Source organism: Mycobacterium asiaticum DSM 44297, assembly GCF_000613245.1.
Taxonomy (GTDB): domain Bacteria; phylum Actinomycetota; class Actinomycetes; order Mycobacteriales; family Mycobacteriaceae; genus Mycobacterium; species Mycobacterium asiaticum.
The window spans coordinates 989,869-1,047,405 of sequence record NZ_HG964938.1 but is presented as its reverse complement, the minus strand read 5'-3'; the positions used below and the strand labels follow the sequence as shown (position 1 = coordinate 1,047,405).

Below are 57,537 nucleotides of genomic sequence, written 5' to 3'. Positions count from 1 at the left end.
CTCGAAGACCTCTTCATCGAAGTTGGCCGAGCGGTAGAACATGATCACCCGCTGACCCTTCTTGATCTTCGCTCCGGACAGTTCGTAGTCCTCGAGCGCCGTGCGCTGGAAGCAGGTGACCGGCGTCGCCCAGCGGACGATCTCGTCGGCGGCGGTCTCCGGGCGCTCCTTCTTGTACAGCTCCCACTGGTCCGGGAAGTCGGCGAAGGCCATCATGCCCTGCGTGATGGAGTTGCGGGTGGTCTCGTTGCCGGCCACCGCCAGCATCACCACGAAGAAGCCGAACTCGTCATCGGAGAGCTTCTCGCCGTCGATGTCGGCCTGGATCAGCTGGGTGACGATGTCGTCGCCGGGGTTCTTGGCCCGCTCTTCGGCCATCTTCATCGCATAGCCGATCAGCTCCGCGGAGGACATCTTCGGGTCGATGTGCGCGTACTCCGGGTCGTCGTTGCCGGTCATCTCGTTGGACCACTCGAACAACTTGCCGCGATCCTCCTGCGGCACCCCGAGCAGACCGGCGATCGCCTGCAGCGGCAGCTCGGCAGAGACTTGCTCGACGAAGTCGCCGGTGCCCGCCGCCAGCGCCTCCTGGGCAATCTTCTGCGCACGCTCGTGCAGTTCGTCCTGCAGCCGTCCCACCGCGCGCGGTGTGAAACCGCGGGAGATGATTTTGCGCAACCGGGTGTGGTGCGGCGCGTCCATGTTCAGCATGACGAACCGCTGCACTTCGATGTCCTCGCGCGCGATGTCGTTGTTGAATCTTGGGATCACGCCGTTTTCGTAGCTGGAGAAGACGTCACTGCGGCGCGACACCTCCTTGACGTCGTTGAGCTTGGTGATCGCCCAGTAGCCGCCGTCGTGGAACCCGCCGCAGTTCTCCGGGTCCTGCTCGTTCCACCACACCGGAGCGGTCGCCCGCACCTCAGCAAACTCCTCGACCGGAATACGCTCGGTGTAGATGTCGGGGTCGGTGAAATCGAACTTCGGGGGAAGGTTGGGGCTGGGCACGCTAGTTCTCCTAACTACAGTCTTCAGTGACTGGCTTGCGTCTCACGATCCCAGGACACTAGCTGTCCTAGTGATGCTCTGTTGCCAGTAAAACATGCCTCCACCGCAGACAAAAGGCGTCGGAGCATCCTCGCTTGTCATAGTAATGAAACGTGTTCTAGCCTGGCCCCATGGGTAACCCGGTAATCGTCGAAGCCACTCGCAGCCCGATCGGCAAGCGCAACGGCTGGCTATCCGGCCTGCATGCGACCGAGCTGCTGGGCGCGGTGCAGAAGGCGTTGGTGGAAAAGGCCGGTATCGAGGCTGGCGATGTCGAACAAGTCGTCGGCGGCTGCGTGACGCAGTTCGGCGAACAGTCCAACAACATCACGCGGGTGAGCTGGCTGGTGGCCGGGCTGCCGGAGCATGTGGGCGCCATGACGGTGGATTGCCAGTGCGGCAGCGGCCAGCAAGCCAACGGCCTCGTCGCGGGCCTGATCGCCGCAGGTGCCATCGACATCGGCATCGCGTGCGGCATCGAGGCGATGAGTCGGGTCGGGCTCGGCGCCAACGCGGGTCCCGACCGCAGCATCCTGCGGCCCGCATCGTGGGACATCGACCTGCCCGACCAGTTCACCGCCGCCGAGCGGATCGCCAAGCGGCGCGGCATCACCCGCGACGAGATCGACGAGTTCGGCTACGCATCCCAGGCCAAGGCGAAGCAGGCCTGGACCGAGGGCCGCTTCGACCGGGAGATCTCCCCGATCGAGGCGCCGGTGCTGGACGAGAACAAGCAGCCGACGGCCGAGCGCGCACCCGTGCACCGCGACCAGGGTCTGCGCGACACCACCCTGTCCGGCCTGAGCCAGCTCAAGCCGGTGCTCGAGGGCGGCATCCACACCGCCGGCACGTCGTCCCAGATCTCCGACGGCGCCGCGGCCGTGTTGTGGATGGACGAGGACAAGGCCAAGGCGCTCGGCCTGAAGCCGCGGGCCCGGATCGTCAGTCAGGCACTGGTTGGTGCCGAGCCGTATTACCACCTCGACGGTCCGGTCCAGTCCACCGCGAAGGTGCTGGAGAAGGCGGGCATGAAGATCGGCGATATCGACATCGTCGAGATCAACGAGGCGTTCGCTTCGGTGGTGTTGTCCTGGGCGCGGGTGCACGAACCCGACATGGACCGGGTCAACGTCAACGGCGGCGCCATTGCGCTGGGACACCCGGTGGGCAGCACCGGCAGCCGGCTGATCACCACCGCCCTGCACGAACTGGAGCGCACCGACAAGAGCACGGCGCTGATCACCATGTGCGCGGGCGGCGCCCTGTCGACGGGCACCATCATCGAGCGCATCTAGTTCGTCCACGTCAGTCTGCAACCATGCCGAAGTCCCGACCGCGATTTCTGAATTCGCCCTTCAGCGATCACTTCATCAAGTGGATGTCCCGGGCCAACACCTGGATATACCGGCGCAGCAACGGCAAGCTCGGCGGCACGATCCAGAAGGCCCCGGTCGCGCTGCTGACCACCACTGGCCGCAAGAGCGGTGAACCGCGGGTGAGTCCGTTGATCTACGTTCGCGACGGCGACCGTGTGGTGGTGCCCGCGTCGCGGGGCGGCTCCGACAAACACCCGCTGTGGTACCTGAATTTGAAGGCTAACCCGAAGGTCTCGGTGCAGATCCGCGACGAGGTATTGCAGCTGCGGGCGCGCGATGCCACTCCCGAAGAGCGCGAACATTACTGGCCTCAGTTGGCCGCTGTATATCCGCCGCTCGACGACTATAAGACGTGGACCGAACGGGAGATACCGCTCGTCATCTGCGACCCCTAATATTTGCCGCATGACCGATCGGCTGAACGACGTCGTCTCTGCCCAATACGAAAAGTGGACATACCCCGAACCAATTCAGGACATCGAGGAATGGCTCACTACCGGATGGCAGTGGCTTGACCCGAGCCATGCGCACGGGATTTTCTGGCCCGACCGGGAATACCGTCCGGGCCTGGACATCCTGATCGCCGGCTGCGGCAGCAACCAGGCCGCCATCATCGCCCACACCAACCCCTCCGCCAGGGTGGTGGCCATCGATGTCAGTCAGCGCTCGCTCGATCACGAGCAGTACCTGAAAGACCGGCACGGATTGACCAATCTGGAGCTGCACCGGCTTCCGATCGAGGAAGTGTCAACGCTCGGGCTGGATTTCGACCTGATCATGTCGACCGGGGTGCTGCATCACCTCGCGGATCCTGACATCGGTATGAAAGCGCTCGCCGAGTGCCTGCGGCCGGGTGGCGCCGTCGGGCTGATGCTCTACGCGCGCTACGGGCGCTACGGAGTTGAGTTGCTGCAGTCGGTGTTTCGCGACCTCGGGTTGCACCAGGACGATGACGGCATCCGGATCGTGAACGAGACCATCTCGATGCTGGACCCCAAGCACCCCTTCCTGGTCTACCGCGATTCCGCGCCCGACCTGTATTACGATGCCGGGCTGGTCGATACGTGTCTGCACGGCCGCGACCGCAGCTACACCACCGGCGACTGCATCGACCTTGTCGAATCGGCCGGGCTGGTGTTTCAGCGATGGTTCCACAACGCGCCCTACTACCCGCACGACATCAACAACCTGTCATCGCCGGCGACCGAGTTCTACCAGATCATGACCGCACTACCCGAAGTGAAGATGTGGTCGGTGCTGGAACGGCTCAGGACAGCCAATTCCTGTCACTTCTTCATCGCTGCCCACCCGGACCGGCCCCGGGAAAGCTACGCCATCGACTTCGCGTCGCAGCACGCCGGAGACTATGTCCCGCACATGCGCTTCAGCTGCAGCCTGAACGGCGCCGAGATTCACCGACCGCACTGGGATATGACCCTCAACGCCGCCGAATTGCCGTTCGTGCAACACATCAACGGCCAGCGCACCATCCGGGAGATCGCCGCCGCAGTGGCCAACGGCGAAACCGACAAGTTCAAGCTCGAGCTATACGAGAACTTCGCCCGCGGGTTGTTCCGATCACTGTGGCGTCTCGACTTCGTCGAGATGAGCTTGGCGGCGGTGCCGCGGTCTTAGCCGGCCCTACGAACCAGCCCCGTACACCGGGACTGGCGTCCGCGACTTGGCCAGCAGGTCGGTCACGACAGGTCCCAGCTCGGCGGGATCCCATCGTGCGCCCTTGTCGATCTGCGGTCCGTGCGCCCATCCCTCGGCCACCCGGATCAGGCCCGCCTCGACTTCGAACACCTTGCCGGTGACCTCGCGTGATTCGACGCTGCCCAACCACACGACTAATGGCGAGACGTTTTCCGGCGCCATCGCGTCGAACCCGCCGTCCTGCGGCGCGGCCATCGTTTCAGCGAACACCGCCTCGGTCATCCTGGTCCGCGCCGCCGGCGCGATCGCATTGACCGTGATCCCGTAACGACCGAGTTCCGCGGCCCCGACCAGCGTCAGCGCGGCGATACCAGCCTTCGCGGCCGAGTAGTTGCCCTGGCCGACGCTGCCCTGCAGGCCGGCGCCGGAGCTGGTGTTGATGATCCGGGCGTTCAGCTCGTCAGGACCGACGGTGCCGGACTTGATCTGCCGGCGCCAGTAACCCGCGGCGTGCCGCAGCGTGGCGAAGTGACCCTTCAGGTGCACACGGATGACGGCGTCCCATTCGCTTTCGCTGGTATTGGCCAACATTCGGTCGCGGATGAAACCGGCGTTGTTCACCAGCACGTCCAGGCCGCCAAACGTGTCGACGGCCGTATCGATCAGGTTCTGCGCACCCGTCCAGTCCGCGACGTCGTCACCGTTCGCGACAGCCTCGCCCCCGGCCGCGATGATCTCGTCGACGACCTGCTGCGCGGGGCTTTCGCCGGCGGATCCGTCCAGCCCCACGCCGATGTCGTTGACCACCACGCGCGCGCCCTCGGCCGCAAAGGCCAACGCGTGCGCACGGCCGATACCGCGACCCGCCCCGGTGACAATGACCACCCGGCCGTCAACCAAACCCATATTTTCCGTCTCCTCTACTTGACTGCGCTCGCGTTCGTCGTGGCCAGATAGTGCGGCGGTTCGCCGCCACCATGGACCTCCAACGATGCGCCGCTGATGTACGACGCCACATCGGACGCCAAAAACGCGGCGGCCCAACCAACATCGCGCGGATAGGCCAGTCGGCCCAGTGGGACATTCTTCGAGATTGCGGCGATCGACTCGGCGTCGCCGTAGAACAGGTCGGCCTGCTCGGTTTCGACCATGCCCACCACGCAGGCGTTCACCCGGACCTTCGGTCCCCATTCCACCGCGAGCGTCTGCGTCAGACTTTCCAGGCCGGCCTTAGCGGCCCCGTACGCCGCGGTACCCGGGCTGGGTCGTCGACCGGACAGGCTGCAGATGTTGACGATTGAACCGCCGCCCGGTTGGCCTTGCATCTTGTCATTGGCGTACTGCGAAACCAGCAGCCCGCCAATCAGATTGAGCTCGATGATCTTGCGGTTGAACTTCGGGCTGGACTCCGCCGTCAGCACGTAGGGTGAGCCCCCGGCATTGTTGACGACCACGTCGAGCCTGCCGTGCCGCTCGACGATCGAGTCGATAAGCGCCGCGACGGCTTCTTCGTCGCGTACGTCGCAGGAATGGAATTCATGCGGAAAGCCCTCGACCGCGCGTCGGGCGCAGGCCACCACCGTGGCGCCCTGCTCGGCGAAGACCGAGCTGATACCCGCGCCGACACCCCGAACTCCGCCCGTTATCAACGCCACTCGGCCGGCCAGACCGAAATTGATGCCGGTAGCTGATTGCGGGGAGGTCACTGTGCTAGCGTACCAAGCAAGTGCTTGCTTAGGTAACTGACCCAGCAGGAAGTGCCATGACCATCACCTCCACCAGCCCCGAGAAGGGCATAGTCGCAGTCACCGTCGACTACCCGCCCGTTAACGCCATTCCGTCGCAGGGATGGTTCGAACTCGCCGACGCGATCACGGCAGCCGGCCGCGACCAGGAGACCCATGCAGTGATCCTGCGGGCGGAGGGGCGTGGCTTCAACGCCGGTGTCGACATCAAAGAGATGCAGCGCACCGAAGGGTTCACCGCGCTGATCGACGCCAATCGCGGGTGTTTCGCCGCGTTCCGTGCGGTCTACGAATGTGCGGTGCCGGTGATCGCGGCGGTGAACGGTTTCTGCGTCGGCGGCGGCATCGGACTGGTGGGCAACTCGGATGTCATCGTCGCCTCGGACGACGCCGTCTTCGGCCTGCCGGAAGTGGAGCGTGGCGCGCTCGGTGCGGCCACGCACCTGTCCCGGTTGGTGCCGCAACACATGATGCGCCGGTTGTTCTTCACCGCCGCGACGGTGGACGCCGCCACCCTTCATCACTTCGGTTCGGTGCACGAGGTGGTACCGCGCGACCAGCTCGACGAAGCCGCGCTGAAGGTGGCCCGCGATATCGCCGCCAAGGACACCCGCGTCATTCGGGCCGCCAAAGAAGCGCTCAACCTCATCGACGTGCAACGAGTCAACTCGAGTTACCGCATGGAACAAGGCTTTACCTTCGAGCTCAACCTCGCCGGGGTCGCTGACGAGCACCGGGATGCGTTCGCCGGGACGGCGAAGGGCAAGAAGTAATGAGCAACAAAGTGGCCACCCTCGACGAGGCCGTCGCACACGTGGAAAGCGGTATGACGATCGGCATCGCCGGTTGGGGGTCTCGGCGCAAGCCAATGGCCTTCGTCCGCGCGCTGCTGCGCACCGACGTCACCGACCTGACCGTGGTCACCTACGGTGGCCCGGATTTGGGGCTACTGTGCTCGGCCGGCAAGGTCAAACGGGTCTACTACGGATTCGTCTCCCTGGACTCCCCCCCGTTCTACGACCCCTGGTTCGCCAAGGCCCGCACCGCGGGTGCCATCGAAGCCCGGGAGATGGACGAGGGCATGCTGCGCTGCGGGCTGCAGGCAGCAGCACAACGGTTACCGTTCCTGCCGATTCGCGCCGGACTCGGCAGCTCGGTGCTGGACTTCTGGGAGGGCGAGCTGCAGACCGTCACCTCGCCCTATCCGACGGACGGCGGTTATGAGAAGCTGATCGCGATGCCGGCGCTGCGCCTCGATGCCGCGTTCGCGCACCTGAATCTTGGTGATAGCCAGGGCAATGCGGCCTACACCGGCATCGACCCCTACTTCGACGACCTGTTCCTGATGGCCGCTGACAAGCGCTTCCTGTCGGTGGAGCGCATCGTCGACACCGAGGAACTGGTCAAATCGGTACCACCGCAGGCGTTGCTGGTCAACCGGATGATGGTCGACGCGGTGGTGGAGGCGCCGGGGGGCGCTCACTTCACTACCGCGGCACCGGATTACGGTCGCGACGAGAAGTTCCAACGGCACTACGCCGAGGCTGCGTCGACGGAAGAGGGCTGGCAGCAGTTCGTGGCGACCTACCTTTCGGGCAGCGAAGACGACTACCAGGCAGCGGTCAGGGCGTTCGGTGAGGAGGCGGCGAAATGACCACCACCCGGGCCGAGGTGTGCGTCGTCGCGTGCGCCGAATTGTTCAGAGACGCAGGCGAAATCATGGTCAGCCCGATGACCAACATGGTGTCCATCGGAGCACGCCTGGCGCGACTGTCTTTCTCCCCCGACATCCTGCTGACCGACGGCGAGGCACGTCTGCTGGCGGATACCCCAGCCATGGGCAAGACAGGAGCGATCGAGGGCTGGATGCCGTTCGGGCGGGTCTTCGAGACCCTGGCCTGGGGCCGGCGCCACGTGGTGATGGGCGCCAATCAGGTTGACCGTTACGGCAATCAGAACATCTCGGCGTTCGGGCCGTTGCAGCAACCGACCCGGCAGATGTTCGGTGTTCGTGGCTCGCCCGGCAATACCATCAACCATGCGACCAGCTATTGGGTGGGAAACCATTCCAAGCGGGTGTTCACCGAGCAGGTCGACATCGTCTCCGGCATCGGCTACGACAAGGTCGACCCGGATAACCCGGCGTTCCGGTTCGTCAACGTCTACCGCGTGGTGTCCAACCTCGGGGTGTTCGACTTCGGCGGCCCGGACCGCACCATGCGCGCCGCAAGCCTGCACCCGGGCGTCACCCCCGACGACGTTCGGCAAGCCACCTCGTTCGAGATACACGGCCTCGACGAGGCCGGCGAATCCAGGCAGCCGACCGAGGACGAGCTGCGCCTGATCCGCGAAGTCATCGATCCGAAGGCGTTGCGCGACAGGGAGATAAGGTCTTGAGGCTCAAGACACCGCTGACCGAGCTGGTCGGAATCGAGCACCCGGTGGTGCAGACCGGGATGGGCTGGGTCGCCGGCGCCCGGTTGGTGTCGGCCACCGCCAACGCCGGCGGATTGGGCATCCTGGCATCGGCCACCATGACGCTGGACGAACTGGCAACCGCCATCGGCAAGGTCAAGGCTGCCACCGACAAACCGTTCGGGGTGAACATCCGCGCCGACGCCGCGGACGCAGGTGACCGTGTCGAATTGATGATCCGCGAGGGCGTCAAGGTGGCGTCGTTCGCGTTGGCGCCCAAGCAGGAGCTGATCGCCCGCCTCAAAGAGGCCGGGGCGGTGGTCGTTCCGTCGATCGGTGCGGCCAAGCATGCCCGCAAGGTGGCGGCCTGGGGCGCTGACGCCATGATCGTGCAGGGCGGCGAGGGTGGCGGCCATACCGGACCCGTCGCCACCACACTGTTGCTGCCGTCCGTGCTGGACGCGGTCCAGGGCACCGGGATCCCGGTGATCGCCGCGGGTGGTTTCTTCGACGGTCGTGGACTGGCCGCCGCGCTTTCGTACGGGGCCGCTGGCGTTGCCATGGGTACCCGGTTTCTGCTCACCTCGGATTCCACCGTGCCCGACACAGTGAAGCAGCGGTATCTGGAATCGGCGCTGGACGGGACCGTGGTCACCACCCGGGTCGACGGCATGCCGCACCGGGTACTGCGCACCGGGCTGGTTGAGAAGCTGGAAAGCGGTTCCCGGGCAAGGGGTTTCACGGCGGCCGTGCGTAACGCCGCCAAGTTCAAACAGATGTCGCAGATGACCTGGCGCTCGATGATCCAGGACGGCCTGGCCATGCGGCACGGCAAGGAGCTGACCTGGTCGCAAGTGGTCATGGCCGCCAACACGCCGATGTTGCTCAAGGCCGGGCTGGTAGAGGGCAACACCGAGGCCGGGGTGCTCGCCTCCGGTCAGGTGGCCGGCATCCTGGACGACCTGCCGTCGTGCGCCGAACTGATCGAGTCGATCGTGCGCGACGCGATCACACATTTACAAGCGGCAGCTGCGCTCGTGGAATAGTCGCGCGTGTCAACTGGGCTACGCTATGCCAGCTATGACCACCGTCGAGACGGACCCCTCGGCTCCTGAATCAGCCGCACACCATGCGCTGCCCGATCCGGGCGAGGCGGTGCCCAAGCTCGCGCTGCCCACGGTTGGGATTTTCATCGCTTCTCTGACCGCTTTTGTCGTGTCGACGGCCGGTTACCTCAACGGCTGGTCGCCCTGGTGGGTCACCATCCCGGTCAACGCGGCGGTGACGTTCGTGATGTTCACCGTGGTGCATGACGCATCGCACTACTCGATCAGTTCCACCCGTTGGGTGAACGGTCTACTCGGGCGCCTGGCGTGGCTGTTCGTCGGGCCGGTGGTCGCCTTCCCGTCGTTCGCCTACATCCACATCCAGCACCACCGGCATTCCAACGACGACGATCAGGACCCGGACACCTTCGCCTCGCACGGCAAGTGGTGGCAGCTGCCGTTCCGGTGGTCGGCGGTGGAGTACTTCTACCTGCGTTTCTATCTGCCCCGTGCCCGCAGCCGACCGGTCGCCGAGGTGGCCGAGACGCTGGTGATGATGGGTCTGAGCCTCACCGGTTTGGCCGTGGCCACGCTGACCGGAAACCTCTGGGCCCTGGCGGTGGTCTTTCTCATCCCGCAACGCATTGGCCTGACCATCCTGGCCTGGTGGTTCGACTGGCTGCCCCACCACGGGCTGGAGGACACCCAGCGCAGCAACCGCTACCGCGCGACCCGCAACCGGGTCGGCGCGGAGTGGGTGTTCACACCGGTGCTGCTGTCGCAGAACTATCACCTGGTGCACCACCTGCACCCGTCGGTGCCGTTCTACCGCTACCTGCGCACCTGGAAACGCAACGAGGAGGCGTACCTGGAGCGCAACGCCGCGATCTCCACGGTGTTCGGCCAGCAACTCAATCCGGACGAGTTCCGGGAGTGGAAAGAGCTCAACGGCCGGCTCGCCAAGCTGCTGCCGGTGCGGATGCCCGCCCGGTCGAGCTCGCCGCACGGGGTGCTGCACCGGATCCCCGTCGCGTCCGTCGACCCAATCACCGCCGACAGCACCATGGTCACCTTCGCGGTGCCGGAAGAGCTGCAGGACGCCTTCCGTTTCGAACCGGGTCAGCACGTCACCGTGCGTACCGATCTCGGCGGCGAGGGCGTTCGGCGCAATTACTCGATCTGCGCCCCGGCTACCCGTGCGCAGCTGCGCATCGCCGTCAAACACATTCCCGACGGGGCGTTTTCGACCTACGTGGCCAACGAGCTCAAGGCCGGCGACGTGCTGGAGTTGATGACCCCGACCGGGCGGTTCGGCACTCCGCTGCACCCGTTGAACGCCAAGCACTATGTGGGCTTGGTGGCCGGCAGCGGGATCACTCCGGTGCTGTCCATCCTCGCGACGACGCTCGAGGTGGAGACCGAGAGCCGGTTCACGCTGATCTATGGCAACCGCACCAAGGAGTCGACGATGTTCCGGGCCGAGCTGGACCGGCTCGAGTCCCGCTACGCCGACCGCCTGGAGATCCTGCACGTGCTCTCAGGCGAGCCGTTGCACACTCCCGAATTACGCGGCCGCATCGACCGCGACAAGCTCAACGGGTGGCTGACCAGCAGTCTTTCGCCCGCAGACGTGGATGAGTGGTTCATCTGCGGTCCCCTGGAGATGACCTCCGCGGTGCGCGAGGTGTTGCTCGAGCACCTGGTGGACAGTGAGCGCATTCACCTGGAACTGTTCCACGGCTACGGCACGGGATCCAGCACCGAACACGAACATGGCTCGGCCACAGTCACTTTCAAGCTTTCCGGGCAGGAATACAGCTACGATCTCACGCCCGGCGACTCGATTCTGGAAGGCACGCTGCAGGTCCGCGACGATGCGCCATATGCCTGCATGGGCGGAGCGTGCGGCACCTGCCGGGCCAAGCTGGTCCAAGGTGAGGTGGAGATGGACCACAACTTCGCGCTGGGTAAGGCCGAACTCGATGCGGGCTACATCCTGACCTGCCAGTCCCACCCCACGACGCCGTTCGTCTCGGTGGATTTCGACAGTTAGGTCGGCGCGCGCGCCGAGTGTGCAAACCGCGACGCGACACGCCGCTGATCCGTCGGAGGGCGCACACTCGCGTGGTCACGGCCGCCATCCCGCAGCCTCCATCGCCGCAACGACCCGCGCGATAAACGTGCCGCGGCGGTACCGCAGCAGATCGCTGCTGACCCTGACGATCGCCCACCCCAGGTCAGCCAACGCGGCCTGCCGCTCGATATCTCGGGCGTGCTGGGTCGCGTCCGTCCAGTGCTGCGGCCCGTCGTACTCGATGCCCACGCGCAACTCGCGGTAACCCATGTCGAGGCGCGCGACGAAGTCGCCGTATTCGTTGTCGACGCGGATTTGTGTCTGTGGTTTCGGAAGACCCGCGTCAATCAGCGCCAACCGTGTTCGCGTTTCCTGCGGCGATTCCGCACCGCCGTCGACCAGCGGCAACACCCCCCGCAGCCGGATCAGCCCCCGCACCCCGAAGTGTTGGGCGGCAATGGCTTTCACATCTTCGACCTTGACATCGGTCGCGTTCATCAGCGCGTCGAGTCGTTGAACGGCGTGCAGTCGGACGGTGGTGCGTCGTCCGATATCGAAGGCGGTGCGAGCCGGGGTGGTCACCGAAATGCCACCGACCATCAGCGTTTCTGACGCCGCCAAAGTGTCGGAATGCACGACGAGGCGCGGCGGTGGCCGTCGATTGGCGTGCACCAATTCGGCATCGAGCGACGGGCTCACCCACTTCGTGCCGAGTAGGGCCGCGGCAGAAGCCCCGGCGACCACGGCCCGCCGGCGCGACCACAGCCAGGCCGCGTGTGCGCGCTGGACCGCGGTGAGCTCGATGCCAATTGGTGTGTAGACGCCTGGATACACCGGTTCATAGAGGGCGCGCATCGCGCGCTCGGGAATGGCGTTGGTAGCCAGCGCTTCAGCGCCGAGAAACGGCCAGTCCATGCGCGCATGCTGCCATCGTCGGCGGCAAAGCGCCGTCACCCATCAACAGGACCGCCGAGCGTGCATCTCACGACGCGACACGCCGTCAGGGCGTCGCGTATTTCACGCTCGCCGGGTATTTAGAGCCGCTCGATGATCGTCACGTTCGCGGTGCCGCCGCCCTCGCACATCGTCTGCAGACCGTAGCGACCGCCGATGCGCTCCAGCGTGTTGAGCATGGTGGTGAACAGTTTGGCGCCGGTGGCGCCCAGCGGGTGCCCGAGCGCGATCGCGCCGCCGCTCGGGTTGACCTTTTCCGGGTCGGCCTTGATCTCCTTGAGCCAGGCCAGCACGACGGGTGCGAAGGCCTCGTTGATCTCGACGGTGTCGATGTCGTCGATGGATAGGCCGGTCTTCTCCAGCGCGTAACGAGTGGCGGGGATCGGGCCGGTCAGCATGAACACCGGGTCGGCGGCGCGGGCGCTGATGTGGTGGATGCGGGCTCGCGGTGTCAGCCCGTGTTCCTTGACCGCTTGCTCGGACGCCAGCAGCACCGCGCTTGCCCCGTCGGAAATCTGGCTGGCCATCGCCGCCGTCAGCCGGCCACCTTCAACCAAGGGCTTGAGTCCTGCCATCTTCTCCAGCGACGACTCACGCGGGCCTTCGTCGACCCGGAATGGGCCGGATTCCGTTTCCACAGTGATGATCTCGTTGTCGAAATTGCCGCCGCGGATCGCCGCGAAAGCACGCTCGTGGCTGGTCAGCGCGTAGCGCTCCATTTCCTCGCGCGACAGGTTCCATTTCTCGGCGATCAGTTCCGAACCGCGGAACTGCGAGATCTCCTGGTCGCCATACCGGTGCAGCCACTGCTTGGACTCGTTGGTCGGCGAGGTGTAGCCGAACTGTTCGCCTACGGTCATCGCCGACGAGATCGGGATCTGGCTCATGTTCTGCACGCCGCCCGCCACGATCAAGTCGGCCGTCCCGGACATGATGGCCTGCGCCCCGAAAGAAACGGCCTGCTGGCTGGAGCCGCACTGCCGGTCGACGGTGACGCCGGGGACCTCTTCGGGATAGCCGGCCGCCAGCCAGGACAGCCGGGCGATATTGCCCGCCTGGGCACCGATTGCGTCGACGCAACCGGCAATCACATCGTCGACGGCGGCGGGATCGACGTCGTTGCGGTCGAGCAGCCCGCGCCATCCCAGCGCGCCTAGGTCGACGGGGTGCACCCCGGACAGGGCACCGCCGCGCTTGCCCACCGCGGTACGTACAGCGTCGATGACGTACGCCTCCGGCATTTCAGTCTCCTTCTTTTTGTATTCCGCCCAGAACAATGGCGAGATATTGCTGGCCCACCTGTTGTGCGGTGAGCGGTCCGCCCGGCTGATACCAGCGCACCGACACCCAGGTGGTGTCACGAATGAAGCGGTAAACCAGGTCGACGTCCAGGTCGGGCCGGAAGTAGCCCTCCGCGACACCCTGGTTGATTACGTCGATCCACATCTGCCGCTGCTGCTTGTTGAGATCCTCGATATAGGCGAACCGGGGCTGCGACGAAAGCCGTTGCGCCTCATCCTGGTAGATGACAACTTGGGCATGCCGCTGCTCGATCGCCTCGAACGAGGCCATGAAGAGACCTTTGAGGCGATCGAGCGGATTAGAATTACCCTCGACGATCTCCCGGTAGCGCGCGAACAACCAATCCAGGAAGCCGCGCAGCAGCTCGTCGACCATCTCCTCTTTGGAGGCGAAGTGGTGGTAGAGGCTGCCAGACAGGATCCCGGCGCCATCGGCGATATCGCGTACGGTCGTGGCCCGCAGGCCGCGTTCGGCGAACATCACCGCGGCGAGGTCTAACAACTCGTCCCGGCGACTATTAGCCTGTCCGGCCACTCGCTCCACCCGCTCAGGGTATCAACCAAGCGCTTGCTCGGCCAATAACGGGCTGTTCTGGACCGTAAAACCGTCGGAGCAAGCAATCCAAATATTTCTTTGAATTCAACTAGAAATTTTCGACGAAATTCCACACGCGTGCTAATGGGTAGCCGTATGGTCCTGACGTTCGGGTTTGCTCAGCTACGGCGACGGGGCCATCGGAGGTCAACGCTATGAACTTTTCGCTACTCCCTCCGGAGATTAATTCTTTGCGGATGTTCCTGGGTGCGGGCTCAGCACCGATGCTGCAGGCGTCGGCGGCCTGGTCGGGATTAGCCGAAGAGTTAGGTGCCGCGGCAAACTCCTTCGCCTCAGTGACCTCGAACCTGGCTGGGCAGGCCTGGCAGGGCCCGGCAGCCAAAGCCATGTCCGCCGCCGCCGCCCCTTATGCGGCGTTCCTCGAGGCCGCGTCCGCGCGCGCCTTGAGCGCCTCCAGCCAAGCCCAGGCCGTGGCCAGCGCCTTCGAGGCAGCCAAGGCCGCCACTATCCACCCCGAGATCATCGCCGCTAACCGGCTGGCTTTCGTAAACTTGGTCCGCACCAATTTCTTTGGCCTCAACGCCCCGGCGATCGCCGCCGCCGAGAGCATCTACGAGGAATTCTGGGCCACCGACGTCGCCGCCATGTTCGGCTACCACGGCGGTGCCTCAGCGGCCGCCGCCCAACTTTCGTCGTGGGCGCAAACGCTGCAGGGCCTGCCCGGCATCGGCCAACTCTTCGGTGGCATCGGCACCGCCGCCCCCACTGACCCGAACTTCGGGATCGGCAACAAGGGCGGCGGCAACCTCGGCAACGGCAACAACAGCGGCACCGGCGCCGGCAACATCGGCAACGGCAACACCGGCAGCGGCAACTTTGGCGGCGGCAACAACGGCAACAACAACGTCGGCAGCGGGAACCTCGGTAACAACAACTTTGGCGCCGGAAACATCGGCAATGGCAACATAGGCTTCGGAAACAGCGGCTTGGGGAACGGGGGTGGCCTGCTGACCCCTCCAACGCCGGGTAACAACAACATCGGCTTCGGAAATAGCGGCAACAACAACATCGGCGTCGGCAATAGCGGCAACGGTAATCAGGGCGGCGGCAACACCGGCAATAACAATATTGGCTTCGGGCTCACCGGCAACAACCTGACCGGCATCGGAAACGCTTACCTTGATCGCACGACTGGAACGTTCCACTTCACCGGTTTCAATGAAGGCCTCAACAACATCGGGTTCGGCAACTCGGGCAACAACAACATCGGATTCTTCAACTCCGGTGACGGCAACATCGGCATCTTCAGCTCCGGCTCTAATACCCTTGCGCCGGGCCATCTCAACAGCTTCGGCATTGGCAACTCGGGCACTGGGGCCATTGGCCTCGGGAACTCGGGCGTTGGGAACTTCGGCTTTGGTAACGGTGGTGGACTCAACACCGGTTTCGCTAATGCAGGCGCCGGAAACACCGGTGCCGGAAACTCTGGTTCGTGGAATACCGGAATGGATAACTCGGGTACTTACAACACATTCGATGGAAACTCGGGCAGCGTGAATACCGGCCTGTGGAACTCGGGTAACTTCAATACTGGCGTCGGCGCTAGCACTGACGTCAGTGGAGTGACCAAGTCCGGATTCAACACTACGGGCAACTACGTGTCGGGATTCAATAACTCGGCCACCGGAGCCAGTGCCGTCGGCATCTCCGGTTTTGGGAACACGGCCAGCGGTGCCAATACCCTTAACGGTCAGATGTCAGGCTTCTTCAATACGGGAGTCGCAAAGAACATTCCCCCCTTGCCGGTCGCTGTCACTGTCAGCGGCTTTAACTCGGGCTTGTTCAATGTGGGCACCGCAATCTCGGGTCTCTTCAGCTTGCAAGCTGCTTTGTCCAGGTAGCTGCCTAGTAGTTGGCGCCCGTTCCGGGGGCTCAAGCCTGTTGAATAAGTTGCGGACTATTCAACGAAAGGTCTACCTCTCTCGGAGAGGCTCCGCGTTTACCAGCGGCAACATCGGGTTGTTCTACTCCGGCACCCATACCGCCTGCTATCCGCCAGCGGCAAGATCTAAGGAATCGACATTGGCGACTCAGGAATGGCGAATACCGGCCTTCGTAAAGTCGGCAACTTCAACACAGGCTTCGATTCCAACACCGACGGAGGAAGGTCAAACCATACGACGCGTGCGGACTTCGGCAGCTGGCGAGCCTCATCCATCCGGCGAATGCCATCTGCTGGCGGCGCGGCTTCGACCATCCTGCGCCACAACGGATTAGCTGCATCTTCTCCAAACTGACGCTCCCGTCGATTTAGCATCGTAGAGTGCTCGATGTCGTGGCTTCGGGGTCCACGTTCGACATCAAACTCACTCGAAAAGGCGGTCGGTCGCGGCTGCCAGGGGGGACATCGTGGTGAACTTTGCGCTCTTACCGCCGGAGATCAACTCGTTGCGGATGTTCATCGGCGCGGGTTCGGCGCCCATGCTCGAGGCTGCGACGGCGTGGACCGGACTGGCCGAGGAACTCAGCACCGCCGCCAGCACCTTCTTGTCGGTGACCCAAGGCCTGGCCGACCAAGCGTGGCAGGGCTCGGCGGCCGCTGCGATGACGGCCGCTGCGGCACCCTATGCGGGATTCCTTCAAGCAGCGTCGACACAGGCCGTCGGCGCGGCCACCCAGGCCAATGCCGTGGTCAGCGTCTTCGAGGCGGCGCGGGCAGCGACCGTCCATCCGCTCGCGGTCGAGGCCAACCGCAATGCATTCGTCCAATTGGTGCGCTCGAACTTCCTCGGGCTCAACGCGCCGGCGATCGCGGCCGCCGAAGGCATCTACGAGGAGATGTGGGCGGCCGACGTGTCGGCGATGTTCGAGTACTACTCCGGCGCCTCCGCCGCGGCCGCGGAGCTCATTCCCGTTCCAGCACAGCTTCGGGAACTGGTGCGAACCCTGCCCAGCCTGGGCTTCGGCAATCAGGGCAACGCCAACCTGGGCAACGGCAACCTCGGTGGCGGCAATGTCGGTGGCGGCAATACGGGGAATTCCAACCTCGGCAGTGGGAACACGGGCAGCCTGAACATCGGCAGCGGAAACGTCGGCAATGCGAACATCGGCGGCGGCAATTTCGGTCACGGCAACGTCGGCTTCGGAAACAGCGGATTGGGCAACGGATTACGGTTCGCGGGCGAAGGCAACTACAACATCGGTTTCGGCAACGGCGGAAACAACAACTTCGGCATCGGCAACAGCGGTGACGGCAACCGGGGCGGGGGCAACACCGGCAACAACAACATCGGATTCGGCCTGACCGGCAACAACCTGGTCGGTCTTGGCAACGCCTACTTCGACACCTCGACCGGTCAGTTCTCCTTCCACGGGCTGAACTCCGGCACCGGCAACCTGGGCCTGTTCAACTCTGGCAACGGCAACATCGGCTTCTTCAATTCCGGCGACGGCAACGTCGGCTTCTTCAACTCCGGGACCAGTGTCGCCGGTGGCCTGAACAATCTCGGGTTGGGCAACTCCGGCACCCATAACGTCGGCGTGTTCAATGGGGCGTTTGGCAACACCGGGGTCGGAAACGGGGGCAGCGTCAATACTGGCTTCGCTAACGGCGGCGGCGTCAACACCGGATTCGGCAACTCGGGGGCATACAACACGGGTTGGGACAACTCGGGCTATTTCAACACCGGGAACGGTAATTCGGGCGATACCAACACCGGCTTGTGGAACTCGGGCGACGTTAACACCGGCTTCGGCGCGACGGCCGACAGCGGCGCATCGGGCTCCGGCTTCTTCAACACCGGTAACAACACCTCGGGCTTCTTCAACTCCACCGACGGCGGCAGCTCCCTCTCCGGCTTGGGCAACTCAGCAAGCGGCGCCGAGTTCGCGGGCTACGGCTCGGGCTTCTTCAACTTCGGCCTCCCCACCGCGTTGAGCACCGAGCCCGGTGACATTGCCAGCGCCTTCAATTCGGGCTTCCTGAACGCGGGTGCCGCGCTGTCGGGGAGCTTCGGCCTCAGCCGATTGCTCGGATAGAACCAGTTCGGGACCGGAGGCGTCCTGGCACCGTCACCCGGTTTGCGGGCAGAGCATATGCTCCGACCCCTTATTCCGTAAAACAGCACACCAAGTGCGGTCTTCAACGTATGGTCTCTGACATTCACGGTTTGCCCACTGTGGGCATCCAATGCCGGAGGTTGCGCCATGAACTTTTCGCTACTCCCACCAGAGATCAATTCTTTGCGAATGTTCCTGGGCGCGGGCTCAGCTCCCATGCTGCAGGCCTCGGCGGCCTGGTCGGGGCTGGCCGAGGAGTTGGGTTCAGCGGCAAGCTCGTTCGCCTCGGTGACCTCGAATCTGGCGGGGCAGGCCTGGCAGGGCCCGGCAGCCAAAGCCATGTCCGCAGCCGCGGCGCCGTATGCCGCCTTTCTGGAGGCCGCGTCCGCGCGCGCGTTGAGCGCCTCCAGCCAGGCCCAGGCCGTAGCAGGTGCCTTCGAGGCGGCCAAGGCCGCCACCATCCACCCGGAGATCGTCGCCGCCAACCGGCAGATCTTCCTCAACCTGGTTCGCTCAAACTTGCTGGGCCTTAACGCCCCAGCGATCGCCGCCGCCGAAAGCATCTACGAGGAGTTCTGGGCCGCCGACGTTGCCGCGATGTTCGGCTACCACGGCGGAGCCTCGGCCGCCGCAGCGCAGCTCTCCTCGTGGCAGCAAACCCTTCAGGGCCTGCCCGGCATCGGACAGCTTTTCGGCGGAATCGGCCCCGCCGCGCCCGGTGACCCGAACTTCGGTATCGGTAACCAGGGCGGCGGCAACATCGGCAACGGCAACACCGGCAGCGGCAACCTCGGTAATGGCAACACCGGCAACAGCAACTTCGGTGGCGGCAATAACGGCAACAGCAACATCGGCAGCGGCAACTGGGGCGCGGGCAACTTCGGTGCCGGCAATCGCGGTGACGGCAACATCGGTCTGGGCAATAGCGGTTTGGGCAATAGTGGACTCGTGCAATCCCCCGGGAATAACAACATTGGACTGGGCAATGCCGGTAATAACAACTTCGGCATCGGCAACAGCGGCAACGGGAATCAGGGCGCCGGTAATACCGGTAACAACAACATTGGCTTCGGCCTTACCGGAAATAACCTGGCCGGTATCGGCAACGCCTACCTCGACCGAACGACGGGAACGTTCCATTTCACCGGTTTCAACGAAGGCATCAACAATATCGGCTTCGGCAATTCGGGCAACGGCAACATCGGCTTCTTCAACTCCGGCGACGGCAACGTCGGCATCTTCAACTCGGGCGCTCACTTGCCTGCCTCGCCGGACGTAGGCAAGCTACAGGGGATCGGCATCGGGAACAGCGGCTTCGGCAACTTCGGCCTCGGCAACAGTGGCGAAGGGAACTTCGGCTTCGGCAATACCGGCGGGCTGAACACCGGTATTGGAAATACGGGTGCCACCAACACCGGGCTTTTCAATAGCGGCCCGCAGAACACGGGCATGGACAACTCCGGCGGGTTCAACACCTTCGACGGCAATTCCGGCATCACCAACACCGGCTTCTTCAATTCCGGCAGCTTCAACACCGGCTTCGGATTCACTACCGACAGCGGCGCCACCAGCTCCGGCATCGGGAATATCGGTGAGAACATGTCCGGCTTTTATAACAGGGCGACCGACGGGACTGTAATTAATGGGTACATGTCGGGCTTCTTCAACTCCGCGAGCGGTACCACCGGCGCCTTCACCATAACCGGAATGGGATCGGGCTTTTTCAATACCGGCGTACCGACCAGCCTTGGCGGACCCACGCTTGCTGGGTTCAACTCTGGCTTTTTCAACAATGGGTCACTCTTGACGGGCTTCTTCAGCATCACCCGGCTACTCCAAGAGCTGACCTGATAGCCAGCCTCGGCCGATTGCTCTGATAGCGAGCCCGCCGAGTGTGCGCTCTACGACGCGACACGCCGGTCAGCTGTCGCCTAGTTCACGCTCGGCGGCCCACCCAAAATCACGGGTGCTGACTGGAAACCGAAATCACTTCTCCAGTCAGGTAACTCGAGTAGTCGCTGGCCAGGAACGCGATGGTGGCCGCCACCTCCCACGGCTCGGCGGCGCGTCCGAATGCCTCGCCCGCCGAAAGGCGGTCCAGCAGTTCGGGCGAGGAAGTCTTGTCCAGGAACTTGTGCCGGGCGATGCTGGGTGAGACGGCGTTGATCCGCACCCCGTACTCGGCGGCTTCGATTGCGCTGCAACGGGTTAATGCCATCACCCCGGCCTTGGCCGCCGCATAATGCGACTGCGAGTGCTGAGCCCGCCAGCCCAGCACGCTGGCGTTGTTGACGATCACGCCGCCGTGGGAAGCGTCCCGGAAGTACCGCAGCGCCGCGCGGGTTGCCCGGAAGACCGACGTCAGCGAGACGTCAAGCACCCGGTCCCACTCCTCGTCGGTCATGTCCGCCACCGGCGTCTGCCCACCCAAACCGGCATTGTTGACCAACACGTCCAACCGGCCCAACCGCGCCGTCGTCGACTGGATCAGGGCGTCCACCTGCGCGGTAGACGTCACGTCACACACCACGCTCTCCACCCGGCCCAGCCCCAGCGCAGCAAGCTCCGCCGCTGTCTCGCCCAATCGTCGTTCATGGTGATCCGAAACCAACACGTCGGCACCCTCGGCCAAGGCGCGGCGGGCGGTTGCCGAACCGATGCCGGTGCCCGCCGCGGCCGTCACCACAACCACCTTGCCTTCCAGAAGACCGTGTCCGGCAATCTCTTTGGGCGCTTCGGACAAGCTCACCCTTTGACCTCCCTCGGCAAACCGAGCACCCGCTCGGCGATGATGTTGCGCTGGATTTCGTTGGATCCGCCGTAAATCGTGTCAGCGCGGGTGAACAGATACAGCCGCTGCCATTCGTCGAACTCGCCGTCGGTCAGGGTCAGGCCAGACTTGCCCAGCACCTCCATGGCCAACTCGCCCAGACTGCGATGCCAGTTCGCCCACAACAGCTTTGAGACGTTGTCCTGACCGGGCTGCTCGACATCCATGGTTGCCAGGGCGTAGGACCGCATCGCGCGCAGCCCCGTCCACGCGCGGGTCAGCCGCTCCCTGATGAACGGATCGTCAGCGGCACCGGTCCGCTGCGCGAGCTTGGCCAGATTCGAAAGTTCACGGGCATAAACGATCTGCTGGCCCAGCGTTGAGACGCCTCGCTCGAACGTCAACGTCCCCATCGCCACCCGCCAGCCATCGCCCGGCTGCCCGACCACCAGCGAAGCATCGGTGCGCGCATCGTCGAAGAACACCTCGTTGAACTCGGCGGTACCGGTGATCTGCACGATCGGCCGCACCTGCACCCCCGGTTGATCCAGCGGCACAAGCAGATACGACAACCCGGCATGGCGCTTGGAACCCTTCTCAGTACGCGCCACCACGAAGCACCATTGCGACAGATGCGCCAACGACGTCCACACCTTCTGGCCGTTGATCACCCACTCGTCACCGTCGAGTTCGGCGGTGGTGGCGACGTTGGCCAGGTCGCTGCCGGCGCCCGGTTCCGAGTAGCCCTGACACCACAGTTCGGTGACGTCGAGGATCCGCGGCAGGAACCGCTGCTGTTGTTCAGGGGTGCCGAACGCGATCAGCGTCGGACCGAGCAGCTCTTCGCCGAAGTGGTTGACCTTGTCCGGGGCGTCGGCCAGGGCGTACTCCTCATAGAACGCGACCCGGTGCGCGACCGACAGTCCGCGCCCCCCGTGCTCGACCGGCCAACCCAGGCACGTCAGCCCCGCAGCCGCCAGGTGCTGGTTCCACGCCCGACGTTCTTCGAACGCCTCGTGTTCGCGCCCGGGGCCACCAAGACCCTTGAGAGCTGCGAATTCACCGACCAGATTGTCGGCGAGCCAGCCACGGACCTCGGCCCGGAACTCTTCGACGTCCTGCATAACCTGTAGGCTAACCTACCAAGCACTTGCTTTGTTAGGAGCATCTGGCCGAGGAGTATCAGTGACCACCGATCCGCGCACCGTGCCGGCGGCGCTGGACCGTCTCGCGCAACTACATCCCGACCATGACGCCCTGATCACCGACGATCGGACTTTCACCGCGACCGCCCTGCGCGACGAAGTGCACCGGGCCGCAGCCGCATTGATCGCGCTCGGCGTCGAGCCGAAAGACCGGGTGGCGATCTGGTCGCCGAACACCTGGCACTGGGTGGTGGCCTGCCTGGCCATCCATCACGCGGGCGCCACGATGGTGCCGCTGAACACGCGTTACACCGCCTCCGAAGCAGCCGACATCCTGGCCCGCACCGCAGCGCCGGTGCTTTTCGCGGCCGGCCGGTTCCTGGGCAACGACCGCGCCGCGGACCTGGACCGTGCCGCGTTGCCGGCGTTGCGCCATATCGTCCGGATCCCGATCGAAGCCGACGATCCTGTCCAAGGGACGTGGGACGACTTCATCTCGCGGGGCGCGGACCTGGGCGCAGTTCACGCCCGCGCAGCCGCCGTGTCCCCCGACGACCTCAGCGACATCCTGTTCACCTCGGGCACCACTGGGCGCAGCAAGGGCGTGCTGTGCGCGCATCGGCAGTCGCTGGCGGCCTCGGCGGCCTGGGCGGCCAACGGCAAAATCACCAGCTCCGACCGCTATCTGTGCATCAACCCGTTCTTCCACAACTTCGGCTATAAGGCCGGCATCCTGGCGTGCCTGCAAACCGGGGCCACGTTGATCCCGCATCTGACGTTCGACCCACTGCGCGCCCTGCAGGCGATCGAACAGCACCGCATCACCGTGCTGCCCGGACCCCCGACCATTTATCAGACCCTGCTGGACCACCCCGCCCGCAGCGAGTACGACCTGAGTTCGTTGAGGTTCGCGGTGACGGGTGCAGCGACGGTGCCGGTGGTGCTGGTGGAACGCATGCAGTCCGAACTCGATATCGACATCGTGCTGACCGCCTACGGGCTGACCGAGGCCAACGGCATGGGAACGGCATGCCGGCCCGAGGACGACGCGGTGACGGTGGCGACCACCTGCGGACGCCCATTCGCCGACTTCGAATTGCGTATCGCCGAAACGGGCGAAGTTTTGCTGCGCGGCCCGAATGTCATGCTGGGCTACCTTGACGATCCCGAAGCCACCGCTGCCGCAATCGATTCCGACGGCTGGCTGCACACCGGCGATATCGGCACCGTCGACGCCAACGGAAACCTGCGAATCACCGATCGGCTCAAGGACATGTACATCTGCGGCGGTTTCAATGTCTATCCCGCCGAGATCGAACAGGTGCTGGCCCGGATGGACGGTGTAGCAGACGCCGCGGTGATCGGCGTACCCGACGATCGGCTCGGTGAGGTCGGCCGGGCATTCGTGGTCACGCGCCCGGGGGCCGATCTCGACGAGGCATCGGTGATCGCCTATACCCGTGAGCATTTGGCGAACTTCAAGACGCCGCGCTCGGTGCGATTCGTCGACACGTTGCCGCGCAATGCCGGCGGTAAGGTGGTCAAACCACAACTGCGGGAGATCGATTCCAAATGGACCTGACGCTCGATGAAGCGACGCTCGCATTCCAGGCCGAGGTGCGCGAATTCCTGGCGGCCAACCGGGACTCGATCCCTACGAAGTCCTACGACAACGCCGAAGGGTTTGCCCAGCACCGGGTTTGGGACAAGGTGCTGTTCGACGCGGGCCTGTCGGTAATCACCTGGCCGCGCAAGTACGGTGGCCGGGACGCGCCCCTGCTGCACTGGGTGGTGTACGAGGAGGAATACTTCCGCGCCGGTGCCCCCGGCCGGGCCAGCGCCAACGGTACATCCATGCTGGCGCCGACCTTGTTCGCGCACGGCACCGAGGAACAGCTCGACCGGATCCTGTTGAAAATGGCCAGCGGGGAACAGATCTGGGCCCAGGCCTGGTCGGAGCCGGAATCCGGCAGCGACCTGGCCTCGCTGCGGTCCACCGCCACGAAGACCGACGGCGGCTGGCTGCTCAACGGCCAGAAGATCTGGAGTTCGCGAGCACCGTTCGCAGACATGGGTTTCGGGCTGTTCCGGTCCGACCCGTCCGCGCAACGCCACAACGGGCTGACGTATTTCATGTTCGACCTCAAAGCCAAAGGCGTCACGGTGCGACCGATCGTCCAGCTCGGCGGCGACACCGGTTTCGGTGAGATCTTCCTCGACGACGTCTTCGTACCCGACGAGGACGTGATCGGCACCCCCAACGAGGGCTGGCGCGCAGCCATGAGCACCTCGAGCAACGAGCGGGGCATGTCGCTGCGCAGCCCCGCCCGCTTCCTCGCCGCGGCCGAACGACTGGTGCGGCTCTGGAAAGACAGCGGCTCCCCGCCGGAGTTCGCCGAGCGGGTCGCCGACGGATGGATCAAGGCGCAGGCGTATCGATTGCAGACGTTCGGTACCGTCACCCGACTTGCCAACGGCGGCGAGCTGGGCGCGGAATCGTCGGTCACAAAGGTGTTCTGGTCCGACCTGGACGTGCAGTTGCACCAGACGGCGCTGGACCTCCGCGGCGCGGACGCTGAACTGGCCGGGCCGTGGGCCGAAGGTCTGCTGTTCGCCCTCGGTGGGCCGATTTACGCCGGCACCAACGAGATACAGCGCAACATCATTTCCGAACGACTGCTCGGCCTGCCCCGGGAGAAGCGCTGATGGAATTCGCACTCGACGCCCAGCAACGCGACTTCGCCGCCAGCATCGACGCTGCGCTCGGTGCCGCCGACCTGCCCGGCGCCGTACGGGCCTGGTCCGCCGGAGACGTCGCACCCGGGCTGAAGGTTTGGGAGCAATTGGCCAACCTCGGCGTCACAGCGCTGATCGTGCCCGAGAAGTTCGATGGCCTGGACGCCTCACCGGTCGACCTGGTGGTTGCCCTCGAGCGTCTCGGTTACTGGTGTGTCCCCGGGCCGGTCACCGAATCCATCGCCGTCGCACCAGTTCTGCTGAGCGAGGACGATCGCGCGGCCGCCCTGGCGGCCGGCGAACTGATCGTCAGCGTCGCCCTGCCGCCCGAGGTCCCCCGGGCCGTCAACGCGGATACCGCCGGCCTCGTGCTGCTGGCCGGAGCGGATGGCGTCAGCGAGGCCCAGCTCGGTGACCGTCACGAATCCGTCGACCCCAGCCGTGCGCTCTACGACGTGACGGCTACGGGACAAACCTGGCAGGCCGACGTGGCGCGGGCCTACGACTTCGGAGTACTGGCCACGGCGGCGCAACTGGTCGGGGCGGCCGAAGCGCTGCTGACCGGCAGCGTCGAATACGCCAAACAGCGGTCACAGTTCGGCCGGGTGATCGGCTCGTACCAGGCGATCAAGCACAAGCTCGCCGACGTGCACATCGCGGTCGAGCTGGCGCGCCCGTTGGTCCACGGTGCCGCGGTGACGCTGGAGCCGCGAGACATCAGTGCGGCCAAGGTTGCGGCGGGCGAAGCGGGCCTGTTGGCCGCGCGTTCGGCGTTGCAGACGCACGGGGCGATCGGTTTCACTCAGGAGCACGACCTGTCGCTGCTGCTGCTACGGGTACAGGCGCTGCGCACGGCCTGGGGCACCCCCGAGGCGCACCGGCGGCGAGTATTGGAGGCGCTATGACGTCCGCCGACGAACGGGAGATGCTACGGGAGACCGTGGCCGCCCTGGTAACCAAGCATGCCAATCCGGCTGCCGTGCGGGCGGCGATCGAGTCCGAACGCGGGTACGACGAGGCGCTGTGGCAACTGCTGTGTGAGCAGGTCGGTGCGGCCGCACTGGTGGTGCCCGAGGAGTTGGGCGGCGCCGGTGGTGAACTCGCCGACGCGGCTGTGGTGCTGCAGGAGTTGGGACGTGCCTTGGTGCCGTCACCATTGCTCGGCACCACGCTCGCAGAACTGGCCCTGCTGGCCGCCGACGAGCCCGACGCCGAGACGCTGGCGGCGCTCGCCGAGGGCGCTTCGATCGGCGCACTGGTGTTTGATCCCGACTTCGTGGTCAACGGCGACATCGCCGACGTCGTCGTCGCCACCGCCGACGGCCGGCTCAGCAGGTGGGACCGGTTCACCGCCGAGCCGGTCACCACGATGGACCCGACCCGCCGGCTGGCCCGCCTGCAGGCGCAGGAGACGACGGCGCTCGGCACCGACCCGGGACTGGCCGACACCGCGGCGATTCTGCTGGCCGCCGAGCAGATCGGCGCCGCGGAACGCTGCCTCGAGCTCACCGTCGACTACGCAAAGAACCGTGTGCAGTTCGGACGCCCGATCGGCAGCTTCCAGGCCCTCAAGCACCGAATGGCCGACCTGTACGTCACTGTCGCCGCGGCACGAGCCGTGGTCAACGACGCCTGCGACCAACCGACGCCGACCAATGCCGCCACCGCGCGATTGGCCGCGACCGAGGCTTTGAATGTCGTGACCGCCGAAGGCATTCAACTGCACGGCGGTATCGCGATCACCTGGGAACACGACATGCATCTGTATTTCAAGCGCGCGCACGGCAGTGCGCAGTTGCTCGCCCCGCCGCGAGAGTTGCTGCGACGGCTGGAATCCGAGGTGCTCGCCGCACCGTGACCGACCGTGTCGCCGCCCGGGCCGGCATCCCACCGTTCTATGTGATGGATGTCTGGCTGGCCGCCGCCGAACGGCAGCGCACGCACGGCGATCTGGTGAACCTGTCCGCCGGGCAGCCGAGCGTGGGTGCGCCGGAGCCGGTCCGCGCCGCCGCGGCGGCCGCGCTGCATCTGAACCAATTGGGTTACACCGTTGCCCTGGGCATTCCGGAACTGCGCTCGGCGATCGCCGCGGATTACCAACGCCAGCACGGTATCTCCGTCGAACCGGACGCCGTCATCGTCACCACCGGCTCGTCGGGCGGCTTCCTGCTGGCGTTTCTGGCGTGCTTCGATGTGGGCGACCGGGTGGCAATGGCCAGCCCCGGCTACCCGTGTTATCGAAACATCCTGTCCGCGCTGGGGTGTGAAGTCGTCGAAATTCCGTGCGGCCCACAGACCCGGTTTCAGCCCACCGCACAGATGCTCGCCGATCTCGACCCGCCGATCCAAGGTGTCGTCGTCGCCAGCCCGGCCAATCCCACCGGCACGGTGATCCCGCCCGAAGAACTGGCGGCCATCGCATCCTGGTGTGACAGCACCGGCGTTCGATTGATCAGCGACGAGGTCTACCACGGCCTGGTATACGACGGAGCGCCGACGACCAGCTGTGCTTGGCAGACGTCGCGAAATGCCGTACTGGTCAACAGCTTTTCGAAATATTTCGCAATGACGGGCTGGCGGTTGGGCTGGCTGGTGGTGCCCACCGAACTGCGACGCGCGGTCGACTGCCTGACCGGAAACTTCACTATCTGCCCTCCGGTGCTGTCCCAGATCGCTGCGGTGTCGGCGTTCACTCCCGAGGCGATAGCAGAGGCCGAAGCGAACCTGTCGCACTATTCGATCAACCGGCGCAAGCTGCTTGACGGCCTGAGCGCAGTGGGCTTGGACCGCCTCGCACCCACCGATGGCGCGTTCTACGTCTACGCCGATGTCTCGGACTTCACCGACGACTCGCTGGCATTTTGCTCGAAGTTGTTGGCTGACACCGGCGTAGCAATCGCGCCGGGTATCGACTTCGATCCCGGCCGCGGAACCTCCTACGTCCGAATGTCATTCGCCGGCCCCACCGAGGATATCGAAGAGGCGCTACGCCGGATCGGGACTTGGTTGCCCGGCAAATAGGGTGCCGATCCGCTTTTCGAGGGCGGCACCGACGTCCGCCACATCGATGCCGAACCGCTGGCGCAGCGTGTCGAGCACCGCGGCGACGTCGTCGAGCACGATCTTCTCGCTGCCTGCGGCGCGGTGGATGGCGAGAGTGCGGCCGGACAGGTTCACCCGGGCGTCGTCGGTAACCGCCGCCACCATGAGGCCGGTGACGAAGTGCGAAGCGGGATGGGTCGAGACGTACCAGCTCCCGACGGTCAAATCGATCTGCGGCCTGGTCTGGGTACTGAACTCATACAGCGCCTGCCATTCACCGCGCACCTGGGCCTGCAGCACCAGCCCGTCGCCGCGGTCCTCGAGCCGGCACGGCTCGTGCGTGGTCTGTTGCACGCCGCCGGTCTGCAGGCGCAGCGGCGAGGTCGGTGTCTGGCCGCCGAAACCCACGTCGACGAGGTAGGGCCCCGCGCAACCGGGGAACGTCACCGCCAGCACGGTGTGGGTCTGGGCCGGCAGAGCTGCGTCCGGCGGCTGCATCCACACCACCCGGCCGGCGAGGCGCCGCACTCGATAGCCGAGTTCGGCCAGCACGTAGCCCATCAACCCGTTCTGCTCGTAGCAGTAACCACCGCGGCGGCGGCGAACAAGCTTGTCGAACAACGCTTCCGGGCCCAGGTCGTCGACGGGCACGCCGGTGAACGGGTCGAGGTTCTCGAAGGGGATGGCCCGGGTGTGCGCGGTTACCAGGCCCTGCAGGACTTCGAGAGTCGGTTCGCTTGCGCCGCCGTAGCCGACGCGATCGAAGTATGCGGACAGATCCAATGCCATAACAGCCATTCTCCGGCCAGGCGTCGCTGCTGCGGTGCACACCCCTTCCGGCTTTGCCTGATGGGTGTTTAGCCCACACGACTCGCCGAAACGATCGTTGCCAGAACGGTTCCTAGCGGAGGGGAGGTTCGCTAGTGTTGGTTTCGCGAAACAACCAAATTCCGCGGAGGGAAGCGCCGAAGACATGCCTGAAGAACCTTCAGCGGAGGGGGCGGCGCCGAGCGCGATTATCACGGAATTGGCCGCCGCGGGTTTCGAGGATGCCCGCCAGGTTGGTCGTGGCGGCGCGGGCGTGATCTACCGCTGCTACGAGACGGCGCTGGGGCGAAGCGTCGCGGTCAAGGTGCTGCCCTCCCACCTCGACGAGGAGGACAGCAGGGAACGCTTCCTGCGCGAGGGCTACGCGATGGGCGGGCTGTCCGGCCATCCCAACATCGTCCACATCCTGCGTGTCGGAATGACGACCAGCAATCGGCCCTACATCGTCATGCCCTACCACGCCGCGGACTCACTGGCGGTTCGATTGCGGCACGAGGGCCCCATCCCCTGGCCCGAGGCGCTGCGGATCGGCGTGAAGTTGTGCGGAGCGCTAGAGACCGCGCATCGCAACGGCACCCTGCACCGCGATATCAAGCCCGCGAATGTGCTGATCAACGACTACGGGGAGCCGCAGCTCAGCGACTTCGGAATCGCGCACATCGAAGGTGGCTACGAGACAGCCACCGGCTTCTTCTCCGGCACCATCGACTACACCGCGCCCGAAGTGATGACTGGAAACCCGGCGACCGTGGCGGCCGACATCTACTCGCTGGGCGCCACGATCTATGCGCTGATCGCCGGCAACGCCGCGCACGAACGGAGAAAGGGCGAGGACCTGATCCAGCAGTACCTGCGGATCAGCTCCAGCGGGATCCCGGATATGCGCCCCGAAGGAATCCCGGACTCGGTGTGCGCGGCGATCGAGAAGGCGATGTCGCTCGATCCGACCCAGCGGCCGTCCACCGCAGAGGAGTTCGGTCACGATCTGCAGGCCGCGCAGCGGGCCAACGGCCTGAAACCCGATGCCATGGCGATCACCCGGATCGGGGACAACACCGGGCGCACCGCGATCCTGGCCCCGGGCGCCCCGAGTGGCCCGCCCAGCGCGGCCGGCGATAGCCGCCAGACCCGGCCACCTGGCCCACCCACCGACAACCGCACTTCCCCGAGCAGCCCGCCGATCACTCCGCCGCGCGCTCCCCGCGGCGACTCGGCTCAAAGCGACTTCGCCGAGGCCACCAACGTCCTGCGCAGCATGCAGGCACACACCGAGCCGCAGGTCGCCAAGGCACCGCCGCCCGCAGAGCCGGGCAAACTCCCAGGCAAACCCACGGGCAAACCCACCGGCCCGAAGGCGCTGTTCGGTCGATCCGCAACCAAGAAGAACCGTCTACTGATGGCCGGGGCGATCGCGGTGGCGCTGCTGCTGGTCATCGGCGGTGTCGTCATCGCGATGTCCCAGGACGACAACAAGCACAGCCAAGCGACGAGTCAGCCGCGGACCCAGGCGCCCGTCCAGTGGAAACCGATCACCAACGCGCGCACCGCGCGCGACGCGACGGCGACGACCCAATCCGACGGCACCATCTGGATTTTCGGCGGCATCGGCAGCGACGGATCGGTGACCGCGCGCCACGAGGGCTACGACCCCGCCATCGACGAATGGAAAGGCGGCGACGACCTTCCCGTCCCGGTGCAACGCGCCGCAGCGGTGACCTGGCAGGGCAACCCGGTGGTCCTGGGCGGCTGGAAGACCACGGGAACCAAACCCGCTGCGAGCGACCAGGTTTGGCGAGTGGTCAACAGTCACTGGGTGGAGCTGCCGCGCCTGCTGCAGCCGCGGGCGGCGGCCGCCGCGGCGGTGGTCGGTGACCGCATCATCGTCACCGGCGGAGTGGACGCCGACGGTGCGCTGCTGAACACCACCGAAATCTTCGACGGCAACAGCTGGACGCTTGGAGCGCCGATACCGACGCCACGGCAGTTGCTCGCCGCGGCCACCGACGGCAAATTGGTGTACGCCGTCGGCGGAGCCAGTGGCAGCACGGACTCGGCGGCGGTCGAGGCGTACGACCCCGCCGCGAAGTCCTGGAGCACGTTGCCGCCGCTGCAGCGGCCACGCAGCGATCTCGGTGTGGCGATCGCCGACGGGCGTCTGGTGGCGGTTGGCGGCTTGTCCGGCGGCGAAATCCTCAAGAGTGTGTCGGTGTTCGACCTGACGGCCAAGGTCTGGGACGCCCTACCGGACATGGCCACCGCGCGGCACGGGATGGCGGTAGCCGCGGTAGAGAAGACCGTCTACGCGATCGGTGGGTCGACGGGTCCCGCGGATCAGCAGGTGGTCTCCTCGGCGGAGGCGCTCACCCTGCCCGCGCGCAAGATTCAGCCGGCGTCGCAGTGGCGTAGCCTGCCCGACGCGAAGACGCCCCGGCTGATGATGGCGTGGACGGTGCTCAGCGACAAGATCTGGGTGATCAGCGGTTTGTTGAACGGCACGGTGCTGAACACGGTCGAGAGCTACGACCCGCGGACCGGGGTCTGGGAGACCGGTCCGCCGTTGCCCGTGGCGCTGCACCACGCCGCGGCGGCCACCTATCGCGGCGAAGTGGTGGTGCTCGGCGGCGCGACCGACAACATCGCCGACGCATCCAACAGGGTGTTCGCTTTGCGGGGCAACAACTGGGTCGAGCTGCCGCCGCTGGGTCATCCCCGAGCTGCACCGGCGGCCGCGGTGGTCGGCGACAAGCTCGTGGTCGTCGGTGGTCAGAATGCCAAGCAAGTGGTGCCGCAGACCGAGGTCTTCGACGGCACGTCTTGGAGAGACTCCGCCGACATGCCGACCCCGCGCGAGCACCTGGCCGCCGTTTCGGACGGGACTTACGTCTACACCGTGGGTGGCCGATTCCTGTCGGCCGATAAGAACTCCGCGGCCTTCGAGCGGTATGACCCGGCGTCGGGGACTTGGACCAAGCTGGTCGACATGCCGACGCCGCGCGGAAGTTACGGTGCCACCTACATCGACGGCCGCGTCGTGGCGGTCGGCGGCGAGGAACCGACGCGGGTGCTGGCTGTGGTGGAGTCCTATGACATCGCCGATGGCAAGTGGTCGACCCTCACCCCCATGCCGACCGCGCGGCACGGCGAGGCGGTGGCAACGGTCGGCCACACGATCTATGTGATCGGTGGCGCCAATCGTCCCTCGCACGAGGGCGGCACCGCGACGGTCGAGGCGCTCGATTTCAATTAGCGGTCGCAGATCGCTTGTTTTATCCCTGTGGAATATGGGGACTCGGTAGAGACGGCTGCCGCATAACCGCACACCGATCTATCGATGGAGCTCATTATGAGTACCAGCAATATCGTCTGGATTGTGATCGCCGCACTCGTGCTCCTCGCGCTGATTGCCGCACTCGTCGTCGTCTCGACCAGGGCGAAGCGGCGCCGCCAGTTGGAGCAAGCCGAACAAATCCGCGAGCAGGCCAGGGTGGACGCCGCCCGAGTGGAACGCCGCGAGGCGCTCGCACAGGAAACCGCTGCCAAGGCGCGTGCGGCGCAGGCCGAGGCGGAGGCCAAGGCCGCCGAAGCCGCCCGGCTGCAGGAACGTGCCGCCGCCCACCAGGACGAGGTGGCGACATCGCGCGAGCAACTCGACGAGCAGCTCAAGCGCGCCGACACCATCGACCCGACGGTCCGCAGAAACAACGCTGACCGCGTTGATGACGATGCGCCAACCGAGGACAAGGCGTGGAGCCAAGAGTTGACCAACCCCAACTACCAGGACGGGTCCCAGCGCGACGCCGAGCACTACGGCGGGGCGAACACCTGAGGAGTCAGAGCCCGCGCACCGCTTCGCGACTGCGCGTTGCGATTCGTTGCTCCCGCGCATACAGCAGCCCGTAGGTGAACCCGTTCTCTCCGGGGGTTGTTCCTGCAGCGATCGCCAGCCGTCGAAGCGTGGCGGTGGCCACCTCGGCATCCTGATGGTCACCCAATACCTGCTGAATATGCTTGTACCGCTTGATTGTCCGCTTGGCGCCCTTATCGATCGGGCGACACAGTTCGGCGGCGTACCGGGCGCGCTTGGCAGCCTTGCGTGCGCGGTGCAGCATCTCGCCGGAGCCGCCGTCGAGGGCCTCGGCCAGGCGCTTATCCGCCTTGTGCCGCGCGCGATCGGTTCGCTTGCGCAGTTGCTTGCGGGTGAGGCCGGCAGCAACGGGCGGGTCGGCCCGCCAGTCGCGTAGCACCGCGGTGAGAGCCAGGTAGCGTTCGGATTCCATTGCTTCGCCGACGCGGGTGCGGGCCGGCAGTTCAATCGCCTTCAGCTCGTTGCGAATTCGCGATCGTACCGGACCCAGTACCAGGGTATCGGGCAACTCGTCGAGCGCTTCGGAGAAGCGGCGCGACTGGACGTGGCAATCGCGGACCTCGCCCAGCAGTCCCGCGAACCACTTGAGTTCGTCGTCCATGTCACCCACCGCCGGACCGTCGAGCGCCTTGCGGAATACCCGCAGCGTGCTGCGCAGCCGTCGGATAGCCACCCGGGTGTCGTGGATCGGGTCGTCCCCGCTGCGCAGCCCGGCATCCCCGGCCGCGATCTCGTCGAGTTGGGTGTTCAGGTAGTCAGTAAGCGCCTCGACGGCCCGAGTGTCCGGCATACGGAACGCATTTCCGCGCGGTGCGGTCGCCAAACCTTTATCGGCCGGGGACGGGACCGGGTTCCGGTGGCGACATCGGGTCTGCGTTGGCGTGGCTGCCGGCCTTGGGTCCGATGTCGGACACCTGCCACTTGTCGCCGGTCCTGTTGACGGTGACCTGCAACAGGATCAGAGACACCCGCGACTTGGGGTTCTGCAGATTGCGGGTGGTCTGCGCGGCCGATACCACCACCTGGTAGACCTGCCCCGGTTGCGCTACCGCGTCGGTGGCCAGTACCTCACCGGATGAGGTGACCTGTGCTTGCGTCATGATGCCTTTGAGAAGCTCGGTGGCGTTGACGTACTTGTCCTTGAGTGTCTGCGAGACGCCATCCTCGACAGCGCGGAAGAAGGCGTCGGGGTCCTCGAAGCTGTAGGTGAGCGATTTCAGCGCGTAGTCCCGAGCGAGCCGCGACGCGGTTTCGCGGTCCGCTTCGCTGTGCCGCAGTGCCGTCAACTCCCCGGAGACGTTGCGGTACTTGTCGAATCCGAACCACCCGGCTGCAACCAACGCCAACACGACAAGAGCCCAAACCCAACGCCGACGGTATGGAGCACGGGGCACGCCGGCATCGGGAGCCTCGCCGGCCTCGGCGGTGTCTTCGATTGTCTCCTCAATCAGGGTGTCGTTGCTCACGGGTGTCCTCTCGGTACGGTGACGTGCACGCGAACGCCGCCTGTGTCGTTGAACGTCGACTCCCACACGTCGACGAAGTGTCCTGCGTCCACCTTGAATTCGCGCAGCGGCGCGGTGGCCGGTTCCAACGCCGCGGCGAAGGTACTCAGCGGCCCTGACAGCATGTCGAGGTACCGCTGGAGGTTGGACACCAAGGTGGGGACCGGGGCACCGGGGGCGAAGACGCCGTCACCGGTGTGCGCATACTCGTCGACCCTGCGGGTGAGATCCGCCAACGCCGACACCGAACTGGGCAGGGCCGCACCGCTTCTGGTGAGTAAGCCACCGACGTCTTGCTTACTGATGTCGGTGGTCAACGTTTCGACGTTGCCGAAGAGCGTGGTCAGCAGCAGGTTGTTGTCCCGCTCCATGTTCGCGGCCAGGCCCGCGGTGCTCGCCAGCGAGTCCAAGGCGGCGTCGTTGTCCGCGAAGGCCACCGAGACGGCGCCGACGATGTTGTTGACGTATGTCGGGTTGAGCACCGACAGCAGCGCATTGGCCTTGTTCAGCAGGTCGCTGACGGTGACGGCGGCAGCGACCCGCTCCGCCGGGATGACGGTGCCGTCGCTGAAGTAGGGCGGTGCAACGTGTTTCGGCGTGAAGTCGATGTACTGCTCGCCGACCAGGGACAAGTTTTGGATGCTGATGGCACTGTCGGCCGGGACGGGATGCTGCTGGTCGATGTCCAGCGAGACCAGCAATCCGGTGGGGGTGGTTTGGATTCCGGCTACTCTACCGATCCGTATCCCCCGCATCGTCACCTGCGAGGTGGGCATCAACCCACCGGAGTTGTCCAGCAGCAGGGTGAGCCGGGTCCTCTGGCCGGTCGGTTCGACGTTGAGCACACCGAACGTCAAATAGGCCGCACCAAGCAATGTCACCACCGCCAGAATGGCCGAGGTGACCGTCACGTTGAACCTCATGGCAGCATCCCCATCGTTCGCAGTACCGAGATCGCTTCGTCCGCACGCGTTCCGGGGTCGGTGGTGACGCTCAGTTTGGGGCCGCCGTTGCTGTAGAACGGGATCAACTTGTCCCGCATCAGCGCGACGAACTTGTCGGCAATGGCCGGAAAGGTGATGTCGGCTGACGCGATTGTCCGCACCGTCGGGGTGATGTAGGACAGCATCCGCAGTAGGTCTGGGGCATTGGGGACCAGTAGCTGGCCACCGTAACGGCCGAGATCCTGTGCGCAGACAAGCAGTTGGATGATACCCGGTAGCACGGCGGCCATGCCCCGAAGCCTGGCGGGCCCCTCGTTGACCAGCCGGTCGAACGCCCATGTGTCGGCCAGCAGGCCGTCACTCACAGTTGCGGTGCCGCTGAGGATCTCGTCGATCACATCTTCGTTCGCCGCCAGATCGTGCAGCATCCCGGCCAGCTTCTGCCGCATCCGGTCCAACTCGGCCGGGTCTTTGGAGAACGCATGGTTGAAGTTGACCACCGACTCTTGCAGGGTGTTCAGCGAGCCACCGGACACCAAGGTCGACACGGAGCGCAGGATGTCCTCGACGTTGTCCGCCGGAACCGTGTTGCGCAGCGGAATCGTGTCGCCATCATGCAACCAGACCGGCGCCGGGCTTTCCGAAGGCAGTAACGCGATGTAGATGTCGCCCAGCACCGTCGCCTGGCGCAACTCGGCGCGCAGGTCGCGCGGCAGCCTGACGCTGTCGTCGACGTCGATGTGGGCGACGGCCGTGTTGCCGACCAACTGGACCCGATCCAGGACGCCCACCTGCACTCCACCCAGGTCGACCTTGGCCCGCGCCGGCAGATTCAGCACGCTGGAGAATTCGATCTTGATGGAGTACTTGCCGGTTGGCGCATACGCGCCGGGTACCGGAAGCCGGGTCGGGTCCAGCGCACAGCCGGATAGCAGCCCGATCACTATCAAGGCGGGCAGTACACGCCGGATCATGATGCCGCCGCTCCCATCAAAAGATCGGTCAGGCCCAGCGAGACCGCGTCGGGGGGTGCGCCGGGTGCACACGCCGCCTCGGCACCGGGTATGTTGCGCTGCCGCAACGCATCACAGACCGCACCGGCCTGCGCCGGTGACATCGACACCTGCGGCGGAAGGTAGGTGACGTTGTGGGCGCCCCAGGCCGGCTGGTACTGCGAAGCGATCCAGTTCGTCACGGGCGGCAACGCGTTGATGAATCCGACGATCTGTGGTGTGAAGGCGGTGAGGACATCGCGTAGCCAAGGGATCAGCTTGTCGCCGATGTTGTTGTACGCCCGCGGTCCGAATCTGTTCAACGCATCGACCAGGAGCGGGAGCGAGTGCGCCAGGTGGCCCAGCGCAGACCCGAAGCCGGTCGAGAGCCCCTCGATCATCCGCAGGCTCTCGGGCAGGGACTGGATCACGGTGCTGAAGGTGTCCCAGTGCTGCAGTAAATCGGAGGTAAGCACTTCGCTGTTCGCCAGCAGCCGACGGGATTCGGCGTCGGCATTGTTGGGATCGCCGACAAGGGCCACGAGGTCCCGCAGCGTTTCGCCGAGTTGTGGGCCGGTTCCCTCCAAAGAGCGGCTCAACGCGGCCAGGCTTTCGTTGATCGCCTGAGCCCCGGGCGCCTTCATCGGGTCCTGGCCCCCGCCTGACCCAAGGATGGTGCCGGCGAGTTTGTCGACAGCAGAGAAGGTTTGGCTGACACTGATCGGGGTCCTCGTCGACTCGAGCTTGATACAGTGTGCGCCGGTCAGTTTCGGACCTGCGGCATACGGCTTGGTGAGTTCGACATGCCGGTCGGCGACGACCGACTGTGAATAGCTCAGCGCTCCCACGTCGGCCGGCAGCTCGAGGTCGTTGGGGACGGTGAAGTCGACCCGGACGTGGTCGGCCTCATTGGTGATCGCGGTTACGGAACCCACATCGATGCCCAGCAACTGCACCTTGTTGCCCGGGTACAGGCCGACCGCGTCATGGAACTCCGCGCATAGTGCCCTGGCGGCGCCGAACTCCGGTGCCATCAACTTGGCACCTGTCACCGCCGTGGCGACCACACCCGCCACGACCACTGCTATCAGTACCGGCTTCTTCATTTCAGCACTGCTTCACCATGTTCGGCAGGCAGACCGTCTGCGCATGAGGTACGCGGTTGCCTGGGTCCACGACCACGTGGTCGCCGCGCAGCATGGGCAACAAGACGTTGAGGATCTGGCCGAGGCCTTCGCTGGCCTTACCCACCCGATCCGGATGGGCCACCAGCGCCGAGACGATGTCGTCGATGCCGTTGATCGACGGTGCAAGCTCGCGGTTGTAGAACACCATGACCCGGTCGATGATGCGGGTCAGTTCGGCCAGCAGCGTGAAGAACTCTATGATGTCAACAGATTTCGAGGTGTAGCGCTGCCCTACTAGCGCGAACTGCTCCAGCAACGCCGTGATTTCGTGGCGTCCAGCGGCAAGGGCGCTGCCGGCATGATCGACGAAGTCCACGCCGCGGTGGAAGTCGCCGCTCATCTTGCTCAACGATCGAGTCAACTCGTTGGCGGACTGCAGGATCTCGCGCAGCGCATTGGGATAATTGTTGGTTGCGTCGGCCAGTTCGGTGAAGGTGTCGTGAATCACCTGGCCGTTGACATCCCGCAGGAACGGTGTCGCCGCCTGGATGATGTCGTTGCCTTCGAACGGGACCTTCACCCGTTGGGGTGGAATTCCGTTGCGGCCCAACGGGGCACTGCCCTGCGGGTCGAGGGCGAGGTAGTGCCCGCCCAACGGTGTCAACAACCTGATGTCCAGGGTCGACTCGGACCCGATCAGCAGCGACCGTTTGACGCTGAACTTCAGCTCAACCAGGGTACGGTCCAGCCGCACCCTGGTGACCTTTCCCACCGGGATACCGGCGATCCGAACCTCGTCGCCACTGCGCGCACCGCCCGAGGTGGTGGCGTGAGCCGTGAAGTCGGCCTGCCCGGTGGGATTGACGTAGGCCAGCCCGGTCGTGACCAACGCTACCGCGATCGCTGACACACCCACTATCCCGAGCCGGCGACTGCGCGCCGCTTCGGCGGTCTCGTGCAGTAATCGCCGGTTACGCAAGCTGAACCTGGTCACCGGCACACCACCAAACCCTGTTGAGCGAAGGACACTTCACCGATTCCGGGCAGGTGCAGCTCGCCGTTGGAGCAGGTGAGCGGGGGACGTTCGTCGTCGACCAGGGAGTCGCGCAGGCCCTGGATCAGCGTTGGGGTCAGCGACAGGCCGGCGATGACGGTTGGCGTCTGCGGGAACAACCGGGTGGCCAGGCCGTACAGCGGCGAAGTCGACGCGTCGAAGCCTTGTTCCGCGGTGCGCAATACCTGAACCAGGCTGCGCAGCATCGGTAGCTCGATGTCGATCGAGGTGCGGAACTGCTCTGCCCGGGACGTGAAGGTGCTCAGGGCGTCGGTGAGCGCATCGATGAGGTGGAAGAGCTGTTGGGACTTGCCGCCCAGGTCTTGCGAGAGCGCGCTGAGGTTGCGCAGCAGCACGGTGATGACGGCCTGGCGGTTTACGGCGTATTTGGAGATGGCGTCGAGGTCCCGCAGTACCGAACCGATCCCGCTGTCGTCGCCCTGGATCAGGCGCAAGAGATTCTCGCCGAACTGGTTGAGCTGGGCGGTGTCGAGTGTCTGGAACACCGGGCGAAGGCCGTTGAAAAGTCGAGTGATGTCGAAGGACGGCACGGTCTGCCCGAGTGGGATGGCCGAGCCGGTGGGCAGTCTGTCACTCGCGGCGGGTGGCTGGACCAGCTCGACATAGCGCTGGCCCAGCAGATTTTGATAACGCACCGCTGCAATGGTGTTGCGGTACAACGGGTGTGCGTTCAGCGCGGTGAAATCGACCTTGGCGGTGCGGCCTTCGAGGTGGATGGCCTGGACCTTTCCGACCTGCACGCCAGAGATCCGCACGTCGTTGCCCACGTCGAGGCCCGAGACGTCGGTGAACGTCGCGGTGTAGTGCGACACCGGACCGCTGACCGGACTGCGTAAGGCGGTGAGGAGCAGGATCGCACACACCGCCGCTATCGCGGTGAATGCGATCAGCCAAAACAGCGGTTTGCCAAGCTGTCTCATCGCGGTGCTCCGGCATCCAGGGTCACCTCGGTGCGCAGTCGAACTTGGCCGTCCACTACCGTGAGCGCGCCGTCGGCGCGGTCAAGCAGTCCGGAGAGCCGGTCATAGGCCGGCGCAAGGCTGCCGGCGGCGAACGACGCCGGGATTCCGACGTTCATGATCGCGTTGACCAGCTGAATGATCCAGGGGTTGTTACGCGCGGAAATCCGGCCGACATCCATCAGCAGCTGACCGGTCTGCTGGAAAACGAGGTTGGTTCGGTCGACCGCGCCGGGCGCGACCAACGGCGTCAGCCCGTCGAGCAGCCCGGTGGTCAAACCTACGACGGGCAGCACGTCACGCAACCCGCCCACAAACGATGCCAGCACCGAAAGTGATTGCGCCACCGGCATGGTGTCGCTGTCGGCAACGATTCTGGCCAGGTCCGCACCGGCCCTGGCCACCGGCTCCAGGATGCCGGCGTGCCGGCGCAACACCTCGATCACATGCGCGAACTCGGGTGTGTCGAAGCTGCGGCTCAATCGTTGCCCCTGGCGCAGCAGCCCGGTGATCGAGGCGGCCTGCACGTCGGCGGCCATCACCAGGGTCTGGTTCGGCCGCAATGACGATCCGCTGCCCGTGCTGACGAGTTCGACTGCGGCCGTGCCGAAGACGTTCGAGGACGTGAACCTGGCCTTGGTGTCGGTGGTCAGCGCACGGGCCTGCCGCGGGTCGAGCACCACGGTCATCTTCTGCTTGTTGTAGCCGATCGACTCCAGCGCCTTCACCGATCCGATGGCCAGACCGTGGAACTTGACCTCGGCGCCAGGTGCCAGACCCTCGCCGATCGTATTGGCCACCAAGGTCAACTTGAACGTGTCGTCATAGGTGCCGTGCGCGGTCTCGTAGAGCACGCCGCCGGCCACGACAAGTGCGGCCGCGACGGTCAAACCCCGAATGCGCAGGGCGCGAGAGCTGCTCATCTGCTACCCCGACAACCGCAGGCCCGGATTGTTGCCCCAGAACACCAACGTCAGCACCATGTCGGCAACGACCACCGAAATCAGGCTGGCGCGGATCGCCCGCCCAGAGGAGTGGCCGACACCTTCCGGGCCACCGGCGGTGTAGTAACCCTCGTAGCAGTGGATAGCCACGATGAGCAGCACGAAGATACTCGCCTTGACGATCGAGAGGAGCACGTCCGACGGTTGGATGAACGCGTCGAAGTAGTGGTCGTAGGTGCCCGAGGACTGCCGGTGCACCACATTGACCACCAGCGCACAACACAGGTAGCTCAGCACCAGCGCCAGCAAGTAGAGCGGGACGATGGTGATCATGCTGGCGATCACCCGCGGGGTCACCACGTACGGAATCGACTGAATGCCCTGTACCTCAAGGGCATCGATCTCCTCGGAGATCCGCATGGCACCGAGCTCGGCGGTCATTCGCGTGCCGGCCTGAGCGCCGAACCCGATCGCGGCGATCATCGGCGCCATTTCGCGGGTGTTCGCATAGGCGGAGATGAATCCGGTGAGCGGCCCCATGCCAACCATGTCCAGGGCGGCATATCCTTCGATTCCGACCGACGCGCCAATCGCGGCGCCCATGAAGACCAGTACGCCGACTGTTCCGCCACCGACGATGAACGACCCACTGCCCCAGACCATGTCGACGAGGATGGTGCCCGTATGGCGCCGGTACCTGGCAAGTGTTCGCGGTACCGCACCGAGCATTTGGGCGACGAATGTCGCCTGATGGCCGAGCCGCTCGAAGAACGACAGGCCGCGGTGGCCCACTGACATCGGCAACCGGACGGCGGTGCCCAGTCCGTGCGGTAGGTAGCGCGACGGTCGCGCGGTGAACTGGGTCATCAGCCGACCCTCGTCGGCATGAACATGGTGACGAATTGTGTGATCACCAGGTTGAGCAGAAATACCGTGACCACGCCCAGCACCACCGAGGCGTTGACGGCGTCGGCGACACCGCGTGGACCGCCTCGGGCCTCCAGCCCGCGCTGGCAGGCGATCAAGGTGACGATCACACCGAACAACCAGGTTTTGAGCAGTGCCACCACGAGATCTGTTGTGGTGGCAAAAGACCCGAAGGAGGCGATGTAGCTGCCCGGGGTGCCGGACTGATAGCCGACGTTGATCACGTAGCCGGCGGACAGCCCCATGAAGATGATGAAGACGCACAGCAGCGGCGCCACCACGACCATCGCCGCCAGCCGCGGCGTGACGAGCCGCTGCACCGGGTCGATACCCATCACCCGCAGGGCGTCCACCTCGTCGCGGATGTTACGGGCGCCCAGGTCGGTGGTCACCGCGGCACCCGCGGCCCCGCCCAGCAGCAGCGCGGCCACGATCGGCGCGGCCTGACGTATCACGCCGAGGCCGCTGGCGGCCCCGGAGATCGACGTCGCGCCGACTTGTTGGATGAGGCTGCCCACTTGGACGGCGACGATGACGCCGAACGGGATGGAAATCAGCAGGGCCGGTATGGCGGTGACGCTGACGATAAACGACGCCTGACTGAGCGTGTCCCGCCACGGGTGACGCAACCGGACGAGATCGGTGGCCAGGTAGACCGCCGCCTGGGCGGCCAGTTCGAAGAAGCGACCGAGAGTCTGCAGCGACCGGTCCGCCTTGCCCAGCGCGCGGCGGCGCATTTTGCGCATGGCCCCGCCGGGGGCGGGGCGGATGGTCTCCACATCAGGCTTCCGGGTTGCCGTCGCGGCGGCCGACAACTCCGGCGCGGCAGACAAAAACGGCATGGCGGTTCCCGATCAGATGAAGCTGGAAAAGTGGTGAGTTCGCACAGTACAACACCGCACATTATTAACGCGAGACTTTTTTGCCATTTTTTCAGGCTGGCACCGAGTGCCGAATTCGCGATGTAAAGCTACTTTACGCCGCCGCCATTAGTGCCATTGATTGCGGCGGACGTAAATTGTTAGAACGAATACCAAGTCAACTCTGGTAGCGACGTGGCCAAGGGTTTAAGCTGCGCTACACATTGAGCGGATTGGAGGTTGCTGATATGGCGGAAATGGCCGCGGCTTTGGCGACACCGCTGCAAGCCTTGGGCAGCGAGTACGACGTGGTGATCCTGGGTTCTGGGTATGGCGGCGCCATCACCGCCGCACGGCTCGGGGTTGCCAATGCGCGGGCCGGCGGCAAGCTGCGCATTGCGGTGCTCGAGCGCGGGTCGGAGCATCCCACCGGCAGCTTCCCCGAAACCGAGAAGGCGGCGGCGGCGCAGCTACGTTCGCCGTTCAACCCACTGGGCCTGATCGAGGTCGAGCGGTTCAAGACCATCGACGTCATCCACGCCAACGGCCTCGGCGGCACTTCGCTGATCAACTTCAACGTGGCGATCGTGCCGGACCGGGAGGTCTTCTTGTCCTCTTGGCCGCGGGAGATCCAGCGGTTGGTGGAACAGGGCCCGTCCGTCGGAGGACTCGAGACGTACTACGCGCGGGCCAAGCGCATGCTCGGCGCGGTGCCCTACGCCGAGAACGTGCCGCTGCGCCGGGTGGAGGCGTTCACCCAGATCGCCAAGAACGCCGGGGCGCAGTTGCAGCTACTGGACATCACTGTCAGCACCGAGGATCGCGTCACCAAGTACGGCGTGCAACGGCGCCGCTGCCCCAACCATGGCGGCGACGGCACCGGGGACAACACCGGTTCGAAGAACACATTGATGACCAACTACCTGCCGATGGCCGCCCACTTCGGCGTCGAGTTGTTCGCCGGCATCGAGGCCCAGCGCATCGAGCCGGCCGGCGACGGCCGCTGGCGCGTGGTCACCCGGCGCACCGGTGACAAGGGTGCCGGGAAGGAATCCGCGGTCATCACCCGGCGGGTGGTGGTGTCGGCGGGGACGCTCGGCAGCAACGGGATCCTGCTGCGCTCGAACCGGGCAGGGTTGCCGTTGTCCACTCGGCTCGGCAAGAACTTCAGCGGCAACGGCGACAACTTCGGCATCGCCTACAACACCGACATGCGCACCGACACCCAGACCTGGGCGACCACCGATGGCCCGCCACGCTCACTGCTGGCCTGCGGCCCCAGCATCACCGCGGCGATGCGCTTCGGCGCCGACCAATCTGACCTGCGGAAACGATTCACCGTCCAGGACCTTTCGCTGCCCCGCGCGCTCGTCGACAGCTTCCGGTTCGGGCTGATGGGACTGGCGGCGGCCAGCCACCGCGACTACCGCAGAGCCAAGTTGGAGCGTTGGCGCCGCGACATCGCCTTCAACACCGACGGGGCGATGAATCACTCGCTGGGCTTCCTGATCATGGTGCACGACAACTCCGACGGGGAGCTGGTGCTGCGCAAGAACGGCAGCGTGAAGATCGACTGGCCGGGCGCCCCGACCGAGCGGGTGTACAAGGACGTGGACGCCGTGATGCGCCCGGCGGTGGAGGCCATCGGCGGCACGTACATCAAGAACCCGCGCTGGGACAAACGCTTCCTGGGCAAGCACCTGATCACCGCTCACCCGATGGGCGGGTGCGTCACCGCCGACAACGTCGACGCCGGAGTGGTCGACCACGCCGGGCGGGTGTTCCGGCCCGACGGCGGCACCTACGAAGGCCTGTATGTGTGCGACGCCTCGGTGATCCCGCGCGCGATCGGCGTCAACCCGTTCCTGACGATCTCGATGTTCGCCGAACGTGCCGCCGAGCTGTTGCGCGAGGAGCTGGACCTGCCCGGCTATGACCCGGCCGTCGAGGCGGACGACCGGGCCTGACCCGGACTTCTAGGTGCGCAGCGCGAAGAAGCCGATCATCTCGTAGCGCCCCTTCGGCAGCCGGAACAGGATCTTGCCGAGATAGGTGCCCGGCACCACCTCGACCAACTCGTCGCGGATGCTGCGGATGATGACGTACGGGTTCTCCTTGACGTCGGCGTAGTCGATGACCAGGACCTGCACGTCCGGGTCCAGCTTGCCGGCGTCGTGATAGGTCTTGAAGTCGAAGGCGAGCTTGCCGTCGGCCGCGTCTTTCATTCGGTACATCGGCCACAGCAGCTTGGACGGCAGGCGCGAACCGGATGTCATCCGGTTGTCGCCGGCGTGGCCTTCGGAGTCGAAGCGTTTCCCTTGCCACGGCATCCACAGGTTGGTGACGAATCGTACGGCCGCGTCGACGAGCGGGTTCGTCGTGGTCATCACCAGGATCCCGTTGGTTGGACCGTCCAGGCTCCTTGGCGCGGCGCCTTTGCTGAAGATCGCGTTGAGCTCAGCCTCCGCGGCCGCGCTGTCCGCCTTCGCACGTTCTTTCAGTTCGAGAATCCATTGCCAGGCTTCGTCGGACGCCTGGCGCTTCCGGAGTTCGGAAACGCGGGATTCGGCTGCTTCGATTGTCATTGCTATGCCCTATCTCTGGTCGGGACCCCGGCACGGGGCCGTCACAGAGAAATTAAATCCAGTTATTGCAAAAAACAATGGTCATAATTAAACGACAAAAGTCAAAGTATTGGACATTTTCCGACGCCCTGATGCCTTGTCGAAATTGTTTACATCAGGCTCGCTAGAGCCAGGTGTCCTGGGTGGTCGTGGTGAGGAAGGCTTCCAGGTCGTCGCGCCATTGGGCGGGGTGGTCTTGTCCGGTTCGATGCCGGTGTATTCGCCGCGGTAGAACAGCAACGGACGCGGCTTGATCTTCGGCACCTCGGACAGCGAACTGACCGCACCGAAGACCACGAAGTGGTCGCCGCCGTCGTGCACGGACGCGACAGTGCAGTCAATGTATGCCAATGATCCCTCGATGATCGGCGAACCGAGTTCCGATGCATGCCAATCGATTCCGGCGAACTTGTCGGGCTCCTTTGAACCAAAGCGCGCCGAGACGTGTTTCTGGCTTTCGGTCAGCACGTTGACGCAGAACCGACCGCTGGCCTCGATTGCCTGCCAGGACCGCGACACCTTGGTCGGGCAGAACAGCACCAGCGGCGGGTCCAGCGACAGCGCGGCGAACGACTGGCAGGCGAAACCGATCGGTACGTCGTCGTGCACGGTGGTGATGATGGTGATGCCCGTGCAGAACTGGCCCAGCACGCTACGGAACGCGCGCGGGTCGATCGGCGCAGCATTCATGGCTAGCTCTTGAAGCCGACCGAGAAGTCGTGGCCCCACAGGCTCACCGCGGTGCTCTCGCGGGCGATCCAGTCATCGTCGGCGACTTGTCTTCCTTCGCAACCGAATTCGATGTCAAAACCGCTCGGCGTCTTCATGTAGAAGGACAGCATCAGGTCGTTGACGTGCCGGCCCAGGGTGGCCGACATCTTCACCTTCTTGCGTAGTGCCCGGTCCAGGCACAGCCCGACGTCGTCGGCGTTCTCCACTTCGACCATCAGGTGCACGATGCCCGACGGGGTCGGGGCCGGCATGAAGGCCAGGCTGTGATGACGCGGGTTGCAGCCGAAGAAGCGAAGCCAGGCCGGTGCCCCATCGGCGGGCCGGCCCACGATCTGCGGGGGCAGTCGCATGGAGTCCCGAAGCTTGAAGCCGAGCACATCGCGGTAGAAGTGCAGCGATTCGGCGTCGTCCTTGGTGGACAACACCACATGGCCCAGCCCCTGCTCACCGGTGACGAATTTATGGCCGTACGGGCTGACCACCCGCCGGTGCTCCAGCGCGGCGCCGTGGAAGACCTCCAGGCAGTTACCCGACGGGTCGGAGAACCGGATCATCTCATCGACCCTGCGGTCGGCGAGTTCGGCCGCGGTCGCCTCTTTGTACGGCGTCCCCTCGACGTCCAGCCGATTCCGGATCTCCTGCAGTCCTTCGGCGTTCGCGCATTCCCAGCCGGCCTCGGCGAGCCGGTCGTGTTCGCCGGGCACAATCACCAGACGGGCCGGGAAGTCGTCCATCCGCAAGTACAGCGCACCTTCGGTGTTCCCCTTGCCCTCGACCATGCCGAGGACCTTCAGGCCGTACTCGCGCCACGCCGCCATATCGGTGGCCTCGATGCGCAGATAGCCCAGTGACCGGATGCTCATCTCGCACCTCCTAAGAAATCAATCGTGAGTTTGTTGAACTCGTCGAACTTCTCGACCTGGGCCCAATGTCCACACTGCCCGAAAACGTGCAATTGAGCTCGCGGGATGGTCTTCAGCGCCACCAGCGCGCCATCGAGCGGGTTGACCCGGTCTTCCCGGCCCCAGATCAGTAGCACCGGCTGGCGCAGCTTGTACACCTCGCGCCACATCATGCCGAGCTCGAAGTCGGCTCCGGAGAACGACATTCCCATCGCACGGGTCGCGGTCAGCGATTCCGGCGTACTGGCCAGCTCGAACCGCTGGTCGATCAATTCCGGGGTGATCAGCTTCTGGTCGTAGACCATCACCCGCAGGAACGCCTCGAGGTTATCCCGGGTGGGCTCCATGGAGAACTTGCCCAGCCGCTTGACGCCCTCGGTCGGGTCGGGTGCGAACAGGTTGACACTCAGACCGCCCGGACCCATCAGCACCAGGCGCCCGGCCAGTTCGGGATAGTCCAGCGCGAAGCGCACTGCGGTGCCCCCGCCCAGCGAATTACCCACCAGCGGAACACGTCCCAGCCCAAGTTGGTCGAACAGTCCCTTGAGCGCCCTGGCCGCGTAGCGGTTGAACTGCCCGTGCTCGGCGCGTTTGTCGGAGTGCCCGTAGCCGGGCTGATCGACGGCCAGCACGTGAAAGTGCTTGGCCAGTACCGCGATGTTGCGGGAGAAATTCGTCCAGCTCGACGCGCCGGGCCCGCCGCCGTGCAACAACACCACCGTCGGCGCATTGCCGATCCCGGCCTCGTGGTAGTGCAGCTTCAGCGGCCCGTCGACGTCGACCTCCGCGTAACGCGAGGTGGACTCGAACGTTATCTCTTCGGTCGCGGTCATACCATCGTGTCGCCGGGCGGCAACCCGAACTCGTGGTTCCCGAAGATCTGGTAGGCCCGCTCGGGGTCGTTCGCCGCGTGCACCCGGCCGGCGTGCGCGTCGCGCCAGAAGCGTTGCACCGGTTGATCGTTGCCCAGGGCAGTGGCGCCGGACGCTTCGAAGAGCCGGTCGATCGACGCGATCGCCCGCCCGGTCGCGCGCACCTGGTCACGACGGGCACGGGCGCGCAGGTCGAACGGGATCTCCTTGCCGGCGGACAGCAGCGCGTACTCGTCGGCGACGTTGCCGCTCAACTGCCGCCACGCCGCGTCGATGTCACTGGCCGCTTCAGCTATGCGCACCTTGGCGAACGGGTCGTCCTTGGCCTTCTCGCCGGCGAACGCCGCGCGCACCCGCTTGCCCTGATGCTCGACGTGCGCCTGGTAGGCGCCGTAGGCCATCCCGACGATGGGCGCCGAGATAGTGGTGGGATGCATTGTGCCCCAGGGCATCTTGTAGACCGGCGCGGTGTTGGTCTGATATCCGCCGGCGGTGCCGTCGTTCATCGCCTTGTAGGACAGGAACCGGTGCCGGGGCACGAACACGTCCTTGACCACGATCGTGTTGCTGCCGGTGCCCCGCAGCCCCACCACGTGCCAGACGTCGTCGATGCGGTACTCGCTGCGCGGGATCAGAAAACTGCCGAAGTCGACCGGCCGGCCGTCCTTGATGACCGGTCCGCCCAGGAACGCCCAGGACGCGTGGTCACACCCCGATGACCAGTTCCACGAGCCGTTGACCAGGTAGCCGCCGTCGACCACGACGCCGGCACCCATCGGGGCATACGACGACGAGATCCGCGTCCTTGGGTCCTCGCCCCAGACCTCTTCCTGCGCCTGCTGGTCGAACAACGCCAGATGCCAGTTGTGCACGCCGATGATGGAGCTGACCCAGCCGGTGGAGCCGCACGCGCTGGCCAGCCGCCGGGTCGCCTCGTAGAACAGTGCCGGGTCGCATTGCAGCCCGCCCCACTGCTCGGGCTGCAGCAGGGTGAAGAAACCAACCTCGTCCAGTTCCTGGACCGTCTCGTCGAGCAACCGGCGCCGGTCTTCCGTCGCCTGGGCGCGCTCCCGAATCCGTGGCAGCAGATCGTCGATGGCAGTGAGGACCGACTGCGCGTCACGCTGTTGAATGGACGTCACTTACGTTTGCCTCCTGGGAGAGCGGACATAGAGAAAAGACTAGAACACGTTCCGATTTGTGTCGAGCAGGGTGTTCCTGCGGCTGGTAGCGGTACCAAACGGGTTTTCTATAACATGTTCTAGTTCAGCAGAGAGGAAGGGCAGGTCGTGACAGCGGACAATTCCGGCGGCGTCCCCGACGAGCCGCTCGGCGACCACGTCCTGGAGCTGCAGATCGCCGAGGTGGTCGCCGAAACCGACGACGCGCGGTCGCTGGTGTTCACCGTCCCGGACGGCGCCGGAGACCCGGAGCTCCCGCCGGGCCGGTTGCGCTATGCGCCCGGCCAGTTCTTGACGCTGCGCATCCCCAGCGACCGCACCGGCTCGGTCGCCCGGTGCTACTCGCTGTGCAGCTCGCCGTACACCGACGAGGCGCTGACCGTCACCGTCAAGCGGACCGCGGACGGGTACGGGTCCAATTGGCTGTGCGACAACGCGCACCAGGGCATGCGAATCCACGTGCTGGCCCCGTCGGGCACCTTCGTACCCAAGACGCTCGACGACGATTTCCTGTTGCTGGCGGCCGGCAGTGGGATCACCCCGATCATGTCGATCTGTAAGTCGGCGCTGATCGAAGGCAGCGGGCAGGTGACGCTCGTCTACGCCAACCGCGACGACCGCTCGGTGATCTTCCGTGACGCGCTGCGGGAGCTGGCGACCAAGTATCCGGACCGGCTGACCGTGGTGCACTGGCTGGAATCGCTGCAGGGACTGCCCAGCGCGGCTGCCTTGGCCAAGCTGGCCGGGCCGTTCAGCGACCGGCCCGCCTACATCTGCGGGCCGGGGCCGTTCATGGAGGCGGCGCGCCAAGCCCTGGAAGCCCTCAAAGTGCCGACCGGCCAGATACATATCGAGGTGTTCAAGTCGCTGGAGTCGGACCCGTTCGCGGCGGTCAAGGTCGAGCAGACGGGTGACGAGCCACCGGCCACCGCGGTGGTGGAACTGGATGGGGAAACCCACACCGTCTCCTGGCCGCGCAGCGCCAAGCTGCTCGATGTGCTGCTGGCCAAGGGCCTCGACGCCCCCTTCTCCTGCCGGGAGGGCCACTGCGGCGCGTGCGCCTGCACCCTGCGCAGCGGCAAAGTCTCGATGGAGGTCAACGACGTGCTGGAGCAAGAGGACCTCGACGAGGGGCTAATTTTGGCCTGTCAATCTCATCCGGAATCTGATTCGGTAGAAGTGACCTACGACGAGTAGGGCACAGGGAGTCACCCGGGAAGGGACAACAGGATGAAACGGCTGGTACCGGGTCTCGCGCTGGTCGGACTCATGGTCGCGTTCGTTCCCAACCCCACCGCGGCCGCCGGTGACAACATGGCCACCACGCTGTTCCCGGTGGACGAGGCGAACCAGCTCGAGACTCACTCCTACGTCAACTGCCACGGCGGCGGCACCTGTGACTTCGTCGCGGGGGCCAACCTGCGCACGCCCGACGGCCCGGCCGGCTTCCCGCCCGGACTGTGGGCGCGGCAAACCACCGAGATCCGGTCCAACAATCGGCTGGCCTACCTGGACGCGCACGCCACCAGCCAGTTCGAGCGGGTGTTCAAAGAGGGCGGGACCGACACCATCACCACCCAGTACTTCGGCGAAGGCCCGCCGGATAAGTATCAGACCACCGGCGTCATCAACTCGACAAGTTGGTCGACGGGCCAGCCGATGGGCAACGCGATGGTGTTCGTGTGCACCCACATGCAGGTGGTCTACTCGGGCGTGAACCTGACCTCGCCCAGCACCTGCGCACAGACGCAGATCACCTAGGGTTCGAGCGGGTGCGGCTGCGCCCCATCGAGATTGAAAATCTGCAGCGAAAGTGCGAGTGGGAGACTGCAGATATTCAGTCTCGGCGCGCTACCCCGCCAGCGGGCGCGTCGTCGTATCACCCGGCCACCAGCCCCTCGCGACAAGTGCCTCGTTGACGCGTTCGACGACGTGCTCTGGCCGGTCCTCGGCGATCACGCGGATGACGATCCAACCAAGTTGCTCGAGCTTGCGTAGCCGCCGCTGATCCCTGACGTACTGAGTGCGATCAGCGCGATGGTGGTCACCGTCGTATTCGACGGCCACACCGAACTCCGTCCAGCCCATGTCCAGCACGGCCAGCGTGTGGTAGTTGACGACGATCGGGATTTGGGTCCGTGGAGTGGGGAAGCCCGCATCGATCAGCAACAGTCGCAGACCCGACTCCCTGGGCGACGCGGCGCCGGGGTCCACCAGTTGCAACGCCGCCCGCAGCGAGCGGATACCGCGCGCAGCCGGGTGCCGCTGGGCCATTTGCAGCACGGCCTCGGTACAGAAGGGGGTGGCACGCATCAGCGCGTCCAACCGCGCCACAGCCTGGTTGCGAGGAAGCTGCCGCCCCAAGTCGTATGCCGTTCGCACCAGGCTGGTTACCGGGAGGCCCGCGACACGAGCGATTTCACCGTCGGTCAACGTCTGCTTGCTCGCGACGATGCCCTGCGGCGGGTGTGTGTTCGAGCAAATCAGTTCGATGGGCGCGGTGGCGTCGACCCATTGGGCACCGTGGAGGGCCGATGCGGCGAGTCCCGCGACCACCCCGCGTCGCTGCGACCACAGCCACGCCGCCTCTGTTCTATCCCGCAGGGAAAGTTGCTGCCCCGCAGCCACATACACGCCGGGAAAAACGGGCCGGTACCAGCGTCGCAGTTCATGCCGCGTCACTTCCGCCCGCTGCAGTGCTTCATTGCCTCGAAAGACCATGGCCCTCATCCTGGCGGGACGGGCCGACAACCCATCGACACTGAAAATCTGCAGTGAAAGTGCGAGTAGGGACCCGCAGATTTTCAGCCTCGGCGAAACGGGGTCGCAGAACCTAGCGCGGCAGCCCCAGCAGCCGTTCGGCGGCGACCGTGAGCAGGATCTGTTCCGTCCCACCGGCGATGGTCAGGCAGCGGGTGTTGAGGAAGTCGTACACGGCCCGGTTGTGCACCAGACCGCCGCCTTCGGAGACGTCCATCATGTATTCGGCGAGCGCCTGTCGATAGCGCACGCCGATGAGCTTGCGGACACTGGATTGCGCGCCAGGGTCGCGGCCGCCCACGGCCAGCTGCGCGATGCGCTGGTCGAGCAGCGCCCCGGCCTGGGTGAGCAGGATGAGCCCCGCCAGCCGATCCTGTTGAGCGGCGTCGAGGTCGATCTCGGCGAGCACCCTGAGCAGCTCTTCCATCGGGTTGCCCAGCGCGGTGCCGGTGGCCATCGCGATGCGTTCGTTGGCCAGGGTGGTGCGGGCCAGCCGCCACCCGTCGTTGACCGCACCGACGACCATGTCGTCGGGAACGAACACGTTGTCCAGGAACACCTCGTTGAACAGCGAGTCACCGGTGATCTCGCGCAGCGGCCGGATCTCGATGCCCGGCGACTTCATGTCGATCAGGAAGTACGTGATGCCCTTGTGCTTGGGTGCGTCCGGGTCGGTCCTGGCCAGGCACACACCCCAGGCCGCCTTGTGGGCGGCCGACGTCCAGACCTTCTGCCCGGTGAGCAGCCAGCCACCGTCACCGCGCACGGCTTTGGTGCGCAGCGACGCCAGGTCCGAACCGGCGCCCGGCTCGGAAAACAGTTGGCACCAAAGGAAATCGCCGCGCAGGGTGGCCGGCACGAAGCGCTCGATCTGTTCGGGTGTGCCGTGCTCGAGCAGGGTGGGCGCCGCCCACCAGCCGATCACCAGATCCGGCCGCACCACCCCGGCGGCGGCCATCTCCTGGTCGATCAGCAGCTGCTCGGCGGGCAGCGCGCCGCGCCCATAGGGGGCCGGCCAGTGCGGTGCCAACAGGCCGGCTTCGGCCAGCGCCACCTGTCGCTTCTCCTGCGGAAGTTCGGCGACCTTGGCGACCGCGGCGGCGATCTCGGGTCGGGATCCCTCGACGTCGGACAGGTCGATGCCCAACTGCCGGCGGACACCCTGCTGGGTCAGCGCGGCGACCCGGCGCAGCCAGCGCTCGGGACCGCCCAGGAAACGGCCGATGCTGTGGGCCCGGCGCAGATACAGGTGCGCGTCGTGTTCCCAGGTACAACCGATCCCGCCGAGCACCTGGATGCAGTCTTTGACGTTGGCTTTCGTCGCGGAGATACCGATGCTCGCGGCCAGCGCGGCAGCGATGGCGAATTGCTGCGGATCGGGATCCGAGGCGGCCCGGGCCGCGTCGGCGGCGGCCACTTCGGCCTGCTCGGCGCGACACAGCATCTCCGCGCAGAGGTGCTTGATGGCCTGGAAACTGCCGATCGGCTTGCCGAACTGCTCGCGCACCTTGGCGTAGGCCACCGCGGTCTCCAGCGAATACCGGGTGATGCCGGCAGCCTCGGCGGCCAGCAAAGTCGCCGCCAGATCGCGCACCCGCCGCTCCGGTGCCTCTAAAACGGTGACCGGCGCCGACGACAGCGCCACGGAAGCCAGCGGCCGCGAGAAGTCCGCGGGCTGCAACGGCTCCAGCTCAACTCCCTGGGCCGACGTGTCGACGAGCAGCCATTTCCCCTCGGCGGGCACCAGCAGGACACCACCGGCGGCGGCGCCGAGCGCCCACGCCACGGTGCCACTTGCCGCCTGCCCGTCTAACCGCACGTCGGCCTCGAGGGCGAGACCGGCAAACCGTTCACCGGAAGCCAACGCGCCCAGCAATTCGGGGTCGGTGACAACCAGCGCGGCCAACGCGGTGGTCGCCACCGGCCCGGGCACCAGCGCCTTGGCCGCCTCCTCGACCATGGCGCACAGGTCCTCGATGCTGCCGCCGGCACCGCCGGCCTCCTCCGCGACGGCCACCCCGAACAGGCCCAGGTCGGCCAACCCGGAAAACACCGGGCGCCACGCGTCTGGGTCGCCCTGCTCGACGGCGCGGACCGCCACCGTCGCGGACCCGCCCGCGGCCGCGCTGCGGGCCCAGTCGCGCACCAGCTCGCGCGCCGCGAACTGTTCATCGGTGACGGTCGCTACCACCAGTAGTCCTCCGCGTCGGCGCGGCCACATGGCCAAGATGGGTACGGAAATCTTTCCTCCACACTAGAACGTGTTCTAATAGTGGAAGCGATCAACCGTCAAGTCGGCGGTTATTTGGCCAGCACACGTCGTTGTCCGGCTGCGGGGAGGTGGGAGATGCACGCTGAGAATGCGTATCGTTTGTGGGCATGTCGTCCGCGGACCAGACTCGGCGCGCCGCTCCCAGCCGCCGGCCCGGCGAGGTTCTGAACATGGCGGTACTGGCTGAGTCCGAACTCGGCTCGGAGGCGCAACGCGAACGCCGTAAGCGAATCTTGGACGCCACCATGGCGATCGCGTCCAAGGGAGGCTACGAGGCGGTGCAGATGCGCGCCGTGGCCGACCGTGCCGACGTGGCCGTCGGCACGCTGTACCGGTACTTCCCGTCGAAGGTGCACCTGCTGGTGTCGGCCTTGGGCAGGGAGTTCAGCCGCATCGACGCCAAGACCGACCGCTCGGCCGTCGCCGGCGGGACGCCGTTCCAGCGGTTGAACTTCATGGTCGGCAAGCTCAACCGGGCGATGCAGCGCAATCCGCTGTTGACCGAAGCCATGACGCGCGCCTACGTGTTCGCCGACGCGTCCGCGGCCGCCGAGGTCGATCAGGTCGAGAAGCTGATCGACAGCATGTTCGCGCGGGCGATGAGCGACGGCGAACCGACCGAAGACCAGTACCACATCGCCCGGGTCATCTCGGATGTGTGGCTGTCGAATCTGCTGGCCTGGCTCACCCGCCGCGCCTCGGCCACCGACGTGAGCAAGCGACTGGATCTGGCCGTGCGGTTGCTGATCGGCGATCAGTCCGCAAGCTGACACTTCACGCGGGCGGCCCGCAGGTGCGGCCCCGGATGAGCTCGGTGGCGAGAAGTTCGACCACCGGCAGCCCGGACCGCGGCGGCTTGAGTACCAATTCACCGGCGCGCCGGCCTTTTTGCAGGCTCGGCTGTGCGACCGTGGTCAGCCCGCGGCTGATGGCATCGTCGACTCCGTCGAACCCGGTGACCGTCATCTGACCCGGAACGTAAATCCCATGTGCGCGAAGGTAATCCATCGCCGACAAGGCCAGGATGTCCGCGGTGCACATGAGTGCGGTAATGCGCGGATTAGCCTCCAGCGCCACTTTCGCGGCATCACCACCCGAGGTCGGCAGGTGCTCGTCGCTTTCCACCACCGTCAGCGAATCCGGCTCGACGCCGGCCGCCGCCATCGCCTCCCAGATACCGATGATCCGTTCCCGCTGCACGTCGAAGGTGGGTGAGCGCAGCCGTTCGGGGTCCACCAGGCCCATGCGTCGGTCGTCGCCGAGTCGCATTGTCAGCAAACCGATCTCGCGATGCCCCAGGCCCAGCACATACGACGCGAGCTCGCGCATCGCGGCGCGGTCGTCGATGCCGACCCGCGACACCCCCGACAGGCCGACCGGCTGGTCGACCACCACCACGGGCAGGCGCCGTTGCAACACCGCCTGCAGGTACGGGTCGTCGTCGCGGACCGAATAGACCACGAAGCCGTCTACCCCGGCCCCCAGCACGGCCGCGGTGCCGTCCTCGATGCTGCGGCTAGGGCCCACCGCCACCAGCAGCAGCCCCTGCCCAAGCTCCTCGCATGACTGCGCCACTCCCGCAACGAAATCCCGCGCCGCCGGGTCGCTGAACGAGTAAGTCAGCGCCTCGGTCAGGACCAGGCCGACGGCGCCCGCCTTGCGGGTACGCAGTGACCGCGCCACCGGGTCCGGTCCCGCGTAGCCTAGGCGCTTGGCGGTGGCGAGCACCTGCTCCCGGAGTTGGGGCGAGAGCTGATCCGGTCGGTTGAAGGCGTTGGAGATCGTGGTGCGGGACACCTTGAGTTCGGCTGCCAACGACGCCAGAGTCGCCCGCCTGCGCGGTGTGGGACTCATGCTCGGGAGGCTACAACGGATGCGGCGGTAGGCCTGCACCCGACTTTCTAATGGAAACGGTTTTCATTAGTATGGTGGGCCGGCCTCTCGGTCCGGTGGAAGGAATCGACTTGCGGAAATGCTGGCGGACGTGGCTGCGTGCCGTCGCGGTGGGCCTGCTCGGCTCGACCGCGCTGTCGGGTTGCGCATCCACCGGTCCGGCCCACCCAGGAGCCGTCGCCGTGGTGGCCTCGACGGAGGTGTGGGGCAGCGTGGCACGCGCGGTCGCCGGAAACCATATCGCCGTCAAGTCCATCCTCAGCGGCGCCAATGCCGATCCTCATTCGTACCAGGCCACCGCCGCCGACGCGGCCGCGCTGGCCGACGCGGATCTGGTGGTCTACAACGGCGGCGGCTATGACCCGTGGGTGGAACGGGTGCTGACCGTACATCGCGGCATTGCGGCGGTCGATGCTTTTGCCTACCTCGGAGCGGTGAACGAGGCTCCCGACGAGCACGTCTTCTACAACCTGACGGTCGCCAAGGCGGTGGCCGCCGCCATCGCCGAGCGCCTGGCGGTGATCGACCCGTCCAACTCGATGGAGTATCGCGCCAACGCAAGCGAATTCGGCCGCGGCGCCGATGCGATCGTCAAGTCCGAGCACGCCATCGCGGCCGCATACCCGGCCACCGGCGTCATCGCCACCGAACCAGTCGTGCACTACCTGCTGACGGCGTCGGGACTGATCAACCGCACTCCGCCGGCCTTCGAAGAGGCCAACGAGAACGACGATGATCCCGCCCCCGCCGACATGGCGTCCGTGCTCGACCTGATCAACAATCGGGACGTCGCGGCGCTGTTGATCAACCCGCAGACCAGCACCCCAGCCATCGCCGACCTTCAGGCCGCCGCCCGCCGAGCCGGGGTGCCGGTGGCTGAAGTGTCCGAGAATCTGCCCAGCGGTTCCGATTACCTGACCTGGCAGCGCAACACCGTCAAGAAGTTGACGGACGCGCTGAAGTCGGGCAGCTGAGCATCCGTGGGCGCTCAAGCGGTTGCGCTGGCCGGCGCGCAGCTGGCCTTCGGTGACCGCGTGCTCTGGGACAATCTCGAATTGTCCCTCGCTGCCGGGGAATTCATTGCGGTGCTGGGTCCCAACGGTAGCGGCAAGACGTCGCTGCTCAAGGTGCTGCTCGGCCAACTGCCGTTGAGCTCCGGGACCGCGACTGTGCAGGGGCCGGTTGGCTATGTGCCGCAGCATCATCCATTGGATCGGGAGGTGTTGCTGCGCGGACGCGACCTGGTCGGCTTGGGTGTCGACGGACACCACTGGGGCGTGTTGGCGCTACGGCGCAGCGACCGCGCCCGCCGGCGGGCGGCGGTGCAGCGGGCACTGCAGCAGGTCAACGGCGAACGGTTGGCCGATGTCCGGGTTGGGCTGATGTCCGGCGGTGAACTACAGCGGGTTCGGATCGCGCAGGCACTGGCCAGCGACCCGGCCGTAATGCTGTGCGACGAGCCACTGCTAACGCTTGACCCGGCCAACGCGCGACTGGTCGCGGCGCTGATCGACCGGCGCCGCCGCGACGCCGGCACTGCGGTCATCGTCGTCACGCACGAGGTGAATCCGATCCTGCCGTACGTGGACCGGGTGCTGTACCTGGTGGACGGACGGTTCCGGATCGGCACCGTCGAGTCCGTGATGACCGGCCGGACGCTGTCGGAGCTGTACCGGACCCACGTCGAGGTCGTCAAGGTCAAGGACCAGTACTTTCTGGTCGGCGTCCCGGACGGGCGGCATCTGTGAACGAACGCGTCACCGAGATGTTGGACCATCTGTTCGCCGTCGATCTGACCGCGCATCTGCTCCGGCACGATTTCGTGCAGCAGGCGCTGCTGGCGGCGGCCCTGTTGGGCCTGGTCGCCGGATTGATCGGACCGTTCATCGTGTTGCGCCAGATGTCGTTCGCTGTGCACGGATCCAGCGAATTGTCTTTGACCGGAGCGGCATTCGCGTTGCTGGCGGGCTTCGACGTCGGGCTCGGTGCGCTGGTGGGCAGCGCGCTGGCGGCCGCCCTGTTCGGGGTTCTCGGCCAGCGTGCCCGGGAGCGAGATTCGGTGATCGGCGTGGTGCTCGCGTTCGGCCTGGGGCTGGCGGTGCTGTTCATCCACCTGTACCCCGGCCGTACCGGCACCAGCTTCGCGTTGCTGACCGGTCAGATCGTCGGGGTCGGTTACTCGGGGCTGGCCATGCTCGCGGCGGTGTGCGTGCTCGTCATCGCCGTCCTGGGCTGCTGCTACCGGCCGTTGCTGTTTGCGACGGTCGACCCGGACGTCGCGGCGGCCCGCGGGGTTCCCGTGCGTGCGCTGGGGATCGTGTTCGCCGCGTTGGTCGGGGTTGTCGCCGCCCAG

The 57,537-nt window shown here is 65.7% G+C and carries 51 protein-coding genes and 1 pseudogene (2 of these 52 cut by a window edge); 25 read left to right on the top strand and 27 right to left on the bottom strand.

From position 1 onward, the window contains the following. Window positions 1–1,008 carry the 5' portion of a cytochrome P450 gene (locus BN972_RS23835; protein WP_036363287.1) on the bottom strand. 246 nt of this gene lie to the left of the window's left edge, so only the first 1,008 of its 1,254 coding nucleotides appear in the window; it begins with the start codon at window positions 1,006–1,008; its stop codon lies off the left edge, out of view. A gap of 170 nt (window positions 1,009–1,178) precedes the next feature. Between BN972_RS23835 and BN972_RS23830 the strand changes: the two genes are divergently transcribed. The 3 genes from BN972_RS23830 to BN972_RS23820 are packed head-to-tail and all read left to right on the top strand — an operon-like array spanning window position 1,179 to window position 4,058. Beyond that, on the top strand, window positions 1,179–2,342 hold the full coding sequence (locus BN972_RS23830; protein WP_036363285.1) for a steroid 3-ketoacyl-CoA thiolase: 1,164 nt from the start codon (window positions 1,179–1,181) through the stop codon (window positions 2,340–2,342). 23 nt (window positions 2,343–2,365) lie between these two features. Further along, a complete protein-coding gene (locus BN972_RS23825) occupies window positions 2,366–2,818 on the top strand; it encodes a nitroreductase family deazaflavin-dependent oxidoreductase (RefSeq protein WP_036363283.1) in 453 nt (150 codons plus the stop codon). A 10-nt stretch (window positions 2,819–2,828) separates the two neighbouring features. Then, window positions 2,829–4,058, top strand: coding sequence for a class I SAM-dependent methyltransferase (locus BN972_RS23820; RefSeq protein WP_036363281.1), 1,230 nt, complete (start codon window positions 2,829–2,831; stop codon window positions 4,056–4,058). Window positions 4,059–4,064: 6 nt separating this feature from the next. Here BN972_RS23820 and BN972_RS23815 read toward each other — a convergent pair whose 3' ends face one another. Together BN972_RS23815 and BN972_RS23810 are read right to left on the bottom strand one after the other, a co-directional pair. Continuing rightward, entirely contained in the window at window positions 4,065–4,985 is a 921-nt protein-coding gene (locus BN972_RS23815) for an SDR family oxidoreductase (RefSeq protein WP_036363278.1), read from the bottom strand. Window positions 4,986–4,999: 14 nt separating this feature from the next. After that, complete coding sequence (locus BN972_RS23810; RefSeq protein ID WP_390176231.1) at window positions 5,000–5,785, bottom strand: SDR family oxidoreductase; 786 nt, start codon at window positions 5,783–5,785, stop codon at window positions 5,000–5,002. A 56-nt stretch (window positions 5,786–5,841) separates the two neighbouring features. On the opposite strand from BN972_RS23810, the gene echA20 reads away from it, so the two are divergent. From echA20 to BN972_RS23785, 5 genes are read left to right on the top strand one after another with little or no spacing between them, the layout of a single operon-like run. Further along, window positions 5,842–6,597, top strand: coding sequence for a (7aS)-7a-methyl-1,5-dioxo-2,3,5,6,7,7a-hexahydro-1H-indene-carboxyl-CoA hydrolase (echA20, locus tag BN972_RS23805; RefSeq protein WP_036363276.1), 756 nt, complete (start codon window positions 5,842–5,844; stop codon window positions 6,595–6,597). Next, window positions 6,597–7,478, top strand: a complete 882-nt coding sequence (gene ipdA / locus BN972_RS23800) for a cholesterol ring-cleaving hydrolase subunit IpdA (RefSeq protein ID WP_036363273.1) — start codon at window positions 6,597–6,599, stop codon at window positions 7,476–7,478. Before echA20 ends, ipdA begins: the two co-directional genes overlap by 1 nt. Continuing rightward, entirely contained in the window at window positions 7,475–8,221 is a 747-nt protein-coding gene (gene ipdB, locus BN972_RS23795; RefSeq protein ID WP_036363271.1) for a cholesterol ring-cleaving hydrolase subunit IpdB, read from the top strand. The genes ipdA and ipdB overlap by 4 nt, the downstream gene beginning before the upstream one ends. Then, window positions 8,218–9,285 (top strand): (3aS,4S,5R,7aS)-5-hydroxy-7a-methyl-1-oxo-octahydro-1H-indene-4-carboxyl-CoA dehydrogenase, encoded by a 1,068-nt coding sequence (gene ipdC / locus BN972_RS23790; RefSeq protein WP_036363268.1) that lies wholly within the window; start codon window positions 8,218–8,220, stop codon window positions 9,283–9,285. The genes ipdB and ipdC overlap by 4 nt, the downstream gene beginning before the upstream one ends. A 34-nt stretch (window positions 9,286–9,319) precedes the next feature. Further along, window positions 9,320–11,338, top strand: a complete 2,019-nt coding sequence (locus BN972_RS23785) for a fatty acid desaturase (RefSeq protein WP_036363266.1) — start codon at window positions 9,320–9,322, stop codon at window positions 11,336–11,338. Window positions 11,339–11,413: 75 nt separating this feature from the next. Here the strand turns inward: BN972_RS23785 and BN972_RS23780 are convergent, their stop codons facing one another. The 3 genes from BN972_RS23780 to kstR2 all read right to left on the bottom strand — a co-directional run bounded on the left by BN972_RS23780 (window position 11,414) and on the right by kstR2 (window position 14,158). Beyond that, window positions 11,414–12,274, bottom strand: a complete 861-nt coding sequence (locus tag BN972_RS23780) for an endonuclease domain-containing protein (protein WP_036363263.1) — start codon at window positions 12,272–12,274, stop codon at window positions 11,414–11,416. Window positions 12,275–12,393: 119 nt separating this feature from the next. Beyond that, entirely contained in the window at window positions 12,394–13,554 is a 1,161-nt protein-coding gene (gene fadA6, locus BN972_RS23775; protein ID WP_036363260.1) for a steroid 3-ketoacyl-CoA thiolase FadA6, read from the bottom strand. Between the two features lies 1 nt (window position 13,555). Then, complete coding sequence (gene kstR2 / locus BN972_RS23770) at window positions 13,556–14,158, bottom strand: TetR family transcriptional regulator KstR2 (protein ID WP_036363257.1); 603 nt, start codon at window positions 14,156–14,158, stop codon at window positions 13,556–13,558. A gap of 206 nt (window positions 14,159–14,364) precedes the next feature. On the opposite strand from kstR2, the gene BN972_RS23765 reads away from it, so the two are divergent. From BN972_RS23765 to BN972_RS23755, 3 genes are all read left to right on the top strand, one after another. Beyond that, a complete protein-coding gene (locus tag BN972_RS23765) occupies window positions 14,365–16,071 on the top strand; it encodes a PPE family protein (protein WP_036363253.1) in 1,707 nt (568 codons plus the stop codon). A 508-nt stretch (window positions 16,072–16,579) separates the two neighbouring features. Next, a complete protein-coding gene (locus BN972_RS23760) occupies window positions 16,580–18,208 on the top strand; it encodes a PPE family protein (protein ID WP_036363250.1) in 1,629 nt (542 codons plus the stop codon). Between the two features lie 168 nt (window positions 18,209–18,376). After that, on the top strand, window positions 18,377–20,080 hold the full coding sequence (locus tag BN972_RS23755) for a PPE family protein (RefSeq protein WP_036363248.1): 1,704 nt from the start codon (window positions 18,377–18,379) through the stop codon (window positions 20,078–20,080). Between the two features lie 109 nt (window positions 20,081–20,189). Here the strand turns inward: BN972_RS23755 and ipdF are convergent, their stop codons facing one another. Together ipdF and ipdE1 are read right to left on the bottom strand one after the other, a co-directional pair. After that, entirely contained in the window at window positions 20,190–20,978 is a 789-nt protein-coding gene (ipdF, locus tag BN972_RS23750) for a (5R,7aS)-5-hydroxy-7a-methyl-1-oxo-2,3,5,6,7,7a-hexahydro-1H-indene-carboxyl-CoA reductase (protein WP_036363243.1), read from the bottom strand. Then, window positions 20,975–22,123: an acyl-CoA dehydrogenase IpdE1 gene (gene ipdE1, locus BN972_RS23745; protein ID WP_036363240.1), complete on the bottom strand. Its 1,149-nt coding sequence runs from the start codon at window positions 22,121–22,123 to the stop codon at window positions 20,975–20,977. Before ipdE1 ends, ipdF begins: the two co-directional genes overlap by 4 nt. Window positions 22,124–22,184: 61 nt before the next feature. Here ipdE1 and fadD3 point away from each other — a divergent pair, with 61 nt between their 5' ends. The 5 genes from fadD3 to BN972_RS23720 are packed head-to-tail and all read left to right on the top strand — an operon-like array spanning window position 22,185 to window position 27,901. Beyond that, entirely contained in the window at window positions 22,185–23,726 is a 1,542-nt protein-coding gene (gene fadD3, locus BN972_RS23740; protein WP_036363237.1) for a 3-((3aS,4S,7aS)-7a-methyl-1,5-dioxo-octahydro-1H-inden-4-yl)propanoate--CoA ligase FadD3, read from the top strand. After that, window positions 23,717–24,850 carry an acyl-CoA dehydrogenase family protein gene (locus tag BN972_RS23735; protein ID WP_036363235.1) on the top strand — a complete coding sequence of 378 codons (1,134 nt, stop codon included), beginning with the start codon at window positions 23,717–23,719 and terminating at the stop codon, window positions 24,848–24,850. The genes fadD3 and BN972_RS23735 overlap by 10 nt, the downstream gene beginning before the upstream one ends. After that, entirely contained in the window at window positions 24,850–25,785 is a 936-nt protein-coding gene (locus BN972_RS23730; RefSeq protein ID WP_036363232.1) for an acyl-CoA dehydrogenase family protein, read from the top strand. Before BN972_RS23735 ends, BN972_RS23730 begins: the two co-directional genes overlap by 1 nt. Then, window positions 25,782–26,738 carry an acyl-CoA dehydrogenase IpdE2 gene (gene ipdE2 / locus BN972_RS23725; protein WP_036363229.1) on the top strand — a complete coding sequence of 319 codons (957 nt, stop codon included), beginning with the start codon at window positions 25,782–25,784 and terminating at the stop codon, window positions 26,736–26,738. The genes BN972_RS23730 and ipdE2 overlap by 4 nt, the downstream gene beginning before the upstream one ends. Further along, entirely contained in the window at window positions 26,735–27,901 is a 1,167-nt protein-coding gene (locus tag BN972_RS23720) for a pyridoxal phosphate-dependent aminotransferase (protein WP_036363226.1), read from the top strand. Before ipdE2 ends, BN972_RS23720 begins: the two co-directional genes overlap by 4 nt. Here the strand turns inward: BN972_RS23720 and BN972_RS23715 are convergent. Then, window positions 27,866–28,711 carry an arylamine N-acetyltransferase family protein gene (locus BN972_RS23715; RefSeq protein ID WP_036363224.1) on the bottom strand — a complete coding sequence of 282 codons (846 nt, stop codon included), beginning with the start codon at window positions 28,709–28,711 and terminating at the stop codon, window positions 27,866–27,868. The genes BN972_RS23720 and BN972_RS23715 overlap by 36 nt on opposite strands. 184 nt (window positions 28,712–28,895) lie before the next feature. Here BN972_RS23715 and BN972_RS23710 point away from each other — a divergent pair, with 184 nt between their 5' ends. Continuing rightward, on the top strand, window positions 28,896–31,997 hold the full coding sequence (locus BN972_RS23710; protein ID WP_036363220.1) for a serine/threonine-protein kinase: 3,102 nt from the start codon (window positions 28,896–28,898) through the stop codon (window positions 31,995–31,997). A gap of 96 nt (window positions 31,998–32,093) precedes the next feature. Next, entirely contained in the window at window positions 32,094–32,576 is a 483-nt protein-coding gene (locus tag BN972_RS23705; RefSeq protein ID WP_051545745.1) for a hypothetical protein, read from the top strand. Window positions 32,577–32,580: 4 nt separating this feature from the next. Here BN972_RS23705 and BN972_RS23700 read toward each other — a convergent pair whose 3' ends face one another. The 10 genes from BN972_RS23700 to BN972_RS23655 are packed head-to-tail and all read right to left on the bottom strand — an operon-like array spanning window position 32,581 to window position 41,930. Continuing rightward, a complete protein-coding gene (locus BN972_RS23700) occupies window positions 32,581–33,405 on the bottom strand; it encodes a CHAD domain-containing protein (protein ID WP_051545744.1) in 825 nt (274 codons plus the stop codon). A gap of 37 nt (window positions 33,406–33,442) precedes the next feature. Next, on the bottom strand, window positions 33,443–34,081 hold the full coding sequence (locus tag BN972_RS23695; RefSeq protein WP_235192556.1) for a hypothetical protein: 639 nt from the start codon (window positions 34,079–34,081) through the stop codon (window positions 33,443–33,445). Then, window positions 34,078–35,043: an MlaD family protein gene (locus BN972_RS23690; protein WP_036363217.1), complete on the bottom strand. Its 966-nt coding sequence runs from the start codon at window positions 35,041–35,043 to the stop codon at window positions 34,078–34,080. The genes BN972_RS23695 and BN972_RS23690 overlap by 4 nt, the downstream gene beginning before the upstream one ends. After that, window positions 35,040–36,038, bottom strand: a complete 999-nt coding sequence (locus BN972_RS23685; protein WP_036363214.1) for an MlaD family protein — start codon at window positions 36,036–36,038, stop codon at window positions 35,040–35,042. Before BN972_RS23685 ends, BN972_RS23690 begins: the two co-directional genes overlap by 4 nt. Continuing rightward, a complete protein-coding gene (locus tag BN972_RS23680; protein ID WP_036363211.1) occupies window positions 36,035–37,162 on the bottom strand; it encodes an MlaD family protein in 1,128 nt (375 codons plus the stop codon). The genes BN972_RS23685 and BN972_RS23680 overlap by 4 nt, the downstream gene beginning before the upstream one ends. Before the next feature lies 1 nt (window position 37,163). Then, the gene (locus BN972_RS23675) at window positions 37,164–38,177 is read right to left on the bottom strand and encodes an MlaD family protein (protein ID WP_036363888.1); all 1,014 of its coding nucleotides are present in this window, start codon (window positions 38,175–38,177) and stop codon (window positions 37,164–37,166) included. Further along, window positions 38,174–39,178 (bottom strand): MlaD family protein, encoded by a 1,005-nt coding sequence (locus BN972_RS23670; protein ID WP_036363208.1) that lies wholly within the window; start codon window positions 39,176–39,178, stop codon window positions 38,174–38,176. Before BN972_RS23670 ends, BN972_RS23675 begins: the two co-directional genes overlap by 4 nt. After that, complete coding sequence (locus BN972_RS23665) at window positions 39,175–40,140, bottom strand: MlaD family protein (RefSeq protein WP_036363205.1); 966 nt, start codon at window positions 40,138–40,140, stop codon at window positions 39,175–39,177. Before BN972_RS23665 ends, BN972_RS23670 begins: the two co-directional genes overlap by 4 nt. A 3-nt stretch (window positions 40,141–40,143) precedes the next feature. Next, the gene (locus BN972_RS23660; protein ID WP_036363203.1) at window positions 40,144–41,028 is read right to left on the bottom strand and encodes an MlaE family ABC transporter permease; all 885 of its coding nucleotides are present in this window, start codon (window positions 41,026–41,028) and stop codon (window positions 40,144–40,146) included. Beyond that, complete coding sequence (locus BN972_RS23655) at window positions 41,028–41,930, bottom strand: MlaE family ABC transporter permease (RefSeq protein ID WP_080697109.1); 903 nt, start codon at window positions 41,928–41,930, stop codon at window positions 41,028–41,030. The genes BN972_RS23660 and BN972_RS23655 overlap by 1 nt, the downstream gene beginning before the upstream one ends. Window positions 41,931–42,196: 266 nt before the next feature. Between BN972_RS23655 and BN972_RS23650 the strand changes: the two genes are divergently transcribed. After that, window positions 42,197–43,915: a GMC oxidoreductase gene (locus BN972_RS23650; RefSeq protein ID WP_036363199.1), complete on the top strand. Its 1,719-nt coding sequence runs from the start codon at window positions 42,197–42,199 to the stop codon at window positions 43,913–43,915. 9 nt (window positions 43,916–43,924) lie between these two features. Here BN972_RS23650 and BN972_RS23645 read toward each other — a convergent pair whose 3' ends face one another. The 5 genes and pseudogenes from BN972_RS23645 to hsaA all read right to left on the bottom strand — a co-directional run bounded on the left by BN972_RS23645 (window position 43,925) and on the right by hsaA (window position 48,220). Further along, the gene (locus tag BN972_RS23645; RefSeq protein ID WP_036363195.1) at window positions 43,925–44,533 is read right to left on the bottom strand and encodes a hypothetical protein; all 609 of its coding nucleotides are present in this window, start codon (window positions 44,531–44,533) and stop codon (window positions 43,925–43,927) included. A 163-nt stretch (window positions 44,534–44,696) separates the two neighbouring features. Further along, a pseudogene (gene hsaB, locus BN972_RS23640) lies at window positions 44,697–45,262 on the bottom strand (3-hydroxy-9,10-secoandrosta-1,3,5(10)-triene-9,17-dione monooxygenase reductase subunit). Between the two features lie 2 nt (window positions 45,263–45,264). Then, on the bottom strand, window positions 45,265–46,167 hold the full coding sequence (gene hsaC, locus BN972_RS23635; protein ID WP_036363192.1) for an iron-dependent extradiol dioxygenase HsaC: 903 nt from the start codon (window positions 46,165–46,167) through the stop codon (window positions 45,265–45,267). Continuing rightward, window positions 46,164–47,039: a 4,5:9,10-diseco-3-hydroxy-5,9,17-trioxoandrosta-1(10),2-diene-4-oate hydrolase gene (hsaD, locus tag BN972_RS23630; protein WP_036363189.1), complete on the bottom strand. Its 876-nt coding sequence runs from the start codon at window positions 47,037–47,039 to the stop codon at window positions 46,164–46,166. Before hsaD ends, hsaC begins: the two co-directional genes overlap by 4 nt. Next, window positions 47,036–48,220, bottom strand: coding sequence for a 3-hydroxy-9,10-secoandrosta-1,3,5(10)-triene-9,17-dione monooxygenase oxygenase subunit (hsaA, locus tag BN972_RS23625; RefSeq protein ID WP_036363186.1), 1,185 nt, complete (start codon window positions 48,218–48,220; stop codon window positions 47,036–47,038). Before hsaA ends, hsaD begins: the two co-directional genes overlap by 4 nt. Window positions 48,221–48,367: 147 nt before the next feature. Here hsaA and BN972_RS23620 point away from each other — a divergent pair, with 147 nt between their 5' ends. Both BN972_RS23620 and BN972_RS23615 read left to right on the top strand, forming a co-directional pair. Next, entirely contained in the window at window positions 48,368–49,456 is a 1,089-nt protein-coding gene (locus BN972_RS23620; protein WP_036363185.1) for a ferredoxin--NADP reductase, read from the top strand. 33 nt (window positions 49,457–49,489) lie between these two features. Beyond that, window positions 49,490–50,020 (top strand): hypothetical protein, encoded by a 531-nt coding sequence (locus tag BN972_RS23615; RefSeq protein WP_036363182.1) that lies wholly within the window; start codon window positions 49,490–49,492, stop codon window positions 50,018–50,020. Window positions 50,021–50,110: 90 nt separating this feature from the next. On the opposite strand, the gene BN972_RS23610 is transcribed toward BN972_RS23615, so the two are convergent. Together BN972_RS23610 and BN972_RS23605 are read right to left on the bottom strand one after the other, a co-directional pair. Next, window positions 50,111–50,989 (bottom strand): endonuclease domain-containing protein, encoded by an 879-nt coding sequence (locus BN972_RS23610; protein WP_036363179.1) that lies wholly within the window; start codon window positions 50,987–50,989, stop codon window positions 50,111–50,113. Between the two features lie 103 nt (window positions 50,990–51,092). Then, complete coding sequence (locus BN972_RS23605; protein WP_036363175.1) at window positions 51,093–53,210, bottom strand: acyl-CoA dehydrogenase; 2,118 nt, start codon at window positions 53,208–53,210, stop codon at window positions 51,093–51,095. A 251-nt stretch (window positions 53,211–53,461) separates the two neighbouring features. Between BN972_RS23605 and kstR the strand changes: the two genes are divergently transcribed. Further along, window positions 53,462–54,061: a cholesterol catabolism transcriptional regulator KstR gene (gene kstR / locus BN972_RS23600; protein WP_036363883.1), complete on the top strand. Its 600-nt coding sequence runs from the start codon at window positions 53,462–53,464 to the stop codon at window positions 54,059–54,061. A gap of 4 nt (window positions 54,062–54,065) precedes the next feature. On the opposite strand, the gene BN972_RS23595 is transcribed toward kstR, so the two are convergent. Further along, the gene (locus tag BN972_RS23595) at window positions 54,066–55,145 is read right to left on the bottom strand and encodes a LacI family DNA-binding transcriptional regulator (RefSeq protein WP_036363172.1); all 1,080 of its coding nucleotides are present in this window, start codon (window positions 55,143–55,145) and stop codon (window positions 54,066–54,068) included. Between the two features lie 149 nt (window positions 55,146–55,294). On the opposite strand from BN972_RS23595, the gene BN972_RS28955 reads away from it, so the two are divergent. The 3 genes in view from BN972_RS28955 to BN972_RS23580 are tightly spaced (at most 17 nt apart) and all read left to right on the top strand, a layout consistent with a single transcriptional unit that may run on beyond the window. After that, entirely contained in the window at window positions 55,295–56,158 is an 864-nt protein-coding gene (locus BN972_RS28955) for a metal ABC transporter solute-binding protein, Zn/Mn family (RefSeq protein WP_390176235.1), read from the top strand. Window positions 56,159–56,164: 6 nt separating this feature from the next. After that, the gene (locus tag BN972_RS28950; RefSeq protein WP_036363169.1) at window positions 56,165–56,932 is read left to right on the top strand and encodes a metal ABC transporter ATP-binding protein; all 768 of its coding nucleotides are present in this window, start codon (window positions 56,165–56,167) and stop codon (window positions 56,930–56,932) included. A 17-nt stretch (window positions 56,933–56,949) separates the two neighbouring features. Further along, window positions 56,950–57,537: the 5' portion of a metal ABC transporter permease gene (locus BN972_RS23580; RefSeq protein ID WP_036363877.1), read on the top strand. Its footprint extends 252 nt past the window's final position; only the first 588 of its 840 coding nucleotides appear in the window; it begins with the start codon at window positions 56,950–56,952; its stop codon lies beyond the right edge, outside the window.

Excerpts from the sequence above, each read along its gene's own strand:
- BN972_RS23830 (WP_036363285.1), top strand. The coding sequence starts at position 1,179 with ATGGGTAACCCGGTAATCGTCGAAGCCACTCGCAGCCCGATCGGCAAG.
- BN972_RS23825 (WP_036363283.1), top strand. The coding sequence starts at position 2,366 with ATGCCGAAGTCCCGACCGCGATTTCTGAATTCGCCCTTCAGCGATCAC.
- BN972_RS23820 (WP_036363281.1), top strand. The coding sequence starts at position 2,829 with ATGACCGATCGGCTGAACGACGTCGTCTCTGCCCAATACGAAAAGTGG.
- BN972_RS23815 (WP_036363278.1), bottom strand. The coding sequence starts at position 4,985 with ATGGGTTTGGTTGACGGCCGGGTGGTCATTGTCACCGGGGCGGGTCGC.
- echA20 (WP_036363276.1), top strand. The coding sequence starts at position 5,842 with ATGACCATCACCTCCACCAGCCCCGAGAAGGGCATAGTCGCAGTCACC.
- ipdA (WP_036363273.1), top strand. The coding sequence starts at position 6,597 with ATGAGCAACAAAGTGGCCACCCTCGACGAGGCCGTCGCACACGTGGAA.
- ipdB (WP_036363271.1), top strand. The coding sequence starts at position 7,475 with ATGACCACCACCCGGGCCGAGGTGTGCGTCGTCGCGTGCGCCGAATTG.
- BN972_RS23785 (WP_036363266.1), top strand. The coding sequence starts at position 9,320 with ATGACCACCGTCGAGACGGACCCCTCGGCTCCTGAATCAGCCGCACAC.
- BN972_RS23780 (WP_036363263.1), bottom strand. The coding sequence starts at position 12,274 with ATGGACTGGCCGTTTCTCGGCGCTGAAGCGCTGGCTACCAACGCCATT.
- fadA6 (WP_036363260.1), bottom strand. The coding sequence starts at position 13,554 with ATGCCGGAGGCGTACGTCATCGACGCTGTACGTACCGCGGTGGGCAAG.
- BN972_RS23765 (WP_036363253.1), top strand. The coding sequence starts at position 14,365 with ATGAACTTTTCGCTACTCCCTCCGGAGATTAATTCTTTGCGGATGTTC.
- BN972_RS23755 (WP_036363248.1), top strand. The coding sequence starts at position 18,377 with ATGAACTTTTCGCTACTCCCACCAGAGATCAATTCTTTGCGAATGTTC.
- ipdE1 (WP_036363240.1), bottom strand. The coding sequence starts at position 22,123 with ATGCAGGACGTCGAAGAGTTCCGGGCCGAGGTCCGTGGCTGGCTCGCC.
- BN972_RS23735 (WP_036363235.1), top strand. The coding sequence starts at position 23,717 with ATGGACCTGACGCTCGATGAAGCGACGCTCGCATTCCAGGCCGAGGTG.
- BN972_RS23730 (WP_036363232.1), top strand. The coding sequence starts at position 24,850 with ATGGAATTCGCACTCGACGCCCAGCAACGCGACTTCGCCGCCAGCATC.
- ipdE2 (WP_036363229.1), top strand. The coding sequence starts at position 25,782 with ATGACGTCCGCCGACGAACGGGAGATGCTACGGGAGACCGTGGCCGCC.
- BN972_RS23715 (WP_036363224.1), bottom strand. The coding sequence starts at position 28,711 with ATGGCATTGGATCTGTCCGCATACTTCGATCGCGTCGGCTACGGCGGC.
- BN972_RS23710 (WP_036363220.1), top strand. The coding sequence starts at position 28,896 with ATGCCTGAAGAACCTTCAGCGGAGGGGGCGGCGCCGAGCGCGATTATC.
- BN972_RS23705 (WP_051545745.1), top strand. The coding sequence starts at position 32,094 with ATGAGTACCAGCAATATCGTCTGGATTGTGATCGCCGCACTCGTGCTC.
- BN972_RS23700 (WP_051545744.1), bottom strand. The coding sequence starts at position 33,405 with ATGCCGGACACTCGGGCCGTCGAGGCGCTTACTGACTACCTGAACACC.
- BN972_RS23690 (WP_036363217.1), bottom strand. The coding sequence starts at position 35,043 with ATGAGGTTCAACGTGACGGTCACCTCGGCCATTCTGGCGGTGGTGACA.
- BN972_RS23685 (WP_036363214.1), bottom strand. The coding sequence starts at position 36,038 with ATGATCCGGCGTGTACTGCCCGCCTTGATAGTGATCGGGCTGCTATCC.
- BN972_RS23680 (WP_036363211.1), bottom strand. The coding sequence starts at position 37,162 with ATGAAGAAGCCGGTACTGATAGCAGTGGTCGTGGCGGGTGTGGTCGCC.
- BN972_RS23670 (WP_036363208.1), bottom strand. The coding sequence starts at position 39,178 with ATGAGACAGCTTGGCAAACCGCTGTTTTGGCTGATCGCATTCACCGCG.
- BN972_RS23665 (WP_036363205.1), bottom strand. The coding sequence starts at position 40,140 with ATGAGCAGCTCTCGCGCCCTGCGCATTCGGGGTTTGACCGTCGCGGCC.
- BN972_RS23660 (WP_036363203.1), bottom strand. The coding sequence starts at position 41,028 with ATGACCCAGTTCACCGCGCGACCGTCGCGCTACCTACCGCACGGACTG.
- BN972_RS23655 (WP_080697109.1), bottom strand. The coding sequence starts at position 41,930 with ATGCCGTTTTTGTCTGCCGCGCCGGAGTTGTCGGCCGCCGCGACGGCA.
- BN972_RS23650 (WP_036363199.1), top strand. The coding sequence starts at position 42,197 with ATGGCGGAAATGGCCGCGGCTTTGGCGACACCGCTGCAAGCCTTGGGC.
- BN972_RS23645 (WP_036363195.1), bottom strand. The coding sequence starts at position 44,533 with ATGACAATCGAAGCAGCCGAATCCCGCGTTTCCGAACTCCGGAAGCGC.
- hsaC (WP_036363192.1), bottom strand. The coding sequence starts at position 46,167 with ATGAGCATCCGGTCACTGGGCTATCTGCGCATCGAGGCCACCGATATG.
- hsaD (WP_036363189.1), bottom strand. The coding sequence starts at position 47,039 with ATGACCGCGACCGAAGAGATAACGTTCGAGTCCACCTCGCGTTACGCG.
- BN972_RS23615 (WP_036363182.1), top strand. The coding sequence starts at position 49,490 with ATGAAACGGCTGGTACCGGGTCTCGCGCTGGTCGGACTCATGGTCGCG.
- BN972_RS23610 (WP_036363179.1), bottom strand. The coding sequence starts at position 50,989 with ATGAGGGCCATGGTCTTTCGAGGCAATGAAGCACTGCAGCGGGCGGAA.
- kstR (WP_036363883.1), top strand. The coding sequence starts at position 53,462 with ATGGCGGTACTGGCTGAGTCCGAACTCGGCTCGGAGGCGCAACGCGAA.
- BN972_RS23595 (WP_036363172.1), bottom strand. The coding sequence starts at position 55,145 with ATGAGTCCCACACCGCGCAGGCGGGCGACTCTGGCGTCGTTGGCAGCC.